Origin of the sequence: Aestuariicoccus sp. MJ-SS9, from assembly GCF_032586235.1 — a bacterium.
Taxonomy (GTDB): domain Bacteria; phylum Pseudomonadota; class Alphaproteobacteria; order Rhodobacterales; family Rhodobacteraceae; genus Aestuariicoccus.
Map to the genome: position 1 here is coordinate 1 of NZ_JAWHTD010000022.1, position 57,671 is coordinate 57,671.

Consider the following 57,671-nt stretch of genomic DNA (forward strand, 5'->3'; position numbering starts at 1 on the left):
ACCCTGCAGGCCAAAGCCAACAAAATAAGACATTTCTCACATAAATTCAGAGCGTTGGGCGTTGTTCAGACCCGACTAGATAACAACACCGTCGAGCGGACCATCCGCCCCATCGCGTTGAACCGGAAGAACGCCCTCTTCGCCGGCCACGATGCCGGGGCGGAAAACTGGGCTGTCATCGCCTCGCTGATCGAAACCTGCAAGCTCAACGTTGTCGATCCCCACGCCTGGTTGGCCGCTACCCTGAGCGCTATCGCGACCGGCCACATGCACAGCCAGGTCGATGACCTGCTGCCCTGAAATTATCCCGGCAACGTGTGATCGCAACACCGGTTACGCCGGACTTGACTTTGGTCGATTTCGAAGCTGGCGAATGCCTTGCCTTGCCTCACAGTTAAGGCAGGTCGGGATGAGTGTTTGATTATGGCGTCTCGGAAATCGCTTTTAGAAGGGCGTCACGGGCGTCTGAAAAAAACTGAATATCAACCTTGGTTGCCATGTCGTCAGACAAGTCGAACAGCTGACGCCTGCATGCAACCGGCATCAATACTGCCGTCGCTCCCTTTTCCACCGCGATCTCCACCATCTCCACAGGGTTGTGAAGGGTTTCGATCGATCCGCCGAGATTGACCTCACCGACAATTACAAGTCCACCACGCGTAGTTTTCTTCAAAAGCGCGGTGCACATAGCCACTAGCGCCGCAACGCCTGTTTTTGAGCCAGTCTTCGCTGCGTCAAAGGCCCTAAGCTGAACTGAGAACTCGTGATGACGTGGATCCTTGTCTCCAACTAGCTGAGCCGCACGCGCATACAGGTTTTGTTCGGCATAACCGATGCTCTCCTTGAAGGCTGCGGGGACCGGTTTGTTGAGAATCCGCACTCCAGAGCCTGGGCCTTCATTGACTTCTATTCGGAACAACCCCGGGTGTTCACCTTCGCCTCCCGGCCCAATTGTCCAAACTTGGCCGGGTTCGAGGGGATCACCTGCGATACTATTGTCATTCTGTAGCTCAGGTGTTGAGACGAATTTCTCCACACCGTCGTCGCCCATTGTATAACTGAAGTGGGTGTTTCGGAATTCCGCTGCACCCACGCGCTTCTGCTGCTCTTTTACACGGCGACGCGCTTCAAGCGCAATCCGCACAGCCCACTCGATATCCTCGTCACTCACGTTATCGGCGGTCGGATAAAGAAGCTTAAGGAGGCCGCTTGCCGTCTTGTTTACGGCATTTGTGTCGCGCCCCGACAAGGCTCCGCCAAAATAGACTCTTCCCTGAAGCAAGCCAACGCGACTTTCGTTACGTAGCTGGCTCCAGCATTCCGAGAGGAAGTCGCTCACCAGGCCAAAATGTGAAGTCAGTAGTTCCTTGCTAATTTTGGGCACCTCCCAACCGGGCAAGAAAGCATGGATCCGATCCATGAAGGCTGTGTCGTCTCGCATCTCTGGAGGCATCGGACCAAAGAGGTGACCGATGCGTTGTTGATGCTCAACATCGACATCGAAATTCCCGACCAGCACGATGCTTCCGTCCGCGCGAATGCTTTCTTTACCTCTGCTAAACTCGCCTGACTCCATGTAGCCTTTCATAATATTGACGCCGTCTTTCTGATCGAACGATACTCCTGAGACTTCGTCGAAACAGACAACATCGTACTGGCAAACAAGGCCACGTTGCCCATTGGAATTGTTAACGAACATTTTGGCTACAGTGGCTTTTCCACCTGAAATCAAGTGCGCATATGGTGAGATCTGTTGAAATAGGTGACTTTTCCCGGTGCCTCTTGGGCCAAGCTCGACCATGTTATAGTTTCGCTCAACGAATGGCACCATTCGCAGCATTATAGCATCCCTTTGGCGAACCGTGAGGTCGCTAGGCTCCAGGCCAATTGAACGCAGCAGGAAGTCTTTCCACTCTGCCGTACTAAAGCTCTGGCGCGCTTTCGTTAGGTCGCCAAGTACGTCACGCTTGGAGAGCTGAATTTCCCGTAGCGCCGCAATCCCGAAGGGACGTCCCTTACTTTCCTGTGCGATTGAGGCGTCATAATTAAGGGTGACCTCGGCGTAGAACCCTCCGGTCAGCATTCGCTCATGTTCCTGAATTTGCTCAGGATTAATCCGGACGTCTGTCAGTCTCAAGCTTGGCAGTGATGCGACATAGGAGTCTGTTTTAGCGTCGAGCCTAGCGGTGATGATATCAATTATTTTAACGCTGCCTTCTTCACGGGCCCGAGCCTTGAAAAGCTCCTCTTCACCGGCACGAACCGTTCGCGATTTCAACTGTCGCTCAACAATTTCTAGGCCTTCTTCGATTTCTTCTGGATCAATGCTGGCGCAATATCTGCCCAGCAAGAACTCCACCACGTAAGTCGGAACCGGATACTGTCGGCTGAAGGTTCGGACCAGGTCCTTTCGAACGAGGTAACCATCGAGGTTGGCTGCCGCCTTTCGATCAATGTCGTCAAGTTCGATCATGCCCCAACTCCGCCAATGTTTATTGATACTTGACCGACAGTTGCACCGTTTTCGTTGATAATGACCAGTGTGGCCCCGGTCCCTTCAAGGTCCTCGTTGTCGACTACGACGGATGCTGACCCTGAAGCTGAAAAAGGCTTTGGTTTTACGACGACGGTGCTGCTCGGGCTGGCAGGCTGCTGGCGAATATCAAGCGTTAGAGTCTCATTGGGAACAGCGAGCACAGCTGTGCAGCGCAGTCCCTTCCAAACGACATCTGAGATTTCCACGGTTGTAGCGAGAACGCTCGATGACGGCTTCACTTGCAGGTGAAGGGTTAGGCATTCTTGGAGACTCAATCCTCCGTGAGTGTATTCCTGCCCAGAGCGGAAACAGGCAATGCCATTGGCAAGGGCGAAGTAATGGGAAGAGTTCCAAAACCATGCGAACAGGGGGATATCTGTCTTCGCTCCAGGCTTTATTGCTGCGCAACGACCCCATTTGTTCACTGACAATGCAGTTGGCAGTTCGGTTTTGGGCAACCCTCCTGGCATTATGAGCCACCCGTGGTCGGTGACAATTCGTACGCTCTTCCACCCGCCTTCTAGGAGTTGGACGATGCGGTTTCCCACCTCCGAAATCAATACGTCGAGGTGGCGAGCCAGTTTCCAACCACGCTCGTGACCTTCGTGGTCAATGTCACCCAACTCCGTCCAAGCTGTTCCAGATGGATCGCCAACTTCACTTCGAGTCAGTATTTGATATCCCGCATCGGTTATCAGTTTCTTGAAATGATAACCGCCTCTGAGAGACTGCCCGGATGCGGCGACGGAGGGATCGAATTCTTCACTCTGGTCGCGTCCTGCGATCTCATGCAACACCGGTGACACTGCAGGTTTTGCTGTCGAGGTAACGCTTGGCAAAGCCGACCACGCTGGGGTTTCAATTACCTCCAGTCCGGCGCTTTCTAGCTTGGTTGACAGCCGTTTCCCTAGGTCAAACCGCAACCCATCAACGAATAGTATGCATTCGGAGTTCATCTGGTTGGTTTTGGGTTTTGACGCAATTGAGCCGCCAGGATAGCCCTCACTTTCAACTAGTTTCTGAACATGGCGCGCGGACGCTTCTGCCCAAGGCAAGTAGATCGACCGTAGCGCGGCAATCACTGACGCGGCATTAGCGTCCGTATTGGCTTCCTGTAACGCGGACAGTACTGCATCGTCTGCCTTCCAGCCTCCTTTGGTGTAGCTGCTTTCAACATCATCCAGCGTGCCGCCAGCCAGGGATTGCTTCGTGATTTCAGCCAGAACAGCAAGATGCTTGAGCGCCTTGGCAAGCGGCGCTTGCCCCATTTCAGCCCAGACCAGATCCCGTCTGTCCGCATGTGCTGCTTCGAGTTCCAGCACAGTTGATCGAGCGTCTGCATCCGTTACCGCCTCGAGCTTCAGTAGCTTCTGGCGGAGCGCCTCTTCTTCGGCATCGTTCCATTGCGGCCATGCACCCTTTGTTGAAATGTCGCTCAAAAGATCGAAGGAAGGCATTTGGCATTTGCGAAGCGTATCGGGGATGTTCGGGTATCTCTGCGGGGCTTCGCAGAACCGCTCCCAGACAGCGCCCCATTGTCCCTCGCGCCCCGCAAGCTTTTCAGCACCTGTCAGAACGCCAGCGGTCCTGGGGTCGAGGCCGAGCTGTGAGACGCAGATATCGCTGAACGCTCCCCAAGCCGCCGGACCGATGCGTTCAGCGTAGGCGTCTCCCTGATCGATCCAAGTCAGCACATCACGCGTCAGATCACCGCTGGTCAACAGGCCGTTGAAGAAATCCCGGTCCAGCCTTTTTCCTTCAAGCGCGGACACATCCTGTTCCAGAACTTCGTTCAGTGCGGTGATCATGGCGGCACGGGTATCGCCGTCCGCAGTCACTTCGAGGCCGAGGCCTCCCTGCGCAGACTTCAGAAACGCCAGAACGGTCCAGTCCTTGGCGCTGACCTGTGACCAGATCGTGCCGCGATATTGCAGTTCGGCAAGGGGTTTGAGGGCGTCGGGGCATTCGTTCACGGCACGCAGGTCGGTTCGCGCCACACCGGGCAGGTACAGGATCGGGACGCTGCCAACCGGGAACTCGATACCGTCCAGGGTTCCCGCGATGGCGCAGCGCAGCCAGATCGCAGGGCCCGTGCGCCTTTCCGGGGCGTAGTTGCCCAGCACCACCATTTCCGGCAGGGCATCCTGAAGCTGCGGAACAACCGCCTCCCACTGCCGGTCCGGATCGGGCCAGAGGATGCAGGCGGGTTTGACCTGCACTTCCGGGTTGTAGGCCGCCGCAGCACGGACAGCGTTTTGCAAGCGGTCAATCACCTTCACTTGGCAGCCTCCCGCGCGGCTTTCTTCTCGGCCAAGCTCAGATGATGATCGTTGATGCGGTCGCCACTAAACGTATCGAACCATGGGGCGGAGGCGACATCCTTGCCGCGATCCTTGGTCCATTTGATGTTGGGTTTGTCGCGCAGGACGCCTGCATCTCGTTTGGACACATCGCCGACGGTCATGAAGGGACGGATGTTCAGACGCACGCCATCGTTCAGATCTGGGTCCCAGCCGATGGGCTGCTCCTCCAGCGGCTTCCAACGCACGAAGATGTCGTGGGGAGCTTCCCCCTCCAGGATCAGTTCCAGCTTTTTCTTCAGCGCTTCGGCGGCGGCGAGCTTTTCCTGTGCGCCGTCTACACCGCGGGCGATGTCGTCGCGTTGGGTTTTCATCCAGTCGCCGAGATAGGTGTAGATCAGCGTCTCGAGCGTCTTGCCATCCAGCTTGTGGTAGTTAACCAGCGCGGCAAAGCCGTCTTTCAGGCCGTCCCAGATGTGCCAGATGAAGGGGCGGTGCTGGAACAGCTTGCAGTGCTGCGTGAAGAACTTGTCGCGCAACCATGTGTCGAGCGATTTGCCTGCATGTCCTGCGCTGGCCAGCAGCTGCGGCAGCGTGCTGCTCTTCCAGGCATCGCCATAGGCGGCGGCGAGTAGGTTCAGCAGGCGGTCTTCGGCTTTGGCTTCGCCACGGATTGGCGGGATGCAGACAATGCCGTCGTGATCCGCGTGGGGCAGCAGGGCGGAACAGCGGTCCACCCAGGCACGTTGTTCGTCAGCCAGTTCCATGTCTGGATCGAGTTCGGCTGGCCAGCGATAGCCGAGCAGGCGGGCGACTGCGACCTGAAGCACTGTGTCATCGGTGCGGAGCTCGCCTTTGGCGGTCCATTTGGTGTCTTCGTCCCAAATGACGGAGCCGCACGGATGGCCGTGGAAGACCCATTGGGTCGGATCGTCCGTGTAAGGTTCTGGAAGACCGTTCGGAAAACGATCCTCTGCAACCCTTGTCCAGTATTCAAGGTCGAACGGGACTTTCACCATGGTTCCGCAAGACACGTAAACCTTCTGGTCTATGCGCCTAACTTCATTCTTGTAGTTTTCATCCGAGACGAAGCACCAAAATGCGGCTAGTTCATCTTGATTATGTGGGACAACTGCTGCCGCGCTTTTCCCGAATATTTCACCCGAGTAGATTGTTGCTGGGAGGTCAGACATCTGAGTAACACGGAGGCCGAACTGACCAAGTATTGGCTTACCGTTCATGATTTCTGATGGGAAGTTGTGAGCGCTGGGAAACTTCTTGAGCTCGCCTTGCGACCATCTCAGAACATCAGAGCGCCCTGTATAGAAGCTCGTTTCTTTTGCATTCTGAATAAAGCATTCCCAATTCTCGTCTAGCTTTGGAGACTCCCAGAAATTCTGAATGAACCTGGGATTGTCACCGGTAGATAAGCCCTCTATGCTCGAGCTCCGGTCTGCCAGCAAGGGTAAGTCATCGGTGTCTTCAAGGGTGATGCGAGCATCCGGGTTTAACAGTTGTTTGTTTTGGGAAACAGAACGGATATCGACTTCGGCCAATGCAATCGCCTTATCGGTGACTGACTTTGGGTCAGCAACATCTACCCCATGGATAACATTATCCACGGAGTTTTCTCCAAAATTATCTCTTCGACTTTCTTTATCATTGGTGAGCGTCAGCAATATAGCCTTCACTACCTCACCGCTTATGGTCTCGAAGGCTCCGGCACCAAGTCGTGCCAAGAGGTTCCATTCATCGTGCCTCAACTTGTTTTCTCGAAAGGTTCGATATCGAGGAAGAAACAGCCAGTTTTGAGGCATCACAACACTAACAATTCCGCGATCTTCAGCATATTCCAAGCACCGATCAAGGAATACCGTTGCAAGGTCATTTTTTGCGTCAGGGTATCTTCTGTCGCAATAATCCATCAGCTTTTGAGTTTGTTTGCCGCGCCCTAGATAGGGGACATTGGTGACGACCCAAGTGTACTTGGCAGCAAGCTGAAGCGCAGCTTTTGACAAACCCTGTGCTACGACAGCGGCTTCCATTTGTTCGAGTGTATGTTCTTGCCGTAGCGCTTGGTCCAGTGAGGTCGAAAGCTCTTCCCAGTTAACAATTTTGGCCGCTGCCGATTTTGCAGGATTCAACAAGCTTCCAAGCACCGGCGCATCACGAAAAGTGTCGTGCATCCAGTCCAGCGCGATGGTCAGGTTGCGCTTGCCAAGGCCAAGCTGTTTCCATTCCTCCTTGGCCACGCTGACGGACAGGCCGGAGCAGGCGAGGTTCAATTCCGGCAGCGCCCGGTAGCCGCCCGCGCCGGGGTATTTCCACGCGGTCAGCGCCAGCGCAAATGCTGCAAGTTCCACGCACCGCTGATCGATCTCCAACCCATGGATGTTCTCGCGCAGCACGGCATCCACCGCGCCCCGCGCGCTCAGGCCATCCCGCTCCATGCGCATCGGCACAAGCATCAGGAAGATCGACACAAGGAAGTGCCCCGATCCGCAGCAGGGGTCGAGCGTGGTGAGGTCTTTCAGCTGTTCCGGCCACCCATCAAAGGTTCCGGCCGCCGGGGCCCAGGTACCGTCCTCGTCTTGGACAAAGCGCAGGTAATCGAGCGGCACGCCGGGGATCGATGCCTTGCGCCGCAATTCCTCTTCGCTGGTCGCGGTTTTCAGGTCCTGCTCTGTCAACCGGCGGGCGGCCCACCAGGCCCCCAAAGCATTGTCCAGCAGGAAGCTGACCATATAGGGTTCGGTGAACAACTGTGTGACAGCGGGCAGTTCCCGCGCGCCGATCTTCACCTCGGATTTGTTAATCCGCTCTTTGTTATCCGCCTGCCAGAACTGGTAGACCCAGCCGAGCGAGTCCGACGCTGTGAAGACCTCGGTCGGCAGGCTTTCGACATGTTTTTCCAGCCGTTGCTGATACTCCGGCGGCAGAGACAGCTGGAACACAGGGGAGTCTAACCGGAAAATCTGCGGCAGCATCCGGGCCGCGTACTGCGCCGCCAGCTCCCATCCGTTGGCCGCCCCTTCATCGGGCGCAAGGTCTTCGCATTCCTCGAGAGAGACGGCGACCGGCCCGCTGGGGTCTGGATACATGAGCAAGTTGTTCTCGGCCAGGAAGCGGGCAAAGAGCATTCGGTGCCAATGCTCATACCCGACTTCTTCGATCAGCCGGTCGAGCTCCTGCGTCTGGCGTTCGGTATGGCGTCTGTCGCCCAGCTGACGCCCGTGAATGCGCAAACGCCGCCGAAGGTCGCGTTCGTCTTCCGACAGGTGCGGGAAAGCGGATGCTTCGCCCACGCCCAACTGCTGTAGCGCCGCCTCGGCAGCGTCTTCTGCCACCGTCCGCGCCGCTTTAACGGTTCGCTCCAGTTGATTTCTGAGGGTCTTTTCAAGCGGCTGCATGCGGGCGTCCTATCGAATAATCACGGGGCCCTGAGCAAGGGCTGCGGCAAGGTCTTTGCGGGCTTCGTCGAGCCAGGCTTCGAGGTCCGCCTCGGACTTCAGCGTGCGGCTGGGCAGGTGGATGGTCTTGGCCGTCGGCTCCATCATTTCCGCCGCCTGGGTCTGAACCTCATTGAACCTGGATGAGAGCGACTTCACACGGTCTTCGAACGCGGACAAAGTCAAAGTCTGAAGCGTCTGAAGAACTTCAGCAGAGCTGCCGACCTTCACTTCCGGCATGTCACTGTTGGTGAGTTTCTGTTCCGCGAGAAGACGGTTGCGTTGTTCCGGCTGAAGTTTCTGCCAGTTGTCGTCGGCCTTTAGCTTGGCCATTCCAGCATCATGCTGCTGTTTGTAAGCCTCCACGAGACGATTAAGTTCGTCACGCAGCATCTGCGTGAAGCTCGCGATCAGCGGTTTCATGGGATCCGGATCTGCCAACAATTGGCGCTGATCCTCGATTGCCTGAACTTGAGTGCGCAGAACATCAGCATCAGTCAGGCCATTGGCCCTTTCTGCAAGTCGTCGCAGGGTCTCCCAGCTGGGCCAGCGGGTGTCGATTTCGTTGGCCTGGAGTGTCCAGGCATCGATTGAGGATGTGAGCTCGTCTCTGCTGTTATAGATGGACAAGAGCTGCTCGTTGCCGGAGGCACGTCTGATATCATCGATCAACGAGAGTTCGGGCGTCTTCGGTTTTGGAGCGTCACCTCCTGCGCGATTAGCGAGGTCCGTGACAGTTTGAACAAACTGGGGAACTGACGAAAGTTCCTCGCCTTGTTTCGCAGTAAGGCCGACCTTCTGAAGAACTTTTCGAATTTGAATGCGCTGAGGTGTCGAGATAGTCGTGGCTTCGACAATAAATGACGCCTTGCCAATCGATTTGCGCTCCAACTTTTTCGCATCGCAAGCGCGGTGTTGTTCATCCTCTGCTCTGATCAACCCCGAAACAAGAAGAGCAAGCAATGCGCCATCGACCGCGTCCCGTGACCAGCCAAATGGAGGACCCTCAAAATGATCGCGAATGTCCGTGCCTTTCTTTCCTCCAGCGATGAACGATAGGACGGCTTTACAGACTGCATTCTTTTCAGGTTCCCCTTCATGACCGACTGCTTTCAGGGCGTCCGGCGCTCCCTTGTGGGCATTGTCATAGACCTTGGACCAGCCGGTATTGTCTGCGACCGGAAACTGGGGGTAGAGCCTGGTGAGTGAATTTTCAGCGGCTTCAGTAACTGTTGCCTGTAGCCCATTCCCGGTCAGCTCATTGCCCCCCCCTTGGAACACGCGGGCGCCGGACATGGCCTCCAAGATCAATTCGTTGATTTTCGCTTCGGCAACCTGACGAATGGTCTCCATTGCACCGCGCGCTTCCTTGCCTTCTGGGGTATCTGGAGCGCCACGCTTATCAAGAGTTGCACTAGCCGCCTTGAACTCGAGAATATTGTTCCGCAGATCATCTGCAGAGCGTCGGGGGATAAAAACAAATACCGTGGGGGATTGGTTGCCTGCCTGACGAGCGTCTGCGCGAACCGAATTATCGTCAGTTGCCCAACCATCGCGTATCCATACGTAGGTTCGCTTGCTCGCATCAGGCGGAAGCGTCGGATCGAAGATCGCGCTTACATCCCGTGTTACTTTTGAGTTGCCATGAAGCAGCGACACACGCCCGACAAGAGCACCAAATTTTTTCCGAATAAGGTCATCGCGTTCTGCTTCGATGCGATGGGATTGGTTCGCCAGCGTAGCTTTCTGACTAAGGAACTCGTCGTTCCAAGCCGAGCTTTCTTCTGTCTGGATTCGATACTCATCGCCAACTCGCATGATGAGGTCGCATGCGTCGAGAAGCTTGGGCAGCTTGCTTCGCAGCCCAGAAGAGCCCGTTGGAAGATCATCGACTAACAGGTCTGCGATTGTGTCAATCGTCGCCTTGATCCCAATTTCAGAGTTACTGCTACCGATTTTGTTGATCAAAAATATGATGCCACAGGCGCGAGCAGTCAATTTTTCGTTGTCGCTGCCGTGTATCCAAGACATGGTCTTCTCGTGCAGCTTTCGCGGCAAGATCCTCGCCTGCAAAAGCTTATCTGCCCCATCAAAATAGAGGAAATCCGCAGGGACCGAAAACCCGACATCTTTATCAGCACTTTCTCTGATCGCCTTATGAATAAGGCTTAATTGGTTGCGAAGTTGACTATCGGTGCCTGATGCGTCCAGAACTCGATTGGCAGCTTCCCAGAAGCGCCGACGGACTGGAAGGATTGGATAGTCCTGCGCAAAGAAAGCAACGTCATCTTGCCGATGACCAATGCTAGTGCCACTCAGATGCCTTGATATCTCACCTAAGTTTTCCTGCATCATGGCTTCAATCTTGGGTGAGGCCTCAGTCTTTTTGGCAAGAATAACTTGCCTCACCACAGCATCGACGTCCGTGTCTGAAAGCTCAATGCGGATAGTGAAGCGACCCTGGAGCTTTGCAAGTGTGGGCGTACCAGTGACCGCGGTCTGACCGGTTCCGACAAAGGTGAGTTTGCCGCCAAGGCTTTCGTCTTTGACGACTGCTTCGACCATTTCTTGCACTTCGATTGCTCGGTCACCGCTGGTGCCGATAAACTGCTGCACTTCGTCGAGTACAACCAGGGTAAGAGGAAGTTTGTTTTCGCGTGAAATTGCGGCCCGAATGGCGGAGATCATTTCCTGATTGGATACATCCTGAACATTCGGATAAGTATTTTGAAGAGCATCAACCATAGAATTGGATGAAGCAAAAAGTTGTGGTTTGGCTTCAATTAAAGCGGCATGAAGACCCTCTGCGACGTAGAAATTTGCCAGCTCCTCCTCCCAGTCAAAGCCGCCTGCTTCTATGTGGGCGCGAACCTGATCCTCTATTCCCTCTTTCCTCAACCACATTACGAACCGAGCGAGAGGATATTGTTCTGGCAACCCAACTGATCTGAACACAATTCCAAGAAGGGCAAGGCGAACACTACCGCTGGCGCCAGCTCCGAGTGTTCCCGAGGCTGCGTGAAGGCCACCATGACGTCGTGACTGAACCGTCAGTTCTCTTAAGTGATCGCGAACCTCTTGAGGTAGGTCTGCTATGCCTCGAGCTGTCGCACCGTCATCAAATTTCGTGTCCAACCAGAGTGCCCGAAGCATCTTCACCATGTGGGATTTACCTGACCCGTAAAATCCGCTGACCCAAACGGCAGGTTGCTGCGCCTGGTCAATATTTTTCAAATAGGTATCAAGAATATGCGCCATGCCGGAGCCATATTGCCCGTCGCATACAAAGGTCTCCAGCTCATAGCGCAGAACATCTCTAGCAAGAGACGACGTGCCATCATTGACGTTCGCTACGCCTTCGTTGACGAGTTTACGGGCGGATGGGTCTTGCCGGTAGAGCGAGCGAAGTTGCATTCAGGGTCTCTTTCTCAGAACGTTTTGTCAGCTGTTATGGGTACGGCAAGGTAGTTCCAGCCATCGTAGCCATCGAGAAGCCGGTAGTTATTGTCTTCGTAGCTTCCAGGGAAGAATACTACGAGCCTGCCAGAAACCATTGGGGCCAAGCGGTCCACGACATCTTTGACTTTTACAAATCCAAACAAACTGCCGACGCCAGAAATCGCGACAACAAAGTTCTGCGGTGGCGTTAGCTCAAATACTCGGAGTTCAAAATCTTTTGCCAGGTGCTCAAGGTACTTAGGGTATACTGTCGCCAGCAAGTCTGGTTTTTCGAAATATGATTTTGCATATCGCTGTGACGTTAACCACTCTGCGAACGTATCCGTAAGATCGTGAAGGTACCAATCGTGCCCGGCTTGTCTGGACGCCAACTCAAACTCGTCAATTTTGATCCTTAGCGCGCGCTCCTCAGTCTCGTGATATACACAAAAGATTACCCGCTGCGCCGCCGCGGCGTCATCTCGCCAAGGTACCGAGATGAACTGAGAGTAGGATTTAATAAGGCGTTTTACTCGGCTCATCATAGCCGCTCCCTATCAGTGTGTTTTTGAAGACTTGGGAATGAAACTTCGAAAACATCGTCGATATGGTTGACGCTAATCCATCCTTTTTGTGCCGCTTGTTGTGCTAACTCAAGCGACCGCTCCGCGCTGCAGTCTAGAAGTTTAGCGTAGGGGCTGCCAAAAAGTGAAAGTCCCCTTAAGCCCGCCAAGTACCCCAGAAAAATAGCATACGCAGCGTTTCCCGGCGTTGGATTTGCCCTGCGGCGGATTTTCACGGCGCGACCGGAAAGGTGCCCAGCTTTAGTCCAAGATGAGTTTAGATTTTGTGCTGTTGATTTTAATGTCGCCGCGCTGAATCGGTTTGGAAAAACAGTTGAAATGTGCTTTTCTATTGATTCGCGTGAAATGGTAGTTCCTTCGGGAGTCGAGAGAATATAAGGGGCTGACGATCTTAAAAGGGCATCCCTCGCGTACGCACACTGAAGTGCAAGCAGAGCTTGACCGTCGACTTCTCTCTCCCAAAAGAACCTCAGACCGCGAAAAACCATCAAGCTGGGGTCAAGTCCGTAAAGGTCAGCGAGGTGCCGATATGTTAGCATTCGTGTCTTGGCAGATCTCTTTCCAAGCGCATTTTCTTCAATAATCGCCATTCGGTACTGATCACGTTCAGCAAAAGGGTTTTGAATCACGCCAAAAAGCCTGTGGAGCTCGTCGACCATGATTGTGCGAGAGGCGTGCGCACCACCTGTTTCGCCGCTAAACCCGTAGATCTGGAGGTTCGCCTCCTCGTTGTTTGGGGCGGACCCGTTATTCATTTTGAAGACCTGTGACATCTGGGTTGAGTAAAATGATCTGTTGATCGTGCGGTTTTCTTGTGCCTGGATCAGTATCGAGCCCGAGACGCTTCAGTGCATAGTAGAGGAGCGCGCGTCGAACTTTGATCTTCGCTTGGCCACCGCGCATCCCATAGTCGAGCGCAATAACTTTCTTCTGGTTCTCCGAGAGTTCAGGGTGAGGGGCAATCTCAAGCGTGACCTGCTCTTGCCAATCCACATCGGCCGCCTTCTTGGTTTCGCAGGCTTTTACACCGCGCGTCTGTAGGATGCGCGAAAGCAGGAAATCCTTGAAGGCCTCATCAGTTTTACAGAGGGCCCGCGTGTGCCATCGGAAGCCATCGAACCCGATGGCATGGGGCGCGATCCAACGCCAGCAAGGCTCAGGGCGTGAGAGGGACTGATACTTGACCTCGATTGCTTCAGAGCGGCGGATTGCACTGACAACGGATCGCAAAGTGATAGGGTCCACCCCACGGGCCGGGGTCGGCGCTGCATCATAGGCCGGTAGCTCGGCAATCCAGGTGTCCTCGCTGTCCATGAGACCGTCAGCCAAAGACCGAAGCTGTGCGAGGTAGCGGCTAGCGTCGGGTTTCAGGAACTGTGCAGCATATTCAGGGCCTCGCACATACGTCCGTGCACTCTTATCATAGACCATGTTCTCCGGAGCCAGACCGATATAGCGGTTCAGATCGGCGGACGCTTGGTTCACCGACAGCCCAAACTGCTCCATCAAATCGCTGCGGTTCACATGCCCCTCCCAAAACAAGCGGAACTCGATGAACTCGAGGCGCTGTACGACCCCCCAACGAAGCTCCGACTTGTCGTTGTCCAATACATTCTCCCGGTGCGGCCACTGCGCACTATAACTGTGCGCGCCCACTTTCTGGACCTATGCTCGAGCTATCAGGTGATGCAGCCATACGCAATCCAAATACTCTTAAATATGTGGCTTTTTGCTTCCTGAGATGATCAAAGATCATGAAAAATTCGTGCCTTCTCGTTCCACCGTTGAGGTAGTTGCCTTCGCTTGAGCCATTCCGTGGTGAATGAAATCGGCTGGCTACCCGCTGCCACTTGATCGAGAACATCTGGTGCCAGGAAGGCGAGGCCGATCACCTGCTGGATGCGGCTCGAGGTGGTCTTCCCGCGAACTGCGAGGTCGCCAAAGGAGGCACCGGCCTTGATTGCCGCATACCACTTTTGTGCCGTCAGTATGTTCTTCGCCAACACCGGATCGACCTTTGGCACGGCGGCACCGAGGATGATGCGGGCTTCGACACCTCGACGCTGCATCCGGAAGGACGCACTGATACGTCGGGCCGTGCTGTCATGGGCGCTACCGCACTAATGTCTGGGACTATCCTGGGGTGAACAGCTTCGGCGGCAAGCCGCCCGAAACCAGTCGGTGGCAGAAGGGGCAGTCGGGCAATCCGAAGGGCCGCCCCAAGACCCGCGCGGATCATCTCAGGGACGCAGCAGCGATCCTGTCAGAGCCCGTGATGGCTCGGACCTCCGAGGGGAAGCCCGTGTCCCTCGCTGGGTTGGAGGCGGCCTATCTGGCGCTCTGCCGCAAGGGGCTGAAGGGCGACGTACCGGCGCTCCTTCGGGCCATCACCATCATGCTGGAGGTCCAGCCGGCTGTCGATGCGAAGGTCGACGACAAGCGCCAGCGGCGCGAAGAACTCATTGCCCGGCTTGAACGTCTCGGTTTGCCGACAGAGTCCCTGCGCAATCGGCCGTTGGATGAGTTTTAAGGTGACCAAGTGCCCGGGCAGCCCCAAGAGGGCTAAAGAAACCTACAAAGGCCGCGGAGTTTCTATGTTGCGCAATGATAGGATCAATCCAGAGTCTTTGCGCTGTCACCGTACAGGAAAATGCAACTTGCCGCCGTGCGAATGAATTCCCAGTTATTTCGTTGGGTCAACCCGACCTCCTCAGGCGCTCAGGTGACAGTACGGAAAGTGGTGTGGTGCCAGGACAGAGGACCTGTGCGATCGATCTCGCAAATGCACGCGGCTTAACTGCCCTGTCAAAATTTGACACCCTTGTTCCATAGACTTGGTCTCAAAGTGGCATTTTGATTCGTGCTGCGCTGCCGGAAGAAATTGCTGAAGGTGATTACCAAGCTGACATCGCGCTGCGGTCTTTTGTACCAGATTATGGGAGAGTATTTTTGATCAAGATTTTGCACACTGCCGATGTTCATCTCGACTCGCCACTGACGTCACTGGCGCTTCGGGATGAAGCCTTGCGCGCAAACATCCAATCCGCGACGCGGTCGGCTTTCATCGGGATCATAGACACTGCGCTCGCCGAGGGCGTCGCAGCCCTTCTTATCGCCGGCGATCTTTACGACGGGGCGCAGCGCAGCGCGAAAACCGCGGCGTTTCTGGTGGGGCAACTTGAAAGGCTGCGGGCGGCCGAGATCCCGTTGTTCTACATCAAGGGAAATCACGATGCCGAAAACCCGATCACCGGCGAAGTCGCTCTCCCTGACAACGTCCATGTGTTTGATGGGCGGGGCGGCAAGGTGCAGTTGGCAGGCACCGATATCTGGATCCATGGCGTAAGCTTCAACGGCAAACACGCACCCGAAAGCATGCTCGGCAAGTTTAGGGCGCCCGTTGCAGGTGCCATCAACATTGCAATGTTGCATACGTCCCTGGCCGGAGCCGCGGGGCATGACAACTACGCGCCCTGTTCGGTGGCCGAACTCGTAGCTCTGGGCTTTGATTACTGGGCGCTCGGCCATGTGCACAAACGGCAGGTGCACAATGAGGCACCGTGGGTCGTCATGCCGGGTATCCCTCAGGGGCGCGATATTGGTGAGGCTGGTCCCAAGTCCGCCACGCTCTTAACGATCGAAGATGGGCAGATTGCCATAGAGGAAATTCCGACCTCCATAGTGTCTTTCCTTGGCCATAACATCGATGTGTCCGGGGCGGAAAATGATGATGAAATCCGCCAGCGGATCCGGCAAAGCCTCCATGCTCCGATCGGGGGCTTGCGACCCGACGACGATGCGATCTTGCGTCTGACACTTTCAGGGAGAACGTTACGGCATTGGCATGTCCTGCGTGACCGGGACATCTGGACCGAAACCGTCTCACAAATCGCCGAAGAAACCGGCCGGCTCTGGGTCGAGAAGCTCAGCTTTGCGCTCGAGGCGCCCGCGGCGGGGGGCGATACCAGTGCCACCGATGAGCTTGGCCGCCTGATGGCGCAGATCGCGGCGGAAGAGGGGTTTGCAGCGCAGGCGCAGGCCGAAGTCGACGAGGTGCTATCGCAGCTTCCAGCAGCCCGGCGCGCTGAGCTTATGACCGATGCGGTGGCACTCTCTGCGTTGACATCCGGGCTGGCTGAAGCTGGGTCCGAGCATCTCTTTGCCCTGATGAAGGGAGCTTCGGAATGATGCGCCTGCGAAAGCTAGATCTGGAACTCTTCGGCGGGTTTACCGGCAAGCGATTTGATTTTGGGCCCCGGCCAGATCCAGGCATGCCGGATTTTCACGTCATCTACGGGCCGAACGAGGCTGGCAAGACCACGACGATGGAAGGCTATCTCCGACTTCTGTATGGGTTCCCCCATCGGGAGCCTTACGATTTCCTGCACCAGCGCAAAAACCTTCGGGTTTCTGGTCTGTTGGATATCGACGGTACTGAAACGGCCTTCACGCGGCTTCCTACCCGCGATCCGTCGCTCCGCGATGCCCATGGCCAGGAATTGCCCAACAGCGCGCTGCAGGCCCATCTCGTCGGCCTCTCCGAGGAAGACTACAGGAACCTTCTTTGCCTGGACGACCTGACGATCGAAAAGGGTGGCGAAGAAATCACCCGGGCCAAGGGGGATATCGGACGCCTGTTGTTTTCTGCGGCGGCCGGGATCAGCGAGCTTTCCGATGTTCTCGATAGTGTGCGGGCGGAGGCGGACGGTCTGTACCGCAAGCGGGCGAGCTCGACGCGTCTCGCGGGTCTGAAAAAAGAACATGCCGAGATCGAGAAGCAGATCCGGCAGCTCGATGTTTCCGCGTCGCAGTATCGCGGGCTCAAGAAGGCGGCTGACGATGCCTTGCTGGAGGAAGCCCAGGTTTCCAAACGTCGCAAGGAGCTGTTTGCCGCGAAAGCGCGGCTGGACGCCAGGATAAAGGCGTTGCCCGTGCTGGACGAGATCGGCGTGCTCGATGGCAAGCTGGCGGATTTCAGCACCTGGCCGGCGCAATTAGACGTCGACCCTGAAGATCTGGTGCGGATGCTCACCCGACAGACCACGGCTCAGAGCGACATCACGAAACTCGGCGAAGAACTCGAAGGATTGCGTTCGGACCTGGCTGCGATCGAACACCATCCTGAGCATCTCGCGCTGACGCAGGAGTTGCAGGATCTGGACGCCCTGAGGAGCCGTTACGCGACGGCCGACCTTGACCTGGATCGGCGCCGCAAGGCGCTCGAACAGGTTCTCGCAGATATGGGCCTGGCAGCCCGGGATCTTGGTGCACCCGCCGATATCGACTCGAAGGAACTGGTGCTTTCCTCAGCCGCCTTGTCGGAGCTCGAGCAGGCCCGGGAGAGGATGCGGGATGCGGAAGCCATGGTCACGCGTGAGCATGGCGAGGTGGCGGCCATAGACGAAAAGATCGACGCTGCCAAGGAGCAGCTGCGCCGTCTTGGCGCCGAGGAATCTGCGTCAGTGGATTTTGCGGAAATCCTCGAGCGCTTTGACGTCGATACGCTTTCCGCACGCCATGCGGCGGCCTCCGAAGCTCTAAAGACCGCGCGCCGTAACCGGCACACCGCGCTGGATGCGCTCACCATCAAGGGACAAAGCTTCGACGCCCTGCCGACCTGTTCTCTGACCATGGAAGAGGCTGACACTCTGCTTGGCGATGTGCAGGAAACTACCCAGCGGCATGAGACCGCGGTCCAGGAGCTGGAGAACGTTCGGGGCGAAATCGCGGAACGCGACGCCCGGATCGCACAGATCAAGGCGATGGATGGGCTTGTAGACGATGACGAGACCCGCAGCATGCGCGCGTGTCGCGACGACCTCTGGAAGGCCCACAGATCCAGCATGACCAACCAAAGTGCTGACGCGTTCGAAGGCGCAATGGCGCGTGTCGACACTGCAATGGATCTCCGACTTTCGCAGGCTGCTGATCTTGGAACACTGCGCCAGCAAGAACGGGATCTCGCGGCGGCGAAAGCGAAGGCGGGCTCGGTGGAGCAACAGGTCTCCGCACTGGAACAAGTGCGCAACGCCATATTGGAGCGTTTGGCGGGGGCGTCGATCGAAGCCGGTCTCGAAACCACACTTGCCCCGGACACTTTCGTGAACTGGTTGCGCAAGCTTGAATTGGCGTCACTTGCCGATGCCGAACTGCTCCGGCTTCAAGACGAGCATCAGGAGACCTTCAAAAAGGCGGACCGGCTGATCAAGGTGCTCTCGGAACACATACACCGCGACATGCCGGAGTTTGACGACTTGGTCGCCGTTGCTAAAGCCAATCTCGCCGCGCAGCGCACCCATCAGGAAGACTTGCGCAGCGCCAAAACGCGTGTTGATGACCTGACCCGGGATCGGACCAAGCGCACCGAAAAGCTTGCGGTCATTGAAGTGGACGCATCGAACGCGCGCCGTGATTGGGTGGAGTTGGTGGCAGCGGCCTTGCCGAAGGGTTTGGATGCCGGTTTGCTCGAGGCCTCGCTGCAACCGCTCCAGGATTTGCGCGAGCACGACAAGGAACGCGTAGTGCTGGAGCGTCAGGTATCGACCATGGAAGGTGACCAGGCCCAGTTTGCCGAAAAGATTCAGAAACTGGTCAAGCGGGTTGGTGCCATTGCCACGGCCTCGCCCTTGGCTGACTATGATGCGCTGAAGGCCATGTCAGAAGCGGCGGTTGGCGCTGAGGAACAAGCCCGAGACCTGAACGAACGGATCAAGGTGTGCGAGAAGTCATTGGCCGACGCCCAAAAGGTTTTGGGAGACATCGACCTCGCGGTTGCTGAGCTGGCACGGATTTTTCCTGACGACGTCGATACCAGTTCTCTCGGGGCTTTGCGTCAGGCTGTCAGCACGGCTTCGGATGTCATCGCTGACCGGGCCAGGCGCACGGAGCTTGAACGTGCCGTGACGGCGCTTCTGGATCTCGAGAACCTAGAAGATGCGCGCGCCGTTTTGTCGGAGGCGACACAGACCGGATTGCAGGCCGAGATGGACGAGGTCAGCGCCGATCTGGAAGGCATTGATAATCGCTACAAGGGTGCGATCGAGGCGCGGACTTCTGCGGAACAAGAGCTGCGTGCCACAGGCGGGGATGCGGATGTTGCGCTCCTGGTCGAGAGAAAGACGACGCTGGAACTCGAAATGCAGGACGCGGCACTCCGGCATCTCGAACTAAGTTTGGGTTACCGCCTCGCAGAGACCGCGATCCGCCGGTATCGCGATGCACATCGCAGTGCGATGATGCAGGCGACCGAGGCCGCCTTTGCAGAGCTAACGAACGGCGCCTATTCCAAACTCCAAACCCAGATCGACGGAGCATCGGAAACCCTGTTGGCGCTGGATGCGAGCGGTATGGCTAAACAGGCTCAGGACATGTCCAAAGGCACCCGGTTCCAGCTCTATCTTGCCTTGCGCGCTGCGGCCTACGAGCAGCTGGCGGATCAGGGGGCATCGCTTCCGTTCTTTTGCGACGATATTTTTGAGACCTTCGATGAAGAGCGAACGCGCTCAGCCTGCCGCGTCATGGAGCGGGTCGGGCGGCGTGGACAGGCGATCTATCTCACCCATCATCAGCACGTCGTCGATATCGCGCGCGAGGTCTGTGGCGAGGGGGTGCAGATCCACAACATCCAAGCCTAGCTTGGGACTCCGCGAGCCGAAATGAGTTCAGGTCGCGAGGAGCGTTTGCCCATAAAGGATTACTCTATGACAGGATAGAAAGGCTTTCCCCAATCCTGGTCTGGATTATCCATCATCAGATCGACGAAGACGGGCAGCAGGAATGCCAGGATGGCTGCGCCATCTCGGACTTGCGCTCGATTTACACCGCTATTCCACGTCGAGCCACCGTGAATCATTTGATTGCGCAAGACATACAGTCGATCGAAAACAAAACTCAGTACACGCGCAGTGTCTCCCGCCTGAAAAGCCTGAGCGAATGATTTGGCGGATGCCTTGAAGCGTTCTTCCCAGTCTTCATACCCATCAATACCATTGTGATACTGCCAGAACGGATTGAAAACGAACCGGTTGTCCATGAGCAGGCGGACAGGGCCGGTGAACCTTTGCCACAAGGCCTTGTAGATCCTCCTCTCGTTGTCCAGCGCGACCAGCTTGCCGAAGAAATCCAGAAAGGCCGCGCGTTCACCTGGTGCGATCGACTGGAACTCCCGCTCATCGGCATAGGCCGCATTGAAGGCGATCCAGAGAAACAGAAAGCGTGCGTCGTCATCCCCGTCACATGCTTCGGATCTGCCGACCCAACTGATCGCGCGATGTACCCGTAGTCCCATTGTCTCCGGGAATCCGGCGCGAATAGCCCGCTGCTTTTCTTTGAGAACACTGAATTCCAAGTTGCCGTCCATCAAATACCTCCGTTGAAAATTGCTTCTATGGCATCGCCGCAAAATCGGACCGCCGATAGCCTTCCACCATTTTCCGCAAGGCCACGGGCGCAACGACCTCGACCTTGTCGCCCCATTGGTAGAGGTGCCAGGCCATCTCGAGCCATCCAGCTGCGTGGAAGCGAATAATCAGGCTGCCGTCATCTTGCGGCTCCAGGATTTGATCGGGATGAAACCTGAAACCTGCTGCGTGGTTGGTGGCTTCCGGCGAAAAACGCCAGACGACCTCGCCATACTGTTCCGGGTCCTGCCAAACACCGAAGGACTTGGCGGCATAGCCAGCAATGGTAAACCCTTCCTTTAGCGCAAAGCTCTCATCGAGCGCTGTTGCCTCTCGGATGAGATCAATCCTGAAGTTTCGCACCTCATCGGCCTTGGCTGGATCACGTGCAGCAAGATAGGTGCGATGGCCCAGCAGCACGCCGTGCGGCTCGAGAATGCGCGTTGAAGCGTCTTCATTGTAGCGCACGCGTAGCTGAAAGGGCCCGCGCAGCGCCTCGATGATCGCATCCAGGATGTTGGGGGAAACGCTGACGCGCGGCCCAGGTCGCGTCACCTGGCCCATGGCCGTCAGAACCGCCTCTGCATCAGTCTCAACGCGGGCTGCGTTTCGCGAGGACAGTCGGGAGAGCAGCCCCTCACGAATATCAGTAAGGGCCTGCGCATGCCGCAAACGCCCATCGGCCTCGGCGCTGCGCGCCGCGATCTCCAGAGCTTCGACCCCGGTCTCGTGGCGAAGTTGCAGCCGATCAAGATGTGGGTCGGTCAAGCGCCAGCGGCGTTTTCTATCTTCGCCGTCCTCAGCAATGACATTTCCGAACGTAGTTTCCAGCGCATCGGTCATACGCTGAGCAGTTCGGTGTGACACCTCGAACTCGGCGCAAATATCCTCGAGGCTAATGCCGCGTCGTCGAGCCGCCGCCAGCTGTGCGAGGCGGATCAGATCCTGGGCTTTCGAGAAAGACATAAGCGCACCGAACAAGCCTGTCAGAGTTTGACACCCTAGCAGGTTACGTTTGCTCTGGTGTCCTGTCGAGCTGATTCCCTGAGTGGATTGTTAACCGCTCAGCAAGCTGGGATTTCCGGCGGGCGCATCGTGAAGTGAAAGGAGTTATTAACGGCCGGACAGGTAATCAGGATTGAACGGGTCTCCCCGCGCGCAGGAATGGTCGAAGAGCCGCAGTTCACGGCGAAGGGCTACAAACTTGGCGATCCGGCCCACGGACAGCGGAAGCATCACGCGGAGCACGCGGTCTATGTGAAGACACTGGACGCCGCAGCGGCGCTGATCGAAAGGGGCTTTTCGCTGTGGATGGGGTCGCAAGGAAAGCGGGCCTCTCTGATATCACCGGAAAGCTTGCGCATTGTGAGAGCTTCCTGAGCGTTCCCGGACACGGCCTTTCTATTCTGCATATTCCTGTTGAACATCCATCGCAAAACAAGGCGGCTCAGGATTACGTGTGACAAATGTTGACACCCTTTCCGGTTGAGGACCAAGCTGCGAGCAAGCGATTAGCCTGCTTTAGATCGCATACTGTTTTTTTGATTGAAGGAAACCATGCGGGAATTTGATGGAAACATCCTTTTTTCAGCGACTGACCTGATGCGGTTCATGGGTTGCTCCCATGCAACCCGCCTTGATTTGTTGCGCATGCGAGGCGAGGGGCCAGAGCCAAGCGAAGATACCGAGGATGCCGCTCTACTGCAAAAGCAGGGGGATGCGCATGAAGCGGCCCATCTGGAAAAGCTGAAGGCGTCCGGGCGTGGTGTCATTGAGATTGAGCGTGGTGATCTGGCAAGAAATTCGGACGAGACACGAGCCGCTCTGGCCACTGGAGCGGACATTGTTTTTCAGGGTGCGTTTCTTTCTGGCAACTGGGGTGGATGGTCTGACTTTCTGGAACGGGTGGAGTCCCGCTCGGCCCTCGGCCCGTTCAGCTATGAGGTGGCTGACACCAAGCTCAAACGCCGCCCACATCCGATTGACACTAAATCGCCGCCCCTGGAATGCTGCGGTAGTACCGATACACAGGCGCCTTCGATGATTGATTTTTACGACACCAATGCCGAGCAATTCTTGAACGATACCCGCCACGTCGACATGTCGGCGCTGCGCGAGAGATTTATCGCTGAACTTCCGCAAGATGCTGCCGACACGGTGCGCATCCTTGACGCAGGGACCGGATCGGGCCGTGACGCGCGAGCCTTCCACCGCGCTGGATATCAGGTGGCCGCCTTCGACGCCTCGCCCACCATGGTGAAAGCATCTGCGGATTTTGCCGGGCTTCCTGTGCAGCAAATGCGGTTCGAAGACTTCTCCTGGGACCACTCGTTCGAGGGGATATGGGCCTGTGCTTCGTTACTTCACCTCGCGCGAAAGGACCTGCCCTTTGTCATGCGCCGCCTCGCCGACCACATGGTCACAGACGGCATTCTTTACGCGTCCTTCAAGCTCGGCTCCGGCGACCGGCAAAAGGACGGACGACTTTTCACCGACATGACCGAAGAATCTTTGTCGGCGCTCCTGGACGAAAGCCCCGCTCTGCGGCAGGTTGAAATCTGGCGGACCAACGATCGCCGCCCTGATAAAAAAGAAGATATTTGGCTCAATGCCTTGCTGAGAAAATCCTGACGCGTGCCCGCTGAAATTTCCGCCACCGCCCTATGTCCGTTTTGCGCCCCGATCATGGATACCGTGATCGAATGCGATGCCCAGGTTATCCTGATCCGGAATGGCGCAGGCCTTGTCCTCGCACCGCGCCGGCACGTGAAGCGCTGGCGTGATCTGACCGAGGCGGAGCAGATTGCTCTCATGGCGCGCGTCACGCCGGCGCAGAAGCTTTTGGAAGCGGATGAGGGCCAGGCCCCGGTCGCCCTCATTGAGACGGAACCGCATTTCCATCTCCGCTTGGAAGCGCCCGCCACCGCAATCGGCCCCATACCCGGCGCGCCACATGACAGCCCGCTGATTTCAGGGGGCGACGACGCCCTACACGCTCATCTGCGCCCCTTGATCGACCAAGCGCACTCCGTCGATTTGGCAGTCTCCTTCCTCATGACTTCGGGTGCTCGGTTGGTCCTGCCGCATCTACGCGACCTGCTGCAGCGTGGCGGACGGCTGCGGCTGCTCACCGGAGACTACTTGGACGTCACGGAGCCGACGGCTCTGCGCCTGATGCAGGATCTCGAACACGACCGGCACCTCTACATATTTCAGGCAGACCGCATTCCGTTTCACCCCAAGGCCTGGATGTTTTCCTTTGCGGACGGCGCAGGTGCCCTGATCATTGGATCATCGAACCTGTCGCGGTCCGCTCTGACCGAAAGTGTCGAATGGAACCTGCGCCATTTCGACCGATCCGACTCCCTACGACTGACAAATGCCCGCGCAGCCTTCGAAAACCTCCTGGCCCGGCCGGAGGTCACCGAACTCACTCCCGACTGGATTGATAGCTACGAGGCCCGCCGGATCGCGCCATTGCCTATGCAATCCGGCGTTCAAGCGGAAACACCCGAAGACACTCCTAAGCCGCACGCTATCCAGAAAGAGGCACTCCACGCCCTCGCTGCGACACGCGCCAAAGGCTATCGCGCCGGGCTAGTCGTTCTGGCAACCGGCCTCGGCAAAACTTTCCTTGCCGCATTCGACAGCCAGCCAGCGGCACGCGTCCTGTTCGTCGCCCATCGCGAAGAAATCCTGACGCAAGCCATGGCCGCCTTCCGCGCCATCCGCCCCAAAGCGCGGCTGGGGCGTTTTGGCGGTGGCGAAAAAGACTTCGATGCCGACGTTCTCTTTGCCTCGATCCAAACGCTTTCTCGCGCGCAGAACCTGAACCGCTTTGCGCCTGATGCTTTCGACTACATCGTCGTGGATGAATTCCACCACGCCGCCGCCACGACCTATCGCAGGATCATCGATCACTTCACCCCGCAATTCCTGCTGGGCCTGACGGCAACACCAGACCGCAGTGATGGCGGCGATCTGCTCGGGCTGTGCGAGGAAAACCTCGTTTACGAATGTGATCTCTGGTCCGGCATAGATCGCGAATTGCTGTCTACTTTCAAGTATTTCGGCGTCCCTGATCCGGTGGAATACGCGCAGATTCCATGGCGCAGCGGCAAATTCGATGAGGCCGCCCTGACCGAAGCCGTCGCCACGACGGCACGGGCTGAAAACGCATTGGATCAACTGGCGCGGCGCGGCGGCAGGAAGGCTATTGGCTTTTGCGTATCACGCCGCCACGCGGATTTCATGGCTGAGTTCTCGCAGGCACGCGGCTTGCGCGCCGTGGCTGTCCACTCTGGCGAAACCTCTGCACCCCGCGCCAGCGCATTACAGGCGCTCGAGGATGGAGATCTCGACATCGTCTACGCGGTCGACATGTTCAACGAAGGCGTCGATATTCCCTCCATCGACACCGTGTTGATGCTGCGTCCGACCGAAAGCCCAGTGATCTGGTTGCAGCAACTTGGTCGAGGCCTGCGGCGCGCTGCTGAGAAAACACATCTGGCCGTGATCGACTACATCGGCAACCACCGCATCTTCCTGACCAAAGCCAGAACCCTGTTGCGCATCGGAGCAGGCGAAGGCGCGCTTCGGATCGCCCTAGAAAAACTCGAGAGTCACGAGATCAGTTTTCCGGCAGGCTGCGAGGTCACCTACGAACTCGAAGCCCTCGACATCCTCAAGTCGCTGATCCGGCAGCCGCGCGACGGCGAAGAAGTGACAGCCTTCTACCGCGATTTCCGCGACCGGAACGGGGTGCGACCGACGGCCTCAGAGGTTCAACACGCGGGATACAATCCTGGTCGAACCGGCCACGCCGGCTGGCTGGGCTTCGTCAACGACATGGGCGACATGACAGGCGACATACAGTCCGCCTGGACCGCACACAAAGGCCTCCTGGACGAAATTGAGACCACGCGCATGACGCGCAGCTACAAGATGCTGGCCCTGCGCGGCATGATCGAGGGAGGCGCATTCCCGGGCCGCATCGCCGTTGCAGACCTCGCCGAACGCGTCGCTAGGCTCGCCCGGCGCAACCCGGAAATCAAGAAGGACCTCAGCGTCGACCCGGATGACACCGCAGCAATTTCAGGTTTGCTGACGAAGTTCCCGTTGAAATTGCTTGGCGAAACCGACTGGTTCCGCCTTGGTCCAGGCACCTTCGAGACGACAATTGACCGAAGCCATGATGCTCACTTGTCTGAACTGGCGTCAGAACTGGTTGATTGGCGTCTGCTGCGGCATTTCCAGACCCGCAGTGTAGGCTACGATCAACTGGACACGCCTCACTTCGCCGAAGCGGCTGAGCCCCCCGGCAGCCGCCCCACGCCGCCCGTTTTGGGTCCCAAGATCTGGGAGGAATACCAACGCGACCGTATCCCGCCTCTCTTCGGCGCTGTATTCAATACTGGGTCATGGAACTCCGGGATCATTGTGATCAAGGACGTCAAGGCCATGATCCTGCTCGTCACAATGGACAAAAGCAGCATGTCGGTCGGCGATCACTACGCTGACGAATTCGTGAGCCCGACCCGCTTTGTCTGGCAGACCCAAACGAGCACACGTCGCAGCAGCAGCCGCGGGAAGATCATTTCAGGTGAAGAGCCTGGATGGACAGTTCACTTGTTCGTCAGGAAATCGAAACTGCGCGATGGCCGCGCCGCCCCCTTCCGCTACGCCGGCCCCGTCGGTTTTGCGGGTTGGGAAGGCGAAGCCCCGATCACTGTTCAATGGGATCTCGCCAAACCCTTGCCCGACGCCTTGAGACCGTTGTTTGGGTTGGAATGAAGACTTTCTTCCACGATGCCCGCAATGCAAAGGGCGGGAAGCGGAAGTTCGCTGCTTCTTCCACGAATGTCAGCTTTGGTATGTTCTGATTGTGATCTCTACCGACCGAATTCCGCGGACGGTAGGGATGCCCTTCGACAACTAGTCCTCGATTGCTTGCCGCGTGACGATCGGACGGATGCTTCCCCTCATAACGACGCAGTTTTTGCCATTATATATGAATAGCTTACCGTGCCATCCTGTCGGCTGGCGCTGGCTGTCTGGACAATTCAGCTTATGTCGCCTGCTGAGGTTCAACTGATCCGGATTTTGACTATGCGTTTCGTGGCCGAACACCTCGACCGGTGTTGTCAGAGGGATTTCGGTTGAGACGGGCAAGGCGGCCTCGTAGCGTTACAACATGAGCAAACCTGACTTGTTCAAGGGCTTTCACAGTAGCCCCGAAATCATCCGGCAGTCGGTGATGTTGTATGTCCGATTTCCGCTCTCAATTCGGAATGTCGAGGACCTGCTGCACGAGCGCGGCGTCGACATCAGCCACGAGACAGTCAGGTACCAACGACAAATCCCCCGTCGATGGTGGTGGCGACGCTGATTCACGCAGTGAATCCCTCACCCGATTTGTGCAACAAGGCCCTTGAGCGTTGCGGAGAGCCTGCCAAGGAACCACCTGCTTTGGGTCAATCTTCAAAACAGGAGGGAATTTTCTCTATATCAGGTAAACTGCTACCAGAAATATCAAGGCGCAGATTTGCATTGCGGCGCGCGGAAGTTTCTCGCCAGTCAATCACCTGAAAGTCATCGCGACTTTCATATAGAGCTAAATTGAATGGGAAATTTAGTGTTTTCTGCGGGCCAGCTGTGTTCGGTATAGCATCGAAAAATTCATCCTCCTTAATGAGAATTGATCGCCCAAACATGCGATCTCTAAAAATTCTTCTATCTTGAATTAGGGCCATGTGTATCGTGATTGGCTCTTTTCTGTTGATTTTAAGGTTTTTGAGGTTGGTGGGCGATTGCAATGAAAACTCGACTTCAACTGTTGAAGTATTTCTTTCGAGTGTGACCGTCTGATCTCCGAGCGTTAGCCGTCCATCTAAATCCCTGTACCCAAGATAATCGCTTGGAAAGTTGCCGCTGAGCTGGATCTGTTTTATTTCGATACCATATCCGTGCATCTCGAGATTCTTGTCGATTTCCATCACTAAGGGAGCGAGGATTGTCGCTGCGGAGTCCTTCCTGTTTCGAAGTTCTTCAAGGGTTCTCCTATACTCTTCGATCGCGGATGACGTCCGAGTGCGAAGGTCATCTTGGAACACGCCGTATCCGGTGAGAAGAGCATTTGATTGTTGACACAAGGCGACGGTTTCCGGATCGGATAGCTGTTTCAGGGTAAATTCCGCCAGTGCTTTCTTGGCCCCTTCATCCATTGCGACGGCTCTCTTCTTGAGTGCTTCCTTCAGTTTTTGCGTTCTGAAATCCTTGTCGTCATCAACAAGTTCATTGAGATCTTTCTCAAACTCATCTCGGGTCATTTGCTCGTCGAGCTGGATGGCTGCAGCGTCCACCGTGAACCATACAGCGGCAGCGCCGACCACTGCACATACGGCTGCTCCAGGACCCGCCCATGAACATAAAGCCGCACCAGACCCTGCCCCTACAAGTGCACCGCCGCCCTTGGTGGCTTGTTTTGCTGCAACTTTTGCGGCAACTTTTAGGCCTAGTTTACTGGCAATGGTTTTCGAAGCAATTTTCAAGGACGCTCCTGCAGTGACAGCCACTGCGGTCGTAGCAATCGGTGCCGTAAGCATGAGCCGTTCGCGCGTGTCAGTTATGACCATGTCGCTCAATGGACCAATCGGCAGGCCTTCTTGGTCGGCTTCAAAAAGCTCAGCAATTTGAGCATCCAGCGCGGCTTCGAAAGCTGTCTCAAACTTTTCGTCGACGTTCGAGGCGACATCGTTCAAACGCTCGCTTAATCCATCAAACAATCTGTCGTGGATCCGGTCGGCCATTATCCCACGGGCAGCTTGAGTAAGTTCAATGTACTGCCCGGGCACCGAGTAGTGGAAATCTGCATAGGGCGCGATCGCGTCATCGACAGGTTTATACGCTTCCTCAACCAATTTTTCTATATCTGGCAAGACTACGTCGAGCGCTTCCTTCGATGCACCTAGTAGGATCTTCTCAAGAAAGGTCGTAGGAAGCTCGGGATCGCTATTGTTGGTGAGTTCTTCTGAACCAGTATCATCCTTTACCGGCTGCATGACAGCCAGAACGGTAAGCGCCAGGCTAGCTATTGCGAAAACAATGATGGTTCCCCAAAACAGGTGCCCGACGGTATAGCGTACCGTCGATGCCATTGGGGTGATGTTTTTTTTCTTGAAATTTTCGGTGGGCTCACTCATTTTGGCCTCTTGTTCATATGCATTCCAATGAAATTTGTGATGATGATGCTTGCGCGAGCAAGCACAAAACCTAAAAGTGCCGCATCAAGGCTGAAAAAGACGGCCAGCATTCGGTACTCCTTGTACTGGATCACCAACCAAAGCTTCGCTGCGTCGTAAGCATAAAGCCAGGAGAGAAGTTCAGCAATCAAGCCGCGTCTTGCCGGTAGTTGGTCAATGCCGATTTTCAGCGCTTCCTGGAACGTTGCCGTCAGCATCTCGCCAGGTTGGGATTCCGATGACCACGTGATCCACGCAATTATCAACGTGAAAGGTGCGGCCACCAGCCAGGTTCCTAGGGAAGTCGCCCAGTATCTGGCGAAGGGCTGTCGGAAGTGCCGGACTAAGAAGTCTTGCGACCAAGAAAATGAAAAGCCTGCAGTGAAAACAAGCATGAGGAGAATTGTTGCTTGGAGCGGGGATGCCGTAAGACATTGCCACGCGAGCAGAGCAACCGAAACAAACACGAATGTCATCGCTAGAAATGCGGTCCGGAACTTGCCAGAAAGAAGACGGGACAAAGGCGACTGCGGAAGAAGAGCCAAATGTAATCTTTCCTTCCAAGGGTCGATAATAAGAGGCCAGGAGCCAAAAAATAACAAGACTGCCATAGGCAACAAAGCCAAGATGGCCCAATCGCTGAAGTGGTAGCCAACTCTCCACAAATAGAGCGAAAGCCCAAGAAACGCTGTCGAGCCGACTGCCTTGATAAATGAAGAAAGCATCAAGAACCTAATGGGCTATTATATCTTGAACCGTATCAGGCGCAGCCATGGATGCCAACACTGTCATCATCTTAGGCTCAGGATCTGTAATTTGCGGAGCTTGGCGGTGTTTCCCTTGAGGGTTTCAAGGATCTGTCCGCACTGATTGCTGTGAGGCGATCGTGCTGTATCGGGTTTCACAAGGCCGAACGTTGCATTGACTCGAAGCGGGCTCCTGGGCCCATCCGGTAACCTTCGCAGATCGTTCGTCCCTGCGTTCCCTCTCGGGACACCGCCCTCGGATCAGCTTTCCGGCTTCACCGCTGGCAAATGATTTCTATCTTACCTCACGCTTCGAACTAAGTGCCGTCACGCAACATCGCGTGCATGATGACGGCAAGCCGCCCTTGGCAAGCGCCACGCGCGCCTTTCTCATACCTCGGCGTTTGGCGAACTTCTGGGCCCAGGTTTTGAGGGCGAAGTTGCCACGACTGCGCGTCAGGATCGAGTTGGCCGCTTCGTAGAGCAGCTTGCGGACCATGCTGTCGCCCTGTTTGGTGACGAGCTCAACTTCTCCCATCCCGGAATGCCAAAAATCAGACAAGTTGGAATTTTGCCGAAGGCAAGATGAGCAGAGGCTCGTTTTCCTCCGCGTCGACCTCGGAAAGATACCCGCGCGTGGAAATCTGTTTCGCCTGAAGCGTTTCGAGTAGCATCGGCTGCGAGGCAGCCAAGGCGCGTACCTCGCCAAGCAACGCCTGCACTCTTGAACCGAATTCCGCTGGGCCCTGCAGGCGATCCGCTGGAAGCACCAGAGAGATCTCCTCAAAATTTTGGGCGATGGTCGTGGCACGGTGTTGTGCCGCCGCCGCCTCGTCAAGCCAGCATAGAGCGCGCACCTGAGCTCCGCCGAGCGCGGCGAGAAAGGTTATTAGTTCGGTTGCCGTTCCGCTGTTAAGCGTCTCGTCGTCGCTGCTTCGGCGTAACCTCTCGATCATTTCGTCGCTCAGACGGCGCGCACCGCGTGCTACTTGCTCGGCGGCGTGACGCACATCGCTTCGGACCCGCAATTCGTCGAGCTCCTGTAATTCCGAGCGAACATTAGCCCGCCACGAATCCACCTCGTCGCGGCGCCGCGCTTCGGTGACTTCCGAGAAGCCGTCCTCTACCTGCTTCGACAGCTTGTCCAAACGCCTTAGTGTGACAACCGTCGAAGCTACGGTTACACCAATACCCAGTCCGGTGACCGCAAGATTTGCGATCGACAGGGTATGCAGCCCGACCATCGCTGATTGAATTTGTTCTAGTCGCTTGCCGATCTGATGGTTCTGGAAGACGCCAATGACGCTGGTTACTGCGTTGAGAGGCGTAGCGTTGGCAAGGCCAGACGCGATGTCTAAGCCGTTCTGCAGTAGCCCTGTCTCTTGTAGATGCGCCACAATCTGACCGGTATTGCTGTCCTTTAGCAGCGCGCCGTACCGCACGACCTCACCCATGGTGTAGGCTGCTTTCCATTGGGCGGGAATAACGAAGTTGATTGGTACACTCATGCGTTGACCCCCTTGAAGCGTTGCTCTCGCACGAAGTCCAAGTGCTGCATCGCGTTGTTCCTGATCGAAGCGCTGCCCGTCTTTCCCTCAATCAGGGTTTCAGACAAGTAGGTTTCGGCACGGGATTTCAGGCTGTTCCGGTACATATCAGCAGCCTTTTCTCTGACGCTTCGCGATGCGAAGGCCAAGGCGCCCGCGGCACTCGCGCCAACCGCGAACATAGGCCAACTGACTATCGGAGCGGCGAAGAAAAGGAATGCGGATGAAGTTGTGGTCGCCATTGCCGTGGCGCCGATTGCAGTGCCGATTGAAGCGGCGGCCAGGGCGCTTCCTGCGCCCATAAGCGCCCAGCTACTTGTATTGTCCTCGTTTGTGTCATCGGATTCCACGTGCCGTATGGATTCCAGCAGGTTCTCGTCAATGCTGCGTGCCAGCCGTCTTTGAAAAATGTTCACGTCTGAGCGGAGCTGCTCTTTAATTGCGGTCTTGGTTTCCGATTTTGGAAAAAAAAGATCGCGCAGGCTCAGGGCGTCGATAGAATCACAAGCTTTTGCAAGATATCTTTGCTTGGCTTGTTCGCATTCCCGAACGACGCGTGCGCGTTCTTCGAGATACCAATCTATGATCTCCGATCTCATTAGGATTGATGGGGCTGACGTCAAAAAATAAATCCATTAAATCATATTGTTCGTTGACTTTTCTTCCATGACCATCTTCGCGTTTGAAGCGCCAGTTGGCAACTTCTTTATTGCCGGTTCAGGAGAAGACCCTTTCGATCGCCAACATGTTGTCAGAGGGCACGCCGTGGCTCACCAGGATAACGTCGAGGTCTTCATCGACCACCTGCTCCAATGCTCCGCGGATGGCATCATCGATCCAGTCATCCCGATTGCCGAAGGCGCCACCGCCCAGCCGGGTCAGCAGGAGCTTGTTGCTCTTGCCGCGCGAGGCGTTCCTGAGACCAGCCAGCACCGTGGCTTCGTAGGCGGCCTCCAGAACAAGCCGGGCGAAGGGCTCCCAAGCGGAGGCGGGGAGGGAGGAATAAGCGACCGGTACGGCCGAGCAGAAGGCCTGCGAGACGAATATCCCATCGTCAGGATCGCACTCCGTGACCTGTACGTCCTGCTGAACGCCGATCCGCAAGGTGCCTTTCAGGGCCTCCCGGTCGGCAGGATCCATCGTGCCTAGCAGATCGCCGATCATTTCCAGGCCGTCGCGCGTTGCCAGCGCATAGCCATTCCGCATCTGCCAGAGAGGAGATCGCGGGTAGTCGAGATGTTCAATCAGTTGTGCGCCCAGGTCCGCAAGGCAATCGATCTGTCGCGCGGCCGTCTGCCCCTGCTGATTCCCAACCGGGACAAGGTAGTTCCGATAGATCGTCGCGGCGCCTGCGGCGATGGCACAGGCCGGTCCCTGCGTCGGATCATTGCGGTAACGGGTGACCCCGTCTTCCGGCGTAACGTGGGGCGTAATCATCTCGAGCACGTTAAACTGTGATGCGACCTGGAACAAAGCGTTTGCATATTCCGGATCCGCGTGCATTTTCCTCGCGTCTCCGGACACATTTCTCACAGTCAACCGACCAGACGAATGGGATAGTCCGCGCTGTTCCCTTAATTCGGCAAGGCTTGGTAACCGGAACTCTCCGACGGCGAAACGCTGCGTGGATTGTCTCGAACAGAGATAACCGTCGGCTTCGAAGAGCTGGGACTGGGCATACTTGTAGCTGCTCTCCTTGAATCCGGTGATCTTCTCAAACCAATCCATGATGCCGTCTCCTCTGCGACCATCGTCGCCCGCAACACTTGCCCCGCCTCTACTACGTTGATCGAGAATTTTCATCCGTCGTTGCGGTTTTGCGAGCGAGGCATCCGTTTGCCCTGAGCCATCTTGCGGCGCAGATAGCTCGGTTTCGTGCTTTCCATATCAAGGTCATAGGATTTTTCGGAATGAGCACTACTTGCAGCAAGCCGGGAGCGCATTCTATTGACGGAGTACATCGCCTCTTTCGAAAACCCCTCGGTGTTACGCTTCTCTGCGAGGCTCTTCAGAGTTGTCAGGGCTTGTTCAACCCAAGGGTTTTCACCAGCTTCGGATTGTGCCTCACGCAGGAGGTGATCTACTTCGTTCCAGTCCTGGCGTCGTGCAGCCACTTGGGCCTGCTCCTGAAGCTCGGCGGCGCGAAGCTCTCTTGTTCTTGCGCGAACAGTCTCGTCCTCGGTCACGGCATGGAAAGCTGAAGCCGGAAGCCGTGGCAGTCGCAGGTGCACGGGTCCATCACCGACATCTTTGCCGTCCTTGTCCCGCCCCCGAACCAGCGCGCTCAGAAGCAACCTTTCGTTAGGCTGCTCGCCTCTCTCATCGAAGCGCAGCTCGACCACGGCCCAGGCTTCCCCATCGTAAGCAAGGTCAGGAAGCAGAACTGAACCCTCCTTTTCAGTATAACGGTTCAGAACCAGCAGTTCGACTCCTTCGCCGGCGCTGAGTTGGAGCTGCATCTGGCGGGCGCAGATATTGCGGAGCAGGTCGAACTCTTCTGCAAAAGGATCGGCAAGGTCCTCGGCGGTTTCGCCGTAATAACCGTTGCCTCTGCCTGCTCGAGCCATTTCCGCCATGAGGTGCTCGTTGAAATGATGGCCAAGCCCGCAGGTAGATGTGGTGATCCCGTGATCGGCCATGCGGGCGCAATCAGCAGCGATGGCTGATGGCTCAGTAAGTCCGCGGTTCGCCGCACCGTCTGAAAGCAACAGCACGCGCGCAGGCGTTGCGGGTTCCCGCATCGCGATTGCTTGTTCGACCCCCAGCATCCAACCGTCGTGCAAGGCTGTCATACCCCGTTCCTGGATCTGCGCGATAGCGTTGCACGCGGCTCGTCCATCTCCGAGAGGGCCGCCAGGATGCATGACCTCGGCTTCATTATCGAAGGCCACAATGGCTAACCGATCGGTCGGACGCAGGCCTGTCACGATCTGCTCAGCAGCGCGTTTTGCCTCGTCAAGCGGTTGGCCCGCCATCGAGCCGGAACGGTCGAGAACCAGAGAAAGGTTAAGCGGCGGGCGATCTTCAGCGGTGGTTTTGGGGGCTGAAGGCGCCACCACACGTACAAGCGCGTTCAGCGTGTTGGTATGGTTTTCGAGGCGCGCAGGTATCTGGGGAACAATTTTCAGGTTAATCATTAGTGTCTTCTCCTTTGGCTCTAATTCTCGGGTCGGTGAGACAGGCGCTGACTGCATGAGCAATGGCCTCAGCCTCGCGCGCCCCAATGTTTTTCAAGCGTCTTGTCTCGATGGTAAGTTCGACGCCTGGTGCAATTTCGATGCGGGTCATCTGCTGGCTCCTAAGTTTGCCTTGTTCGAGACCAAGCGTATCTCGCAAGCTTGTCAGTGCATTGCGGGCCTCACTGTCGCCTCGCATGCGGCTGAACGCGCGTTCCGCACTCACCATCTGGGGAGCCGTGGGCCTAGTGCTTGCTCTATCTTGCATCCGACGCAAATCTGAGAGTGCAGGGTCCTCAGCGCTTGTCGCGCGAGGTGTGGGCGAACCCGGCAGCAAGGCTCTGATTTCTTCGATCGACGAGACAAGAAAAAACTCAGCAATCTTTTGCAGCGGCCAGCCTTCGGAAAGCAATTTGCGCGCTGCCAGAAGCCGTACAAGGTGGTCCCAGCCATAAATGGCGACCTTACCTTCTCGCCGAGGGCGCTCAAGAATATGGCGTTGCGCGTAATCGCGGATAAGGCGGACAGTTACGTCGGAAGTATCCTCGACCCCAAGTCGCCGCGCCCAGAATGTGGTCTTGTGCGCCAGTGCTTCCGCATCACCTGTCCAATCCCGGACTTCATCTATCGAAGTATGTCCCAACATCTTATCCTGTCATTGACATCGCACAATGTAAACGTTCGAACAGTCCCTTTCAACGGCTCATTTGATTTTTTTTTGGTGAAAGGTTCTCCCTTTGGAGATTTCGTCGAGGCTTTGTTGCAAGTGATGAGTTACTTCATGCCACCGTCCCGACGGTCTTTTTGTCTTAACAGGTCCATGATGTGGCGAGTTCTGTACTGATTGGACTGATCGAATGGGAACTATGCGCGAGCAGACATCAGGTGAATTCAATCACCTTTGCGTCTGCGATGCTCAAGGTGCCCTCACTCATCCAGTGGATGGCGACGCCGTCTAATGGTTTGTCTGGCCGTAGACGGCGAACCATGGCGGCGTAGGCGTCCAGCTGCGGCTGGTAGGTGGCGAAGCGTGCTGCGGGGTCGGGGCAGGGGCCGGATTTGTGGTCGACGATCAACAGGCCGCGTGGTCCTTCGGCAAGGCAGTCGAGGATGGCGTTGGTCTCGGATTCATCGGCAGCGGTCTCCTGCAGCGGTAGTTCGAAATGCAACCGGTCATAGCCGCGATCCGCCAGCCAGCCTGTCAGCGCCTCTGCCTGCGCGGCGATCTGCGCGATGGCGCTTTCGGGCAGACCCGTCGCTGCTTGGAGGCGCTCCGCCAGATCGGCGCGCTCGGCCAGAACGCGGAAGGCCAGATGCCAGGCGGTGCCACGCTCGGCTGCGCTGTCGGTGCGGGTCTCTGCGACGCCAGGCGCGAGGCGGATGGTTTCAAGCGGCGTGGGCGGCGCCGGGCCGGGGGTGGCCAGCGTTGAAGGGCTGCGCCGCCAGAGCGTGCGAGGGCCGTCAGGCAGGGCGCACGCAGTGCCGAAGCGTGGAAGGGTTCCGCTGGCCGCGTTCGAGGGAATGGCGGGTTCGTTGGGCAGGCCCTCGGCCACGCGGGCGGCGAAACTCTGTCCTGCGACCGTCAGCGTGCCATCACCGGTTTCGAACCCGGCACGGTCGCGCAGCAGGTCCACCATGCGTTCGGCGTTTTCGCGTGGCTTTGATCTCTCGCGCGGCATAACGAGAATAAGGCGGTCCCGTGCGCGGGTCAGGGCGACATAGAGCTTGCGCGCGGCATCGCGTTCGTCCGCCGGCCGCTGCGCCTCGGTGAAGGGTTCCTGGCTCTCGGGTGCGGAGAAGTTAGGCAGATATTCCAGCCCCGCGTGATCCAGCACGTTGTCCAGATCGTCGAAAGCATCGAACTCGGCCCGCAACGCACCAGGGCGCTCGGCGATCTTCTGGTCCAGCCCTGCAACCACGGTGATCGGCCATTCGCGGCCCTTGGCGGCGTGCCAGGTGCAGATTTCGATGCCTGAGGCGGACCAGCCATCGGGGTCGGGGTGGCGGTCCCACTCCTTGGCGGATTGCTGAGCGATCCAGCCCAGAAAGACCTGCAACCCGGCGCCGTGGAGCCCGGCGGCCGCGCGCAAATCCTCTGCCATGGCGTCGAATTCTTGCGCTTCGGCCTCAAGCCGCGCCAGATCGGCCAGCGCCTGCGCGGGCGCAGCCAGCCCGGCGGCCCAGTCGCGTAGGCCGGTGACGCGCAGCACGGCAGCTAGGGTCACGGCCACCGGGCGGGTCGCGATCCCAACATTCAGCGCGCGCAGGGGCGCGAGCGTCTCATGTGTGTCGAGCCCCCCGTCGACGGCGTTTCGCATTGCATCCTCCAGCGGCATCCTGGGCGGCCCGAGCGTCAGCCAGGCGAGCGCGGCGTGGGTGTCGTCCGGGTCGGCGGCAAGCGTGAGCGCAGCCTGCGCGGCCCGCATCGCGATTGAGCTCAGCCAGCCGTCCTGCCGGATGCGCACCGGCAGGCCATGCGCCTCGAGCGCAGCGGCGGCGGCGCTCGACTTGTCGTGGGTGTAGGTTAGCACGGCCACGTCTCCGGGCCGGACGGGGCGCATCTGGTCGAGCGTCTTGTCATGGATCAGGGTCCCGGCGGCCAGAATGTCGGCCACGCGGTTGGCGATGCACTCCGCCGTGGTGTCCTTACGCCCTTTCGGCAGGTGCAGCACCTCGAGCGCGGTCTCGCCTGTCGCGGCGCGCTGCGGCGCGAGCGGCTGGTATCCGTCAAAGAGCGTGGGGCCTAGCGCGTTCACCATCTCCATAATCTGGGGCTCGGAACGCCAGTTGCAGGTCAGCGGCGTGACGCTTTCGGGATGCGTGGCCTGCAGCGCGTCGGAAAGGCGCGGATCGGCACCCTGAAAACCCATGATCGACTGCTTGGTGTCGCCCACGATCAGCGCCCGTTTCGCGCCCCGCGCCAGACGCCAGAGCAGGGCAAACTGCACCGGGTTGGTGTCCTGGAACTCGTCGATGACGACGCAGTCGATTTCGCCCAGCACCGCTTGCAGGATCTCGGGGCGGGTGGCGAGCAGCGCTTCGGTCTCGGCGATCATGTCGGCATAGTCGATAAGCCCGGCGCGGCGCTTGGCGGCGTCATAGGCGGCCAGCACCTCCTGCGCGCCAGTGACGAGCGCGGTGAGGCGGGCCTTGGCGTCGGCCAGCGGGCCAGGGTGACGCGGCAGGGCATCGGCGGCGGCGATCACGGCCCCTGCGAGGCTGTCATAGCCTTCTGGAGTGGGCGCGCCGCGTTTTGACAGACGCAGATTGCGCAGTTTCTGCCAGAGTGCCCAATCACGTGTCAGCGTCTTGCCGGTCGCCGCGCGCCGCAGATCGCGGTGGTTCTCCGAGAATGTCTTTACGGCCGAAGCATTGCCCTCAAAATCGGGCGCAAGACTGTCAGGGAAAGCCTTCAGCAGATCGCGCACGGCCAGTAGCAGAGCAGCCGTCAGGGCCGCGCCGTCGTCCTCGCAAGCCCCGTAACCTTTGGTCATGGCCGCCAATGCAGGCGTCAGAATGTCGGGCGATTGTCCTCGCGCGCCAAGGCCGCGGATCAGGTCGACCGTCCGCAGCAGATCGGCGCGAAAGCCGTCTTCGGCCGTGGTCTGGGTCACGTGGTTCCAAGTATAGCCAAACCGTCCGAGGTCCTCCATCAACGGTTGCAGCGCTGGGCAGCGGGTCATCTCAAGCCGGATCAGCAGGTCGCGCTCGGGTTCGCTCAGCAAGCGGTTCCCGGGCGCGCGCCCGGCGGCGAAGGCATGTTCGGTGAGTAGTCGCTGCCCGAGCGCATGGATCGTGCCCATATATGCGCGGTCGATCTCGAGCGCGTCATGCAGACGGCCGCGCTCCATGAGCTCGCCGCGCACGCGGTCGCGCAATTCGGCCGCCGCCGCTTCAGTGAAGGTCACGGCGAGGATGCGGCCGGGCGCGACGTCGCCGTTTTCGACCCAGGCTGCGAGTTCCTTCTGGATGTGATAGGTCTTGCCGGCGCCGGCTCCGGCGGGCACGAGCGACAGCTGCGTCATTCCGTGTCCTCCTCTGCGGGGGGGGCCGGCAGGGCGAAGGCGGCCACAAGCGGGTTTTCCAGCGCGTAGGGCTTGATCCCGCGCTCCTTTTCGAACCTTGCGGCATCGCCTGCGTGGTTGAGCCGGACCGTCCCCGCACCGACCTCGGCCAGCACCTGCGCGAGATGGTCCATGGCGTTGACCGACGCGTCGTCGCCGGTGCGTTCGACCCTCGGGACATCCGCGCCTTCGGCATCCGACAGGACTGTGCCGTCACGCAGCATATGGTAGGCGGTGACGACCTGCGTCCCGTCGGACACCAGTCGGGTCAGCGCGGTCTTATCTGTAGGCCGTTTAAGCATCGCGCGGTAAAGCGCGACCTGCAAATCCCAGCCCCTGGCCATACGGTTGCGCCGCCCGACTGCGCTGGAGCGTTTGTGATCGACCACGAGGATGCGCCCATCGGGCAGCTCAAGCACGCAATCCGCCTTGCCGTGAAGCAAAAGGCCGCCGTGGTCGCCGGCCAGTTCGATCTCATTATGCAAAACCTTCGCGCCGGTGGTGCGCAGAAAGCCCGCCCAAGCGGTGCAGACCTCGCGCGCCTCGCGCAGGAGGCTGGCGCGCTCGGTGACCCAGGCTGAATCCGTCAGCCATGCGGCATGACGGCGGATCGCTGCGTCCAGCACACCGGGCACCCGGCCCGCGAGGGCGTCGTCGTCCGGCAAAGGCGCGCCAGCGGGAAAGACATCCTCAAGCACCTGATGCATCAGCGTACCTAGAATCATCACGTCGAGCGTTTCGGGCGCCCAGACGCGTTCTTTCGCACCCAGCTCGTCCAGCAGCCATGCCAGTGGGCTGACGATCAGTGTTTCCAGCCGCGACGGGGAATGCGGCAGAGGCTCGCCTTCGGGGTTCTGGCGCAGGGCGAGCAGGTCGTGGTCCGGCCGGTCCGGCGTGCCGAGACCGCGCTGGATGTGAATAGCGCCGTCCACTGGGAGCTCTGGTGCGCCGCCAAGTGGGACGGGCTCTGGGTACGTGAGTGAGACCGGCCAGTCGGCGGGCGGCGTCTTGCGCAGGTCGCCGACGAGATCGGCGGGAGCCTTTGCGCCCAGCATATGAGAGATCAGCGCCAGGCCGGTGGAGGGCGTCTGCCGGTCGCCGCGCAGATCCAGCGCGGGCACGAGCAACGTCAGCCCTTGGCTGGCCGAGGCCAGCTGACGGCGGAAGAGCTCCAGTCCGCGGGCGAGCTTCTGTTGGCGGCCTTGCAAGTGCAGGCCGCTTTCCCGGATTGCGGCGATCTCGCCCTCGGTGAAGAACGGGTCCGATCCGGGCAGTCGCGGCCAGTGTCGCCCGGCCATGCCGAGCACGATCAGCTGGCGGACCGGACGCCAAGGCAGGGCGGCCTCGGCAAAGAGCGACACGCCCTCGACAAAGCGGTCATGACCCTCCGCTGGTATGGGACGCGGGGCGGCGACGCGGCGCAGCAGCGGCCAGTCGATGTGATCGGTTGTGACGGTTTTGAGCGCGGCGATGCGCGAGTGCAGGTCGGCCTCGGGTGCGGCGCGAGCCACCGCGCCAAGTCGCGCGAAAAGCTGCTCGGGCGTGACGCAGGGGCGCAGCGCGTCCAGCAGATCGCGTGCGGAGCCGGTCAGGTCCGATGCGGTGCGCGACCGGCCTCCGTCGATCACCTCGCGCGCCATCTTGCGCCCGATCCTGGGCGGCCAGGGCATCCCCGGCGAAACATAGAGCGAGGCCAGCGCGGTCCGCGGCGCGGGGCCGCACAGAAGGACAAGCAGGAGCGACAGCAGCTCTCCGGTTACATCCCGTTGCGCTGCCTCGGCGGGCAGACCCGAGAGGGGCAGGCCCACACGGTCGAAGGCCTCAGGCAAGGCCAACGCATAGGCGGGTTCGTCGGGAGCCAGGAGGCCGATCTCGGCCGGGTGATCAACCTTACCGTCCTCCAGCATCGCGCGGGAGAGGGCGGCGGCGAACTCTGCCTCCTCGCGGGGGTCGCGCAGACCGTGGCACGTGACGGATTCATCCGGTGCGATCGGATCGGACTGGCGCCCGAGGTGTTCCTGCAGATGCCGCAGCGCGGTCTCCTCAGCGGTCAGCGGAGCGGGCTCGGGCGCGTCGGACCGGCCGTGATGCGCGCGCAGGGTCTTGGCCAGCGCTGTCTCGGCCGGGGTGGCAAAGGGGCAATCCGATCCGGCCAACGGCAGCGGCTCCAGCGCTTCAACGGCCGAGCTCTGCAGCACATGCCGCCAGATGTGCAGCGGACCGGGCAGGGCGCCCAGGTCGCGCCAGAGATCCCGCAGCCCGGTCAGATGCGTCCGGGCGCGGCCCTCGGGCAGGCGCTCTGGCGCGAGGTCGCATGGATCGAGATGCGGCGTGGCGTGGGCGACGGCCACAAGCCCTGCCTCCACCGCCCGCGCCGTTTCCTCGGGCGCTGCGGCGAAGCTGTCGGACCAGGGCGCCGGCCCCCCAAGACGATCGGCAAGCGGCACCTCGGCCGGGCGCGGGGCCAGGTAGACCTCTGCGAGCAGATCGTCGGTGACATGGCGTAACGCACCGGTCGCGGGAGAGCGTGTCATCAGGGGGGCGATGCGCATGGGGGACCCTTTCGAATCGTTAAAACTGTCTTTTCCCACGGTGACGGCACCGGGTGGCAAAAGCTGTCGTGGTTGTCAGGGCAGGGCGGCGAAATCGCTGCGGCGGTGCGCGGCGACCATCTGGCGCAAAGCGTCGGGGGCCAGCACCTCGACCTGATCGCCCCATTGATAGAGGTACCATACCATTTCCAGATGGCCTGAGGCGTTGAACCGCACGAGCACGGAGCCGTCCGGTTCTTCGGTCATTTGCTGATCGGGGTGAAAGACGAATTGCCGCGCGACCGGGGCTGCGGCAGGCAGGAAACGCCACACCACAGGGCCGTATTCCGCGTCTGAATGAAACGAACCGAAGGCCTGCGCCGCAAAGCGCGCGAGGTCGAAGTCGGGATCGCGAGCAAAGCTGCGGGAGGTGATTTGCGCATTCCGGATGCGGTCGAGGCGAAACCGCCGCATACGACCGTCGCCCTTGACCGGTCGGGCGATGAGGTAGCGACGGATACCCAAAAGCAGGCCGTAGGGTTCCAGAAGGCGTTCGCTGGCTGTGCCGTCTGCGGAGAGATAGGTCACCTGCAGCTCCCACGGCGCGCGCAGCGCCTCGGTCAGCGCGCCCAGAAGTTGCCTGTCAGGTTCGATACGCGGGCCTGGGCGGGACGCGAAGCCTTGCGCCTCGAGCAGCGCCTCGGCGTCGGCCTCGGTGCGGCGGGCGTGGCTCGAGGGCATGGCGGCGAGCAGCCGGTCGCGCAGGACCACGAGACGTTGCGCCTCGTCCGGGGCGCCGTCGCGCGCCGCTCGCTTAGCGGCCAGCTCCAGCGCGGCCAGCTCGCTGTCGCGAATACCCTGCGCCTGCAGCCAACGCGGGTCGTGGCGCGGCATGCGCCAGCGGCGCCGGCGGTCGTCGCCGTCGCAAATTTCGACCTGGGGAAAGACCGTTTCGAAAGAGCGCATCATACGCTGCGCCGTGCGGTGATCGAAGCCGAATTCCTCGGTCAGATCCTGCAGCGCGATGCCGTCAAAGCGGGACATGGCCATCTCGGCAACTCGCAGCAGATCTGCGGCCTTGGAGTAGGACATCGCGGAACTCCCTCCTGGTTCAGTAGCCCCTGGCCACGCCTGACGGTGACAGGTTTTGCCACGCTGACGGCGCATCATTGAATTGTCAACGAATCTTCACCTGGGAGGGATCGGAATGCGTGTACTGAACCTGGAACATGCCCGTGTAGCACTGGCCCGCGGCCTGGCGCGGCAGGCAATGGAGGAGGCGGCTCGCGACGATGCAAACGCAGCGCGTATCCTGAACGAATTGCATCACATGGCGCCTAACCCGCGCAGCCGGCAGCGCTTTGCGGCGCGGCTGAGCGCGCGGCCGGGTGTGGTGCGGGCTCGGGCCGTGCCGGACGGGCTGGTGATCGTGCTGCGGACGCTTCTGAATGTGGAACTGCGCAAGAATGGCGTTGACTGCTTCAGCGAAGAGCGCATCGCCTGGACCCGGGTTCACGTCCGCAGCGGAAAGCGACAGATCAGCTTCGATCTGCACGCCGTGCATGCCACCCGCCACGTGCTGCAACGCCGAGTGGAGCGCTCGGATTGTTCGCTGGGCGATGTGCTGGGCGACATGGACGACGCCATGCTTCGGGCATTGGCGCGCCTCGTGCGGGGCGGAGTTCTGACTGACCGCGAGGATGACTACCTGCCGGCGCGCCGAGGTGTCTGGGCGGGTGGAACAGAATTTGCTGGCGTGGACCCGACGTGGGGGGCGGCATTCCGCGATTCTGTGCCGATGGAGGTCTTTGCGATCCGGACCTTTCTCGGCGAGGCGGAGATGCGTCCTACCCTGTGGCTAGGCTGGTCAGAAGTAACGGCGGAAGCGCGCGCTGCATGATTATGCGGGATGTGTCGATCGCCATTCCCCTAAGCAGTCCGTCAATAAATTGCTTGCCGGCTTTACCAGGCGGCGATGACCCGACCTCCGCCCTTGAATTTTGGATTGTATCGGCTCTTGAGGTAGCGATTGAAGAATTCAACCGCTTGGGACAGGGCATCGACCTGATCATCGTTTACGCCCGCCGGAAACGCCCGAAGTTCGGGGATCAGGACGTCCAGCCAGGGTGCGTTCTCTGGCAGGAGAACTTTTCCCGCTGCCACGGTTACCATCGCTTTTGACATGCGAACGTCCTTCGGGTGCCTGGGCGACCATTTCTGAATGAGTTTGGTCCGAATTTCCGGCGGGTAGGCGTCCCAGAGTACTTCCAGAAGGGCCGTGCCGCTGGACGCTTTTTCGATTACAACGAAGTCTGCTGCGCTTTTTTCCTGGGCCGACCTAACCTGATTCACGAGGGTCGGAAAGTTCCAGAACCCGCGGTAGTTTGCACATAAATACAATCTGCCGTCGGTCACCTGATAAAGCTGGATCACGGAATAAGAGCCCGACTGGGATCCGGTCGCGGCGTCTATGCTCAGGAACTTGGCGTCGTATTCCCTTGGAAGGGTATTATAGCGCTGAAACAGGCCGATATCGATTTCGCCGCCGCCAGCCGGCACCGGCTGCTGTTGATACTGAGCCAGATACGCCGCCTCACCCATCCTCTTTCTTTGCGTATCGAGGAAGTCCTGGCTCAGGCGTTCAGGGTCGAGCAGCTGGCCTTGCTCGAACACGTAATATTCATCCGGACCGATCTGATACCTGGTGTCCCGCTCCGCAGCGGCCGGAATTATCAATCTGGCCCAGCGTTCCTGTTCCCCAACATGGGCGGCAAGATCAAAGACTGACAGGCGCTGCATCACATTAACGATCGCGCTCTTGCCCGGGTCCATCAGCCGCGTCGACAGAGAGTTGTCGTACCAGCGCGTCACGCGTTCACACGCGGTCTGCAAGGTTGCTTCGGCTGCATCATGAGGGTCGTCCAGAATAATGATGTCGAACCCTCTTCCGGTGACCGAACCGTGGGTCGAAACAGACGCGCGTCCGCCACCCGCCGAAGTCACAAAGTTCCTTTCGTTGTCCTTTTGCGGCGCGCCTGACATGGTCGGAAACACAGCCTTGTACCAGTCGCTGTCGACAATTTTTCGGAATTTGGCGGACAGGTCGAACGCGAGTTCGTTGTTGTGAGAAACGACCGCGATCGAAAGGCCGGGATTATGCCCGAGAAGAAACGCGACCCATGCGATAGAGACAATAACGGACTTCAGCATGCGGGGCGGCACGTTTATCATCAGCCGCCGCTCGTTGCCATTTGCAACCTGTTGCAGTTGGTAACAGATGGCATGGATATGCCAGTTGTCCTCGAACGTCCGCCCCGGGTGGAGCGCTTGAAACACCTTCTCTACGAATGCCGGAAAGAACTGCCTGAGTAGGGCCTGGACCTCAGAATTTGTCGGTTTCGTCATTGCCGACCCCTCCCATCTTTTCGACGATGGCCTGATCGGCATATTTGAGCAAAAGTCGGATATCATCGTCCGACGCCGGCAGTTCCCGTGAGTCCTTCGCCTCGGCTGCCGGCAGGTGCAGGTTCACTTGTCTCAAAAGCTCGGCGAGTGCCCGGGGGTCGCCCGATAGGGCATCTCCAACAAGACGCTTGGCGAGGGCTTCCATCTTGGTGACCTTGGACACGACGCCTTGCTCGGACAAACTGACCTCTCGGTCGAGTTCGTCCTGCAGGACCGACTTGAATGATTTGGACCCTTTCGGCCGCCCGCCGGGATTGCCGGACTGGCCCGGCTTGAACCTTGAGTGCTTTGGCGGATTGCCGTAGCCGACAACATCGGGCGTATCGCGATCTTCCGCCATCAGAAACCCTCCGAGCCAGGTGTCTGCGGGGCTGACCCGCTACAATCCGTCTCATGGCGCCGGTCTTGCATTATGGCGAAGCCAAGGCCGGTTTCGGCATGCAGAGCTTCCAACCCCGTCAAGCGCTGCCAGCGGTCGATGGTGACGTCGACATAGGCGGGCGAGATATCCATACCGAGACAGGCGCGGCCCGCCCGTTCGGCTGCCAGAAGCGTGCTGCCGCTTCCAAGAAAAGGATCGAGGACCTGATCGCCGACCTTTGTCACGTCGAGGATCACGTCCTGCAGAAGCGCCACCGGCTTGACGGTCGGGTGCACCGTAAAATCGTCGGCCTCGGTCTTCGTGCCGCCTGTTGCACCGCCGTATTCCCAGACGTTCGTCCGGTTCCGCCCGTGTTTACCAAGCTCCACGTTGTTCAGGTGGGGCTCGCCGCGCCGCTTGCCGATGAAGACAAGCTCGTGGCGGGACCGATAGAGCGAGCCCATGCCGCCGTTCGTCTTTACCCAGACCGCAAGGTTTATCTGCTCAAGGTCGAGGCGGCGGAACGCTTCGCGTAACTCATCAATGTGCCGCCAGTCCATGAAGCAGTAGGTGAGCCCGCCTTTGGCAAGGGAGGCCACGCCATTGCTCAGGGTGTGCACGAGGAACTCCGTGAAGTCGGCCCCGGTCATTTCCCCTGATGCTTCCGTAAACTCCGCAAATCCGCCTTCCGCACTTCGTACATGCCCGTTGATAGGCACGTTGTAGGGCGGGTCAGTTAGCAGGAGCGACGGGCTGTCCGACTGCAGCAGACGCTCGAAGCTTGCCCCATCCCTTGCGCTGGCGCAGAGAACCCGGTGCTTGCCCAGAAGCCACAGGTCACCTGTCCGGGTGACGGCAGGCGCATCGGATCCAGACGGGTTTCCAAAGTCGTCCAATGGGTCGGTTTCGGACGGACTGCTGACCCCGAATTCGAGAATGCTGTCGATCTCGGCTGGTTCGAAACCGGTGATCGTTACGTCAGTGCCGAATTCGAGCTGATATGCGAGCTCGATTTTAAGCGCGAGCGGGTCGAATTCCCCGGTGGTGGCGATTTTGTTCAGCGTGACCCTCAGCAGCCGGACTTCTTGTTTTTCGAGGTGGTCGATCTGGATACACGGGATCGTGGCCAGGCCAAGTTGCTTTGCGGCCTGATACCTGCTGACGCCGTCGATGATTTCGCCAGATCCTGCGATGAGCAGGGGGACGACGTTGCCGAATTGCTTAATTGATCTGGCGACCTTCTGGACCTGTTTCTTGTTGTGCTTTCTGACGGGATTTTTCGGTGGCTCAAGGCTGTCGAGAGGAACCTCTTTCAGCTCGAGCATTGGAGCAAGGTCATTGCGCTTGCTGGTATCCGGCGAGTGCACAGCCGGTGAGTTGGGACTGCTCATGGCGGCCTCCTTGAATAACAATCAGGGAAGACGCGATGAGAAGTCGACCAGGCCGAGACGGGAAAGCCGAAGAACGGTCATCCATCGCTGTCAACGGGGCACCAAAATTCTCGGCCGGGCACCTCGCCACGAGGAAACGATAAATCGAGCCGTGTTCTCGGTCAATGAAATTCTTTATCTATTGCATATAGTTAGACAAACGCGCTGACGGGGGATAGCCCGGCGCCTGATCGTGGAGCTTGACTTGTGAACGCGTGCAAGCGTGTGTCGTTAACAGCCTCTGCGGCCGTCATACGGGCTTGACGCCAACCCAAACCTTTGCGTCACCATCTGCGGCTCCGGCAGGTGGTGTCATGCGGCATGTGAAGGCCAAAAGCAGCGCAATGATCCGAGGCGGCGGGGATCGGCGCAGATCGCGGGCATTCATTACCAATTTCCCTGTTAAATTCCCTGTTCTGAGGGAAATCTCGCGGAGACTGGATAGCTCAAGACTGCGTGCACAGCCAGTCACATCCCTCTCTGAACAGCATGTCCAAATAGCGCGGATTTTCCGCCAGATTTCGGCGCCTTGTCATCCTGGTCTCGATAGTGAGACGCCCCGTACGTGCGATTTCGTATGCGTTTCGGGCGTTGGTCTCAGTACGGCGCGAGACCCGGTGCGCTTTGCGCTAGAATTCCCTGCGTGCAGGGAATTTGCAGGGAATTTTTCGGAGACGATAAGACACTGATTTATGCAAGCGGAGTGCGCTCAGGGGAGATCAGTGAAGATGCCGGCACCGCTTATGACTCCACGTCAGTTGCCGATGCCGAACATGCGTTCCTGAACGTCCCATGCCAGCGGCAACGGTTTCCTGACAAGGCGCTCGAGCGTGAGATCCGGGGGCTGCGATCCGGCGACGATGGCGGCTTGGATTTTGGGCGACAAACCAGAGAGGGGAATGACCCGTGCGATGTAGCGTGCCGAGAGCCTTTCGGTTTCAGCGAGTTGGGAGAGGGTCGTTCCGGTCTTAATGGCCGCGGTCCAGCGCTGTGCATTGCGTAGTCCGCGCAGCAACGTGGGATCTGGCGTGGGCGCAAGATCCCCGGCGACGATCTTCATCTCGACGCCGCGCCGCTTGCACGTGAAGGGGGCTTCGAAGAACAGGAGACCGTCGACCAGATCGTCAGCCGGAAGACCGGCGGCATTTGACACCACCGTCCGGTCCAGTGAGATGGCAAGCTGTCCGCCGCCGATGGCGATGCTTGAGATCAGCGGTGCAGCACGAGCTACGCCGTCTTCACCGATCTCTTCGGCCAGTGCCTGGACTGCCTGCGCTGCAGCAGAGGAGGCGAGCGCCCCGGCGTCATTCAAAACCGCGTGTCGCCGGGCAGCCTCCGAAAGATGCCCTGCAATGATGCGGGCGACGGCCGCTTCAAGGGCCAGCGCGGAAAGGCGCCACCCGCTCGGGTCCGGGCCGCCGGTGATCAGCCGGTTGGAGACGTAGTAGCGCAGGCGCTTGCCATGACGGTTGGTATGGGTGGGCGTCAGGGTGTCTCCGGTCTCGTCCCGCAGCTTGCCCTTCAGCGGCGCATCACTCGTGAGCGTCGTGCCCGGGGCCGCGCCACGCCGGCGCGCGCTTGTCGCCACCAGGCGGTCCTGCACCCGGTCCCAGAGGGTCTGCTCGATGACCGCCGGATGGGTGCCGGGCCATGTCTTCTTCTTGTGGCGGATCTGCCCGAGATAGACCGGGTTGGTCAGCAGGTGGTAGATCTGGCCCCGCGTGAGCGCATTGCCGCCCTGAACGCGGCCGGTGGAGAAGTGATGCTGCTTCGAGCGCAGGTCGAGACGCGCCGCTTCGCGCACGACCGTGTTCAGGCAGGCATGCCGGTCGTAAAGCTCGAAGATCGTCGTGACGACCTCCGCTTCCGTCTCGTTGACCACCAGTTCCCGGCGCATCGGGTCGGGATGCCCGTCATAGCCCAGCGGTGGGATGCCGCCCATCCAGAGGCCCTTCTTCTTCGAGGCGGCGATCTTGTCACGGATCCGTTCGGCGGTGACCTCGCGTTCGAACTGCGCGAAGGACAACAGCACGTTCAGTGTCAGCCGCCCCATCGACGAAGATGTGTTGAAGGCCTGCGTGACCGAGACAAAGGAACAGTTTGCCGCCTCCATCCGCTCGACGAGTTTTGCGAAGTCGGCCAGAGAGCGGGTAAGCCGGTCGATCTTGTAGACCACCACCATGTCGATCCGGCGGGCATCGATCTCCGCCAGCATCCGCGCCAGGGCCGGCCGCTCCATGGTCCCGCCGGAGATCCCGCCGTCATCGTAGCGTACGGAGAGCGCTTTCCAGCCTTCATGGCGCTGGCTCGCGATATAGGCGGCGCAGGCCTCGTGCTGGGCATCGAGGGAGTTGAAGTCCTGGTCGAGCCCCTCCTCTGACGATTTCCGCGTGTAGATGGCGCAGCGGATCCGGGATGTCGTCATTTGCTGGCCTTTCTGTTGAGGCCGAAGAACCGCGGCCCCGACCAGTTTGCCCCAGTGATCTCGCGGGCGATGGCCGAGAGCGAGCGATAGTGCTGTCCGTTCCAGGCAAATCCGCCGCCCAGGACGTCGACCACGTGGGTCTTGCCGTTCCATTCGCGCAGCAGGCGGCCACCTGCTTTCAGCGTCGGGCTGGGAGCTGCTTTCCTGCGGTCTTCGGGGCGGGAGATTGCCGCTTGAACCTGCTTGGACAGCCCGCCGAAACGTCGGGTCTGCAGCTCTGTTGCCAGGAAGCAGCGCAGGAAGCGGCGGCTCAGGCCCCTAGGGGCAGGTGAGCCGAAGAACTCGGACCAGGCGGCGATCAGAGCCGCCCGGTCCATGGCCTCGATCTCTGTCACGGTCGGGAGCCTCATGCCTTCTCCGGGGCCGTCGTGATCCGATAGTGCGGTGCAGCACCGGCTTTCTTTGCGGGCAGGCGGTCGATCGTATAACCGGCCTTGCGCAGGGTGCTGAGCGCGGCCCTGACGGAATGCTGCTGCCAGCCGGTGGCCTCCTCCAGCGTAGCAATGTCGGCGCCGGTCTTGCGCGACAGAAGCTTCCGAACCATGGCGGACTTGGTCTCGCGCGGGGAGGTGTCGGGGTTTTTGGTCATTGGTGTCTCCTCGGGTTTGGCGGGCCCGGCGACATGCCGGCCCTACCGAGGCGCGCCCGGACTGCGAACCGGGCTCGACACCAATGACGCTCTGTTCGGCTGCGAAGTCCAGCCCTTGGTCGTGAATTGCTCTCCCCCATCTAAGCGTTTGTCAACCAATGAAAAAATGCCTTGCGCCTTCGCTCCGGAAGGGCTATTCTTCCCATATCCCGTCGTAGCAGGAGGCTCCGACCACCGATCACGCAACCCACCCGGGTGCGGAATGGATTGGCTGGTTGTTGCCGCTGTTTCTATCGCTCCCAGCCTCATTCTCGCACCCCGGTCGAAACCGAAGGAGGCTAGGGTTTGAGCAACTCATCCGAAAACACCCCTGAGAGTGACGGGGCGGCTGTGCCGGGACCAGGTGACGGACCGAAGCCGTCCGCGCATGGTCCGGCGACCGGCCCCATACAGCACGCCAATTCTCATGGGCAGAACGATCTCTTCCGCGAAATTGCTTTGGTCTGGTTGGCAGTCAATCTCATCGACGCGGCACCGCGTCGGGTCCGGCGCGCGCTGGCAAGCCAGGAAGAGGCCGTCGTGCAGTCCATCGCACGCTTCGGATTCCGGATCCCGATCCTCGTTCGAACGACGCCCAGTGGCGATCGATACGAGGTGGTCGACGGGCACATGCGGCTCGCCGCGGCGCGCAGGCTCGATGCCGATAAGGTGCCGTGCATTCTTGTCGATGACCTACCCGACCTCGAAATCCGCCGGCTGGCGCTGTCGCTGAACAAGCTGCAGGAGACCGGCGCCTGGGATGACGATGCGCTCAGGCTGGAGATAGGCGAGATTATCGAGATCGGCGGCACCATCGAAATTCCGGGCTTCGCCTTGCCGGAGATCGAGGCTCTTCGGTTCGCTTCCGAAGATGGCTCAGAGGCAGATCCCGCCGATGATATCTCTCCGCTGGTTGCAGACAGGGAGGGCGCCGTCGTGACCCAGCGTGGTGATGCCTGGATCTTGTGGGATCATGTGATTGTCTGCGGGTCTGCCCGTGATGGTTATATGCTGGTGTCGGCGATGACGGGTTTGAATGCCGACGCTGTCTTTACAGACCCTCCCTACAATGTCCGGATCAAAGGGCATGTCCGTGGAGCGGACGCAGGCTTTGCCGAGTTCGCCGAGGCGTCTGGCGAGATGTCTCGCAAGGAGTTCACGGCTTTTCTGCAAGAAACGCTCGGCCAAGCCGCCGATAGCCTAAAACCCGGCGGTGTTCTCTTTGCCTGCATGGACTGGCGCCATGTCCGGGAGATGACAGAGGCGCTCGAGGCGCTGAGCCTCGAGTTGCTCAACATCTGTGTCTGGGTTAAGGCCCAACCGGGCATGGGCAGCCTCTATCGCAGCCAGCACGAACTCGTTTTCGTGGCGAAACGCCCGGGCGCCAGCCATCAAAACAACGTACAACTCGGCAAGTTCGGTCGAAACCGCTCGAACGTCTGGACCTATGCCGGCGCGACCGGCGGCCGGGCCGATGCTGATGACGACTTCGCTTTGCATCCGACGGTCAAGCCCATCCGCATGGTCATGGAGGCGCTCCTCGACGTCACAGATCCTGGAGACCTGGTACTGGATCCCTTCCTCGGCTCTGGCACGACCTTATTGGCGGCCGAGCGCACACGACGGCGCTGCCTCGGGGTCGAGATCGAGCCCAGCTACGTCGATCTCGCGATCCGGCGCTGGCAGGAGATGACGGGCGGCGATGCCGTTCACGCCGAGAGCGGTGCGCGTTTCCATGACTTGGCCGTCAAGGCCATGCAGGACACGCGTCAGTCCGGTTCGGGCACGGAGGAGGACTTCTGATGGCCGAGGACCCAACAAAGCCCAAGGACTATGAAGTTGGCTACGGCAAACCGCCCAAGCCAACCCAGTTCACGAAGGGAACGTCAGGCAATCCAAGCGGCAAGAAAAAGGGTAAGGGGCTCGCGCACTATCTTCTGGAAGCCGGCGAAGAGGAGAAGGTGTTTCTGCAGGATGGGCAAGAGGTTGTCATGCCGGCAAATGCCGCCCTAGCGAAAAAGATCTACGCGGACGCAATCAAGGGGAAGCATCAGGCCGCCAAAATCGTCTTTGACGCGGCAAAGGCCGTTGGTGGGGATGTGCCGGACGCAGACCACGTGTTGAGCGGGCCGGAGGAACTCGAAGTCGCGCAGACGCATGACGAATGGTTGAAGCTCATCAAGGATCTTAAGAGCGAAGCTGGTGAGGGTGATGCGGATGACTGATCGGACGCCCCGCGAGCAGTTCGCGGTCAGCATGGCAGCCTTGCTGCGCAACAATCTTCATGCGTATGTACACCGCGCGTTTCTCGAGCTTCACCCCGGTACGGCGTTCCTTACGGCATTCTACATCCGGGCGATCTGTTACGAGTTGGAACGGGTGGCGCGGGGAGAAGTCCGGCGCCTCCTCATCATTCTCCCGCCAAGGCATTTGAAATCGCACTGTGCCAGCGTGGCCTTTTCGATCTGGTTCCTGGCCCGCAACCCCTCGATGACCGTGGTCGGGGCGAGTTATAACGCAGATCTTGCGCAGACATTCAGCGCACAGGCTCGCAGGCTTCTTGAGGCGCCCTGGCATAGCGCGGCATTTCCCCAGCTTCAGCTCGATCCGCGAAAAGCCTCGGCTGAGGAACTGCGGATACGTCACTTCGGGGGGCGCCGGATTGCCACGTCCGTCGGCGGCACGTTTACTGGCAAGGGCTCGAACCTGACGATTATCGATGACCCGCTCAAGGCTGATGACGCGTTTTCGGAGGCGAGACGGGATGACGTCTACGACTGGATCACATCGACGGTCATCAGCCGCTTCGACGACCCGAAACGAGGTGCCCTCGTCGTCGTCGCGCAGCGCCTTCACATAGACGATCTTGCCGGCCGATTGATGGAAACTGGCGACTGGCACGTTCTGCAGCTACCGGCCATTGCGCCCGTATCGCAGGCGATCGACATCGGTGAAGGCTTGATCTGGAATCGTGAGCGCGGGGAGTTGCTCCATCCGGAACGGATCGACGAAGCGACGCTCGAGCAGATCCGGAAAGAGTTGGGGACGGCAGCGTTCGAGGCCCAGTATCAACAGCAGCCCGCCCCGGCCGAAGGTCACATCATCCGGCCGGAGTGGTTTGGATCATACCCGAAAGCTCTGCCGCGCAAGCAGTACGAGGCGGTCGTCCAGAGTTGGGACGTTGCCGTCGTGCCAGGCAATTCGAACAGCTTCACGGTCTGTACCACGTGGGGGCTTATTGAAGACAAGATCGACCTCATCGACGTGACAAGGGTGCGCTTAGAGATGCCCGACATCGAGCGTCTTGCACACAAGCTGTACCTGAGCTGGCGACCAAACCTGGTCGTGATCGAGGCGTCTCACACGGGAGTTGGACTTTACCAGTATCTCCGGCAACGTGGTATTTGCGAGGCTAGAACAAGCACGCCGAAAGGATCGAAGGAGGAGCGGATGTCCGTTCTCACGCCCATGCTGGAAAGCGGGCAGGTCCGTTTGCCGACTGCGGCCCTTTGGCTTGAGGCCTTCCTCGAAGAATGCGGCCAGTTTCCGTTGGGCAAGTTCGACGATCAGGTCGACACGTTGTCGCAGATGCTGCGCGTGGTCAGGAAGGGCACACATGAGCTCCGGCACTGCACCCGGTACAAGACGAAATAGCTTGAAATCCGCAGTTCGGAGTCGGGGACTGGCGCGCCGCGGGTCATGCGGCGGCCTGGATGCCGCTGGCCAGCATCTCGCGCGCAAGGCCGTCGAGGCCGTCGACGCGCAGTCGGACGTTGAGCCCATCGGTGCCGATGTCCACCCGCTGGACCAACAGCGCGACGATGCGCGCCTGCTCGGCGGGGAACAGTTCGTCCCAAAGCGGGTCGAGCTGCTGCAGGGCTGCGCGGGCGTCGGCCTCGGTAATGATCATGGTGAACTGGGTGGAGGGGCGTTCATAGGGCGCCCATCACCTCTTAATCCACCTACCCAGCGTAAGAAATCCAGAAAGCAAACGGAACCGGTGCTACGGCCAAGCTGACGGTCGTGACAAAGGGCCAGAACCCGAAGACACCGCTTTTTCCCGCCAAGAATGCCAGTCCACCTCCGCCGCCCACAAGGGAATTGCCTGGCGTGTTGAGTGCTATCGCCAGGACGAGGTACCGGTTTCGAACCAGCTTTGACCCGAAGGACGACGGTATAGTGCGTGCCAGAATGGTCTCGCGCTCGTCTGCCTTCGCCTTTCCGAGTTTGGCAATGAAGCCAGAGGTCTTGTCCAACCCGAGCCAGGAAAGGACGCGGACGAGGTATTGCACCGGTACAAGCGCCGCCATGCAATACGTCAGCGAAAGCGCCAGTACCATGCCTGCATAGACCAGTGGCGCGGCCTTGCCGCCGAAGATGAGAAGAAGCGCAAAGCCGATTTCTGCACCCGGAACGAATGGAATTGCGGCCGTGATGATGAAAGCCACTAGAGCCAGCATCACAAAACGATGGATGATTGGCTCGTTCATGGGCCGCATCTCCGGTAACGTGATGTCACGTAGGATCTCGCTCAGAACCCATCCTCCCACGAGCAGAGTTGCATAGACGAGAAGTGCCCTGCGTGCCGCCCACAGCCGATCTAGAAACGCGCGCATGCGGGATTCTGATCGGGGTCCGACCGCTCGACCCTTTGGTGGATTGCCTCGAGCTCGATGTCGTGCGGGCGATTACGGTCACCGATGAAGACTATCTCCCGACGGGAGGTCCAGTACCATCTGCGGCGCTCCCACTGGATCGACACACGGATAGAACCGTCCTGCCGAACAAGCCCCGAGTACGCGAAGCGACCGCGCGTTTCACTCTCAAGTGTTCCGGAAAACGCGATCCCGTCTTTCGTTTCTTCGGCAAGGTACTCCCCTGGCATAAACCCACAGCGCGTGCAGATGTCCGACCAGAAATGCCCATCCTCGAAGAACAGTTCATCTGCCAGGTCAGGTTTCTCGACCGGGCCGATCATCCCTTCGAAAGACTTTCCGTCGAGCAGGCCGGTCGCCCCGACCTGTGCGGAGAAAAGGACCCACGCGGCGAAGGCCAGTGCGGTTCGAGGTGCCATAGGCATGGTTATTGGTCCTCGATGCTCACTGTCCGGGGCAAGCGTAAGGTACAGTGGCCCCTCGGCGCAAATCCTGCGACGCCTCCAAGCTTCGCTTGTTCGCGAACCGGCCGGGAGAAATCAGGAAAAACAAGAGTGGGGCGCCGTCGACAAGAATAGACCTGTTCCACAACCTGACTTTATTGCGCCGTCGCGGCGCGTGCTCAGGGGCTGTTCGAGCTCCAGAAGCATCTGTCGAAATCCACATATTCCTTCATGTCCTCGGTTCGCCCGACTGGCACCAACCGCGAGCATCCCTCGAACGACTCGAAGTTTTCAAACACCGACACCACACCTGTCCGGTCTGTTGTCTCACCTTGCGCGCATAACCGCTCTCCAGGCGCCAGATGAGCCACCGCGCGCTCACCCCCGGGGGCTTCGGCAACGAAGACATGTTGCTCCGGGCTCGTGTTGCGAACGCATACGGCATCGGCCGGCGTACCGCCGACCTCCGCCGCCGCATTGCTTGCCGCGAGCGTCAGAGCACCGAGGGTGACCGTTTTGAAAACCATGCAGGGAGTATGGTCTCGCCCGATATGACCGGTCAATTGGGCGGACCAGAATCCGCGAACACGCGCAGTCAAGGAATCGTGACAGACTGAAACGTCAATCTGTCTTACGCTGGGACAACCAGCAACGAGGAGGAAACCAAGCATGAGGACGATGACCGCATGTACGACCGGCATCGCCGCGTTAGCGCTGAGCGCCGGAATGGCTCTGTCCCAGGATGCGCCCTTCGGCAGCGATGCCGATGCGGCCTACGCCGAATTGCTCTGGTCCATCATGGAAGAGACCAAGCTTGCCGGAGACGGAATGCTACGCAGTTTTCCGTATGAGGGTGTCGCTCCACACGGAATGATGCTGGAGACGCTCTATACCGAGGCCACGGTGGATGGCCATACTGGCGATCTCGTGGTCAAGCGCAATTACGGCCCCGAGGGCGTGAGCATCGACGCGGTCCTTTCGGATCCGGATACCCATCTCGCCGCGGTTACCGTCATGTTCCGCCGCGAAGCCGGTTTCGACCCCGACAATGCGGACTGGTTCTGGGTCAAATACCTGCCAGACGGATCGCTCGACAAAAACCCGGCTGGCATGCGCCTTGCCGGCAAGGTTGCAAAAGGCATGGATGCCGGATGCATTGCCTGCCACACGGGCGCGGGTGACGACATGCTCTTTACAACCGATCACCTGGCGGCCGACTAACCGGGTCGTATATCGTTCATTTGGTTTCCGTAGGGGGCGACCCGGCCCCCTCCCTCGGATCACACGGTGGCCCGAGCGTGAAGGGCCGTCGAATTTGCCGACGTGGTTGCAGAGCTACGCGTAATCCTGCCGCTGACGTGCCGTGCCAGTCTCATCAAGTGCCGGGATGTGTGGGGGAAATCGAACTGCTCTAAGCGGTATCGAGGTCTTCAGTTTCGTAGCGCTTCGACATCCCGGGCGATATCCTCGGCAATCCGTTCGACCTTGTCTGCTGCATCGCTTCTCTGCGCGTAGGCCCGTAGGCCGAAGATCGCTGCCTGCAATCGCGCCGCCAGCCGCTCCGGATCGGCATCCGAAGCGATCTCGCCTGCGTCGCGGGCCGCCCGGAAGGCTTCGGCAAAGGCGGTCTCGGTCTGCCGCATCATGTCCTCGACTGAGCGGCGCAGCTCCGGCTCATCCTCCGGTGTTTCCAGCAGCGTCTTGACCAGCATGCAAGCGCGCGATGGAGCCGCAGCTCGCACGATCCCGCCCAGCATCCGCACATGCGCCGCCAGCCCGGCAATGGGTGAACTCGCCTGTGCCATCGTATCCTCCAGCGCCGAACGCCCGGCCGTGGCGTAGCGATCGAGCGCCGCGCGAAACAGCGCCTCTTTTGAGCCGAAAGCTGCGTAGATCGACCCCGGCCGCATATCCAGCGCGCGCTCCAGATCCTTCAGAGAGGTGGTGTGATAGCCCCGCGCCCAGAACAACTCCATCGCCGCCTTGAGAACCGCGTCCCTGTCATAGGTGGCCGTTCGCCCCATTTTCCGCTCCGCTCTCAATTGAGTGAACACTCAAAAAATATCTTGAATGACCGCTCAAGTAAAGCTATCTTCCGTTTTTGAACGATCACTCAAGAAAAAGAGGGAGCCGACATGACCGACTTCACCAAGCACACGATGGACACCGCCCCCGAAGAAAGCCGCCCGCTGCTGGAAAATTCGCAGAAAGCGTTCGGCCGCATTCCCGGCCTGCACGCCGTGATGGCCGAGGCGCCCGCGCTACTTCAGGGCTACCAGCAGCTGCACAAGCTCTTTGCCGAGCAGACGAGCTTCGACAAGGATGAGCTGACCGTGGTTTGGCAAACCATCAACGTCGAGCACGAGTGCCATTACTGCGTTCCGGCCCACACGGGCATCGCGAAGATGATGAAAGTCGACGACGCCATCACCGACGCGCTCCGCGATGAGACACCTTTGCCCAACGAGCGGCTCGAGGCGCTGCGTACCTTTACACTGGCCGTTGTGCGTGGCCGCGGTAATGTCGACAACGAGGCCGTGCAGGCTTTCCTCGACGCGGGCTTCACCAAACGGCAAGTGCTCGAAGTCGTTCTGGGCGTCTCGCAGAAGGTGATGTCGAATTACACCAACCACTTGGCCGAGACCCCGGTTGACGAACCGATGAAGGCCTTCGCCTGGGAAAAAGGTCGCAAGGACGCAGCCTGAAGGCCCAGCTTGCCGGAGGGAGGGCCGGCCGAAAGCCAATCGAACCCGGCATCAATAGGATGCCGGGTTTTTTCGCAAAAACTGCATTCTGCACAGCCACCAAATTGACTCAACGTTGATCTCGTCGGCACGGAACCATCGTCCAGCGTCATGCCCACCCCACGCGAATCCGTCACGCTCAGTTTTTGAAAGCATCCCATGTCCGACGCCACGTCGCATCTCCTGCTGCCCTACATCCTCGCGGCGCAGGCCCAGAAGCATGTCACCCACAACGAGGCGCTGCGGATCCTCGACGGGCTGGTCCAGCTTTCCGTCCTCGACCGCGACCTGACATCGCCCCCGGTGAGCCCTGCCGATGGTGACCGCTTCATCGTCGCATCGGGCGCGACGGGCGATTGGGCGGGCTGGGACCTGAACGTCGCGCTCTGGACGGATAGCGCCTGGCTGTGTCTGCCGCCCCGGACCGGGTGGCGGGCTTGGGTCGAGGAT

Annotated in this window: 44 protein-coding genes and 3 pseudogenes (1 of these 47 running past the window's edge); 15 read left to right on the plus strand and 32 right to left on the minus strand. The window is 59.1% G+C overall.

What is annotated here, in order from left to right:
- Positions 1–300 (plus strand): transposase domain-containing protein (locus RXV88_RS14450; protein WP_316294066.1); only part of this gene is annotated, 300 nt, incomplete at its 5' end.
- Positions 301–421: 121 nt separating this feature from the next.
- Here RXV88_RS14450 and brxL read toward each other — a convergent pair.
- From brxL to RXV88_RS14490, 8 genes are all read right to left on the minus strand, one after another.
- Positions 422–2,473 (minus strand): protease Lon-related BREX system protein BrxL, encoded by a 2,052-nt coding sequence (gene brxL / locus RXV88_RS14455; protein ID WP_316294068.1) that lies wholly within the window; start codon positions 2,471–2,473, stop codon positions 422–424.
- On the minus strand, positions 2,470–4,815 hold the full coding sequence (gene pglZ / locus RXV88_RS14460; protein ID WP_316294071.1) for a BREX-1 system phosphatase PglZ type B: 2,346 nt from the start codon (positions 4,813–4,815) through the stop codon (positions 2,470–2,472). Before pglZ ends, brxL begins: the two co-directional genes overlap by 4 nt.
- The gene (locus RXV88_RS14465; protein WP_316294073.1) at positions 4,812–8,246 is read right to left on the minus strand and encodes an Eco57I restriction-modification methylase domain-containing protein; all 3,435 of its coding nucleotides are present in this window, start codon (positions 8,244–8,246) and stop codon (positions 4,812–4,814) included. The genes pglZ and RXV88_RS14465 overlap by 4 nt, the downstream gene beginning before the upstream one ends.
- A gap of 9 nt (positions 8,247–8,255) precedes the next feature.
- Positions 8,256–11,699, minus strand: coding sequence for a BREX system P-loop protein BrxC (gene brxC, locus RXV88_RS14470; RefSeq protein ID WP_316294076.1), 3,444 nt, complete (start codon positions 11,697–11,699; stop codon positions 8,256–8,258).
- Positions 11,700–11,713: 14 nt separating this feature from the next.
- The gene (locus RXV88_RS14475) at positions 11,714–12,265 is read right to left on the minus strand and encodes a BREX protein BrxB domain-containing protein (protein ID WP_316294078.1); all 552 of its coding nucleotides are present in this window, start codon (positions 12,263–12,265) and stop codon (positions 11,714–11,716) included.
- Positions 12,265–13,080: a hypothetical protein gene (locus RXV88_RS14480; protein WP_316294080.1), complete on the minus strand. Its 816-nt coding sequence runs from the start codon at positions 13,078–13,080 to the stop codon at positions 12,265–12,267. Before RXV88_RS14480 ends, RXV88_RS14475 begins: the two co-directional genes overlap by 1 nt.
- On the minus strand, positions 13,055–13,915 hold the full coding sequence (locus RXV88_RS14485; protein WP_316294082.1) for a WYL domain-containing protein: 861 nt from the start codon (positions 13,913–13,915) through the stop codon (positions 13,055–13,057). The genes RXV88_RS14480 and RXV88_RS14485 overlap by 26 nt, the downstream gene beginning before the upstream one ends.
- Positions 13,916–14,052: 137 nt before the next feature.
- Positions 14,053–14,376, minus strand: a complete 324-nt coding sequence (locus tag RXV88_RS14490) for a hypothetical protein (protein WP_316294084.1) — start codon at positions 14,374–14,376, stop codon at positions 14,053–14,055.
- 74 nt (positions 14,377–14,450) lie between these two features.
- Here RXV88_RS14490 and RXV88_RS14495 point away from each other — a divergent pair, with 74 nt between their 5' ends.
- The 3 genes from RXV88_RS14495 (at position 14,451) to RXV88_RS14505 (ending at position 19,941) form a co-directional block, all read left to right on the plus strand.
- Entirely contained in the window at positions 14,451–14,837 is a 387-nt protein-coding gene (locus tag RXV88_RS14495; protein WP_316294086.1) for a DUF5681 domain-containing protein, read from the plus strand.
- Positions 14,838–15,160: 323 nt separating this feature from the next.
- The gene (locus RXV88_RS14500; RefSeq protein ID WP_316294088.1) at positions 15,161–16,495 is read left to right on the plus strand and encodes a DNA repair exonuclease; all 1,335 of its coding nucleotides are present in this window, start codon (positions 15,161–15,163) and stop codon (positions 16,493–16,495) included.
- The gene (locus RXV88_RS14505; RefSeq protein ID WP_316294090.1) at positions 16,492–19,941 is read left to right on the plus strand and encodes an AAA family ATPase; all 3,450 of its coding nucleotides are present in this window, start codon (positions 16,492–16,494) and stop codon (positions 19,939–19,941) included. Before RXV88_RS14500 ends, RXV88_RS14505 begins: the two co-directional genes overlap by 4 nt.
- Before the next feature lie 59 nt (positions 19,942–20,000).
- Here RXV88_RS14505 and RXV88_RS14510 read toward each other — a convergent pair whose 3' ends face one another.
- Both RXV88_RS14510 and RXV88_RS14515 read right to left on the minus strand, forming a co-directional pair.
- Complete coding sequence (locus tag RXV88_RS14510) at positions 20,001–20,666, minus strand: HEPN domain-containing protein (RefSeq protein WP_316294092.1); 666 nt, start codon at positions 20,664–20,666, stop codon at positions 20,001–20,003.
- Between the two features lie 25 nt (positions 20,667–20,691).
- Positions 20,692–21,672 (minus strand): helix-turn-helix transcriptional regulator, encoded by a 981-nt coding sequence (locus RXV88_RS14515; RefSeq protein WP_316294094.1) that lies wholly within the window; start codon positions 21,670–21,672, stop codon positions 20,692–20,694.
- Between the two features lie 198 nt (positions 21,673–21,870).
- Here RXV88_RS14515 and RXV88_RS14520 point away from each other — a divergent pair, with 198 nt between their 5' ends.
- From RXV88_RS14520 to RXV88_RS14535, 4 genes and pseudogenes are all read left to right on the plus strand, one after another.
- Positions 21,871–22,086, plus strand: a complete 216-nt coding sequence (locus tag RXV88_RS14520) for a hypothetical protein (protein WP_316294097.1) — start codon at positions 21,871–21,873, stop codon at positions 22,084–22,086.
- A 177-nt stretch (positions 22,087–22,263) separates the two neighbouring features.
- Positions 22,264–23,337 carry a methyltransferase domain-containing protein gene (locus tag RXV88_RS14525; RefSeq protein WP_316294099.1) on the plus strand — a complete coding sequence of 358 codons (1,074 nt, stop codon included), beginning with the start codon at positions 22,264–22,266 and terminating at the stop codon, positions 23,335–23,337.
- Positions 23,338–23,391: 54 nt separating this feature from the next.
- Positions 23,392–26,499: a DUF3427 domain-containing protein gene (locus tag RXV88_RS14530; RefSeq protein WP_316294101.1), complete on the plus strand. Its 3,108-nt coding sequence runs from the start codon at positions 23,392–23,394 to the stop codon at positions 26,497–26,499.
- A gap of 400 nt (positions 26,500–26,899) precedes the next feature.
- A pseudogene (locus RXV88_RS14535) lies at positions 26,900–27,091 on the plus strand (hypothetical protein); the annotation flags it as partial.
- A gap of 88 nt (positions 27,092–27,179) precedes the next feature.
- On the opposite strand, the gene RXV88_RS14540 reads toward RXV88_RS14535, so the two are convergent.
- The 11 genes and pseudogenes from RXV88_RS14540 to RXV88_RS14590 form a co-directional block, all read right to left on the minus strand.
- On the minus strand, positions 27,180–28,907 hold the full coding sequence (locus tag RXV88_RS14540) for a hypothetical protein (RefSeq protein WP_316294103.1): 1,728 nt from the start codon (positions 28,905–28,907) through the stop codon (positions 27,180–27,182).
- Positions 28,904–29,674, minus strand: coding sequence for a hypothetical protein (locus tag RXV88_RS14545; protein WP_316294105.1), 771 nt, complete (start codon positions 29,672–29,674; stop codon positions 28,904–28,906). The genes RXV88_RS14540 and RXV88_RS14545 overlap by 4 nt, the downstream gene beginning before the upstream one ends.
- A gap of 335 nt (positions 29,675–30,009) precedes the next feature.
- Positions 30,010–30,212, minus strand: a pseudogene (locus RXV88_RS14550) (IS110 family transposase); the annotation flags it as partial.
- Positions 30,213–30,246: 34 nt separating this feature from the next.
- On the minus strand, positions 30,247–31,200 hold the full coding sequence (locus tag RXV88_RS14555; RefSeq protein ID WP_316294108.1) for a hypothetical protein: 954 nt from the start codon (positions 31,198–31,200) through the stop codon (positions 30,247–30,249).
- The gene (locus RXV88_RS14560) at positions 31,197–31,838 is read right to left on the minus strand and encodes a hypothetical protein (protein ID WP_316294110.1); all 642 of its coding nucleotides are present in this window, start codon (positions 31,836–31,838) and stop codon (positions 31,197–31,199) included. Before RXV88_RS14560 ends, RXV88_RS14555 begins: the two co-directional genes overlap by 4 nt.
- 118 nt (positions 31,839–31,956) lie before the next feature.
- Positions 31,957–32,967, minus strand: coding sequence for a hypothetical protein (locus tag RXV88_RS14565; RefSeq protein ID WP_316294112.1), 1,011 nt, complete (start codon positions 32,965–32,967; stop codon positions 31,957–31,959).
- Positions 32,968–33,038: 71 nt separating this feature from the next.
- Entirely contained in the window at positions 33,039–34,376 is a 1,338-nt protein-coding gene (locus RXV88_RS14570; RefSeq protein WP_316294114.1) for a vWA domain-containing protein, read from the minus strand.
- Positions 34,369–35,061: a MerR family transcriptional regulator gene (locus tag RXV88_RS14575; protein WP_316294116.1), complete on the minus strand. Its 693-nt coding sequence runs from the start codon at positions 35,059–35,061 to the stop codon at positions 34,369–34,371. Before RXV88_RS14575 ends, RXV88_RS14570 begins: the two co-directional genes overlap by 8 nt.
- A gap of 235 nt (positions 35,062–35,296) precedes the next feature.
- Positions 35,297–38,440: a UvrD-helicase domain-containing protein gene (locus RXV88_RS14580; protein WP_316294118.1), complete on the minus strand. Its 3,144-nt coding sequence runs from the start codon at positions 38,438–38,440 to the stop codon at positions 35,297–35,299.
- Entirely contained in the window at positions 38,437–41,013 is a 2,577-nt protein-coding gene (locus RXV88_RS14585; protein ID WP_316294121.1) for a PD-(D/E)XK nuclease family protein, read from the minus strand. Before RXV88_RS14585 ends, RXV88_RS14580 begins: the two co-directional genes overlap by 4 nt.
- A gap of 93 nt (positions 41,014–41,106) precedes the next feature.
- Complete coding sequence (locus tag RXV88_RS14590; protein ID WP_316294123.1) at positions 41,107–42,102, minus strand: WYL domain-containing protein; 996 nt, start codon at positions 42,100–42,102, stop codon at positions 41,107–41,109.
- Positions 42,103–42,217: 115 nt separating this feature from the next.
- Between RXV88_RS14590 and RXV88_RS14595 the strand changes: the two genes are divergently transcribed.
- Entirely contained in the window at positions 42,218–42,910 is a 693-nt protein-coding gene (locus RXV88_RS14595; protein WP_316294125.1) for a hypothetical protein, read from the plus strand.
- Positions 42,911–42,972: 62 nt separating this feature from the next.
- Here the strand turns inward: RXV88_RS14595 and terL (RXV88_RS14600) are convergent, their stop codons facing one another.
- The 6 genes from terL (RXV88_RS14600) to RXV88_RS14625 all read right to left on the minus strand — a co-directional run bounded on the left by terL (RXV88_RS14600) (position 42,973) and on the right by RXV88_RS14625 (position 49,340).
- Positions 42,973–44,415: a phage terminase large subunit gene (gene terL / locus RXV88_RS14600; RefSeq protein ID WP_316294128.1), complete on the minus strand. Its 1,443-nt coding sequence runs from the start codon at positions 44,413–44,415 to the stop codon at positions 42,973–42,975.
- On the minus strand, positions 44,393–44,815 hold the full coding sequence (locus RXV88_RS14605) for a DUF5681 domain-containing protein (protein ID WP_316294130.1): 423 nt from the start codon (positions 44,813–44,815) through the stop codon (positions 44,393–44,395). The genes terL (RXV88_RS14600) and RXV88_RS14605 overlap by 23 nt, the downstream gene beginning before the upstream one ends.
- Positions 44,815–46,227 carry a site-specific DNA-methyltransferase gene (locus RXV88_RS14610; RefSeq protein WP_316294132.1) on the minus strand — a complete coding sequence of 471 codons (1,413 nt, stop codon included), beginning with the start codon at positions 46,225–46,227 and terminating at the stop codon, positions 44,815–44,817. Before RXV88_RS14610 ends, RXV88_RS14605 begins: the two co-directional genes overlap by 1 nt.
- A 793-nt stretch (positions 46,228–47,020) precedes the next feature.
- Entirely contained in the window at positions 47,021–48,691 is a 1,671-nt protein-coding gene (locus RXV88_RS14615) for a recombinase family protein (protein WP_316294134.1), read from the minus strand.
- Positions 48,688–49,086, minus strand: a complete 399-nt coding sequence (locus RXV88_RS14620; protein WP_316294136.1) for a DUF2924 domain-containing protein — start codon at positions 49,084–49,086, stop codon at positions 48,688–48,690. Before RXV88_RS14620 ends, RXV88_RS14615 begins: the two co-directional genes overlap by 4 nt.
- Before the next feature lie 11 nt (positions 49,087–49,097).
- Complete coding sequence (locus RXV88_RS14625) at positions 49,098–49,340, minus strand: DUF3489 domain-containing protein (protein ID WP_316294138.1); 243 nt, start codon at positions 49,338–49,340, stop codon at positions 49,098–49,100.
- Between the two features lie 345 nt (positions 49,341–49,685).
- Here RXV88_RS14625 and RXV88_RS14630 point away from each other — a divergent pair, with 345 nt between their 5' ends.
- The 3 genes from RXV88_RS14630 to terL (RXV88_RS14640) are packed head-to-tail and all read left to right on the plus strand — an operon-like array spanning position 49,686 to position 53,033.
- On the plus strand, positions 49,686–51,182 hold the full coding sequence (locus tag RXV88_RS14630) for a DNA modification methylase (RefSeq protein ID WP_316294140.1): 1,497 nt from the start codon (positions 49,686–49,688) through the stop codon (positions 51,180–51,182).
- Positions 51,182–51,604: a DUF5681 domain-containing protein gene (locus tag RXV88_RS14635; RefSeq protein ID WP_316294142.1), complete on the plus strand. Its 423-nt coding sequence runs from the start codon at positions 51,182–51,184 to the stop codon at positions 51,602–51,604. Before RXV88_RS14630 ends, RXV88_RS14635 begins: the two co-directional genes overlap by 1 nt.
- Entirely contained in the window at positions 51,597–53,033 is a 1,437-nt protein-coding gene (terL, locus tag RXV88_RS14640; protein WP_316294145.1) for a phage terminase large subunit, read from the plus strand. Before RXV88_RS14635 ends, terL (RXV88_RS14640) begins: the two co-directional genes overlap by 8 nt.
- Before the next feature lie 43 nt (positions 53,034–53,076).
- On the opposite strand, the pseudogene RXV88_RS14645 reads toward terL (RXV88_RS14640), so the two are convergent.
- The 4 genes and pseudogenes from RXV88_RS14645 to RXV88_RS14660 form a co-directional block, all read right to left on the minus strand.
- Positions 53,077–53,283, minus strand: a pseudogene (locus RXV88_RS14645) (recombinase family protein); the annotation flags it as partial.
- Between the two features lie 58 nt (positions 53,284–53,341).
- Positions 53,342–53,869: a hypothetical protein gene (locus RXV88_RS14650; protein WP_316294147.1), complete on the minus strand. Its 528-nt coding sequence runs from the start codon at positions 53,867–53,869 to the stop codon at positions 53,342–53,344.
- Positions 53,870–53,979: 110 nt separating this feature from the next.
- Positions 53,980–54,459 carry a hypothetical protein gene (locus RXV88_RS14655; protein ID WP_316294149.1) on the minus strand — a complete coding sequence of 160 codons (480 nt, stop codon included), beginning with the start codon at positions 54,457–54,459 and terminating at the stop codon, positions 53,980–53,982.
- 197 nt (positions 54,460–54,656) lie between these two features.
- On the minus strand, positions 54,657–55,004 hold the full coding sequence (locus RXV88_RS14660; RefSeq protein ID WP_316294151.1) for a hypothetical protein: 348 nt from the start codon (positions 55,002–55,004) through the stop codon (positions 54,657–54,659).
- Positions 55,005–55,146: 142 nt separating this feature from the next.
- Between RXV88_RS14660 and RXV88_RS14665 the strand changes: the two genes are divergently transcribed.
- Positions 55,147–55,698, plus strand: coding sequence for a hypothetical protein (locus tag RXV88_RS14665; protein WP_316294153.1), 552 nt, complete (start codon positions 55,147–55,149; stop codon positions 55,696–55,698).
- Between the two features lie 209 nt (positions 55,699–55,907).
- Here the strand turns inward: RXV88_RS14665 and RXV88_RS14670 are convergent, their stop codons facing one another.
- Entirely contained in the window at positions 55,908–56,501 is a 594-nt protein-coding gene (locus RXV88_RS14670; protein ID WP_316294155.1) for a helix-turn-helix domain-containing protein, read from the minus strand.
- A 111-nt stretch (positions 56,502–56,612) separates the two neighbouring features.
- Between RXV88_RS14670 and RXV88_RS14675 the strand changes: the two genes are divergently transcribed.
- Both RXV88_RS14675 and RXV88_RS14680 read left to right on the plus strand, forming a co-directional pair.
- Positions 56,613–57,182 (plus strand): carboxymuconolactone decarboxylase family protein, encoded by a 570-nt coding sequence (locus RXV88_RS14675; protein WP_316294158.1) that lies wholly within the window; start codon positions 56,613–56,615, stop codon positions 57,180–57,182.
- Between the two features lie 198 nt (positions 57,183–57,380).
- A protein-coding gene (locus RXV88_RS14680) for a DUF2793 domain-containing protein (RefSeq protein WP_316294160.1) crosses the window boundary here: on the plus strand, positions 57,381–57,671 show its 5' portion. It continues 243 nt past the right edge of the window; 291 of the gene's 534 nt are visible here — the first part of the coding sequence; it begins with the start codon at positions 57,381–57,383; the stop codon falls past the right edge of the window.

Coding starts and splice junctions, on each gene's coding strand:
- RXV88_RS14480 (WP_316294080.1), bottom strand. CDS start 13,080: ATGTCACAGGTCTTCAAAATGAATAACGGGTCCGCCCCAAACAACGAG.
- RXV88_RS14575 (WP_316294116.1), bottom strand. CDS start 35,061: ATGTTGGGACATACTTCGATAGATGAAGTCCGGGATTGGACAGGTGAT.
- RXV88_RS14665 (WP_316294153.1), top strand. CDS start 55,147: ATGAGGACGATGACCGCATGTACGACCGGCATCGCCGCGTTAGCGCTG.
- RXV88_RS14520 (WP_316294097.1), top strand. CDS start 21,871: ATGGTCGAAGAGCCGCAGTTCACGGCGAAGGGCTACAAACTTGGCGAT.
- brxL (WP_316294068.1), bottom strand. CDS start 2,473: ATGATCGAACTTGACGACATTGATCGAAAGGCGGCAGCCAACCTCGAT.
- RXV88_RS14610 (WP_316294132.1), bottom strand. CDS start 46,227: ATGAGCAGTCCCAACTCACCGGCTGTGCACTCGCCGGATACCAGCAAG.
- RXV88_RS14605 (WP_316294130.1), bottom strand. CDS start 44,815: ATGGCGGAAGATCGCGATACGCCCGATGTTGTCGGCTACGGCAATCCG.
- RXV88_RS14590 (WP_316294123.1), bottom strand. CDS start 42,102: ATGTCCTACTCCAAGGCCGCAGATCTGCTGCGAGTTGCCGAGATGGCC.
- RXV88_RS14560 (WP_316294110.1), bottom strand. CDS start 31,838: ATGAGATCGGAGATCATAGATTGGTATCTCGAAGAACGCGCACGCGTC.
- RXV88_RS14490 (WP_316294084.1), bottom strand. CDS start 14,376: ATGCAGCGTCGAGGTGTCGAAGCCCGCATCATCCTCGGTGCCGCCGTG.
- RXV88_RS14510 (WP_316294092.1), bottom strand. CDS start 20,666: ATGGACGGCAACTTGGAATTCAGTGTTCTCAAAGAAAAGCAGCGGGCT.
- RXV88_RS14525 (WP_316294099.1), top strand. CDS start 22,264: ATGCGGGAATTTGATGGAAACATCCTTTTTTCAGCGACTGACCTGATG.
- RXV88_RS14570 (WP_316294114.1), bottom strand. CDS start 34,376: ATGATTAACCTGAAAATTGTTCCCCAGATACCTGCGCGCCTCGAAAAC.
- RXV88_RS14580 (WP_316294118.1), bottom strand. CDS start 38,440: ATGACGCAGCTGTCGCTCGTGCCCGCCGGAGCCGGCGCCGGCAAGACC.
- RXV88_RS14625 (WP_316294138.1), bottom strand. CDS start 49,340: ATGACCAAAAACCCCGACACCTCCCCGCGCGAGACCAAGTCCGCCATG.
- RXV88_RS14670 (WP_316294155.1), bottom strand. CDS start 56,501: ATGGGGCGAACGGCCACCTATGACAGGGACGCGGTTCTCAAGGCGGCG.
- RXV88_RS14675 (WP_316294158.1), top strand. CDS start 56,613: ATGACCGACTTCACCAAGCACACGATGGACACCGCCCCCGAAGAAAGC.
- brxC (WP_316294076.1), bottom strand. CDS start 11,699: ATGCAACTTCGCTCGCTCTACCGGCAAGACCCATCCGCCCGTAAACTC.
- RXV88_RS14555 (WP_316294108.1), bottom strand. CDS start 31,200: ATGAGTGTACCAATCAACTTCGTTATTCCCGCCCAATGGAAAGCAGCC.
- RXV88_RS14660 (WP_316294151.1), bottom strand. CDS start 55,004: ATGGTTTTCAAAACGGTCACCCTCGGTGCTCTGACGCTCGCGGCAAGC.
- RXV88_RS14585 (WP_316294121.1), bottom strand. CDS start 41,013: ATGACACGCTCTCCCGCGACCGGTGCGTTACGCCATGTCACCGACGAT.
- RXV88_RS14505 (WP_316294090.1), top strand. CDS start 16,492: ATGATGCGCCTGCGAAAGCTAGATCTGGAACTCTTCGGCGGGTTTACC.
- RXV88_RS14530 (WP_316294101.1), top strand. CDS start 23,392: ATGGATACCGTGATCGAATGCGATGCCCAGGTTATCCTGATCCGGAAT.
- RXV88_RS14595 (WP_316294125.1), top strand. CDS start 42,218: ATGCGTGTACTGAACCTGGAACATGCCCGTGTAGCACTGGCCCGCGGC.
- RXV88_RS14655 (WP_316294149.1), bottom strand. CDS start 54,459: ATGCCTATGGCACCTCGAACCGCACTGGCCTTCGCCGCGTGGGTCCTT.
- RXV88_RS14540 (WP_316294103.1), bottom strand. CDS start 28,907: ATGAGTGAGCCCACCGAAAATTTCAAGAAAAAAAACATCACCCCAATG.
- RXV88_RS14615 (WP_316294134.1), bottom strand. CDS start 48,691: ATGACGACATCCCGGATCCGCTGCGCCATCTACACGCGGAAATCGTCA.
- RXV88_RS14515 (WP_316294094.1), bottom strand. CDS start 21,672: ATGTCTTTCTCGAAAGCCCAGGATCTGATCCGCCTCGCACAGCTGGCG.
- RXV88_RS14475 (WP_316294078.1), bottom strand. CDS start 12,265: ATGAGCCGAGTAAAACGCCTTATTAAATCCTACTCTCAGTTCATCTCG.
- RXV88_RS14635 (WP_316294142.1), top strand. CDS start 51,182: ATGGCCGAGGACCCAACAAAGCCCAAGGACTATGAAGTTGGCTACGGC.
- terL (WP_316294128.1), bottom strand. CDS start 44,415: ATGACGAAACCGACAAATTCTGAGGTCCAGGCCCTACTCAGGCAGTTC.
- terL (WP_316294145.1), top strand. CDS start 51,597: ATGACTGATCGGACGCCCCGCGAGCAGTTCGCGGTCAGCATGGCAGCC.
- RXV88_RS14650 (WP_316294147.1), bottom strand. CDS start 53,869: ATGAACGAGCCAATCATCCATCGTTTTGTGATGCTGGCTCTAGTGGCT.
- RXV88_RS14465 (WP_316294073.1), bottom strand. CDS start 8,246: ATGCAGCCGCTTGAAAAGACCCTCAGAAATCAACTGGAGCGAACCGTT.
- RXV88_RS14565 (WP_316294112.1), bottom strand. CDS start 32,967: ATGGATTGGTTTGAGAAGATCACCGGATTCAAGGAGAGCAGCTACAAG.